The sequence below is a fragment of the Streptomyces sp. TRM68416 genome (assembly GCF_014596915.1).
GTDB lineage: Bacteria > Actinomycetota > Actinomycetes > Streptomycetales > Streptomycetaceae > Streptomyces.
Window position 1 is genome coordinate 57672 of the sequence record NZ_JACVWU010000001.1, and the last position, 55495, is coordinate 113166.

Annotated in this window: 55 protein-coding genes (1 of these 55 running past the window's edge); 29 read left to right on the top strand and 26 right to left on the bottom strand. The window is 72.1% G+C overall.

Annotation, left to right across the window (positions count from 1 at the left end; translation table 11 throughout):
• Positions 1-57: 57 nt before the first annotated feature.
• Positions 58-822 carry a class I SAM-dependent methyltransferase gene (locus ICC28_RS00250; RefSeq protein WP_188286275.1) on the bottom strand — a complete coding sequence of 255 codons (765 nt, stop codon included), beginning with the start codon at positions 820-822 and terminating at the stop codon, positions 58-60.
• Between the two features lie 133 nt (positions 823-955).
• Between ICC28_RS00250 and cobT the strand changes: the two genes are divergently transcribed.
• Entirely contained in the window at positions 956-2068 is a 1113-nt protein-coding gene (cobT, locus tag ICC28_RS00255) for a nicotinate-nucleotide--dimethylbenzimidazole phosphoribosyltransferase (RefSeq protein WP_188286276.1), read from the top strand.
• Between the two features lie 96 nt (positions 2069-2164).
• On the top strand, positions 2165-2863 hold the full coding sequence (locus tag ICC28_RS00260; protein ID WP_188286277.1) for a hypothetical protein: 699 nt from the start codon (positions 2165-2167) through the stop codon (positions 2861-2863).
• 41 nt (positions 2864-2904) lie between these two features.
• Here the strand turns inward: ICC28_RS00260 and ICC28_RS00265 are convergent, their stop codons facing one another.
• The 8 genes from ICC28_RS00265 to ICC28_RS00300 all read right to left on the bottom strand — a co-directional run bounded on the left by ICC28_RS00265 (position 2905) and on the right by ICC28_RS00300 (position 8934).
• A complete protein-coding gene (locus tag ICC28_RS00265) occupies positions 2905-4086 on the bottom strand; it encodes a methyltransferase domain-containing protein (RefSeq protein ID WP_223188166.1) in 1182 nt (393 codons plus the stop codon).
• Positions 4083-5048: an ATP-grasp ribosomal peptide maturase gene (tgmB, locus tag ICC28_RS00270; protein WP_188286278.1), complete on the bottom strand. Its 966-nt coding sequence runs from the start codon at positions 5046-5048 to the stop codon at positions 4083-4085. Before tgmB ends, ICC28_RS00265 begins: the two co-directional genes overlap by 4 nt.
• A gap of 5 nt (positions 5049-5053) precedes the next feature.
• Entirely contained in the window at positions 5054-5350 is a 297-nt protein-coding gene (gene tgmA / locus ICC28_RS00275; protein ID WP_188286279.1) for a putative ATP-grasp-modified RiPP, read from the bottom strand.
• Positions 5351-5585: 235 nt separating this feature from the next.
• Positions 5586-6086: a DUF6415 family natural product biosynthesis protein gene (locus tag ICC28_RS00280; RefSeq protein WP_188286280.1), complete on the bottom strand. Its 501-nt coding sequence runs from the start codon at positions 6084-6086 to the stop codon at positions 5586-5588.
• On the bottom strand, positions 6086-6625 hold the full coding sequence (locus tag ICC28_RS00285) for a hypothetical protein (RefSeq protein WP_188286281.1): 540 nt from the start codon (positions 6623-6625) through the stop codon (positions 6086-6088). Before ICC28_RS00285 ends, ICC28_RS00280 begins: the two co-directional genes overlap by 1 nt.
• A 79-nt stretch (positions 6626-6704) precedes the next feature.
• Entirely contained in the window at positions 6705-6902 is a 198-nt protein-coding gene (locus tag ICC28_RS00290) for a hypothetical protein (RefSeq protein ID WP_188286282.1), read from the bottom strand.
• Between the two features lie 96 nt (positions 6903-6998).
• Positions 6999-8186 (bottom strand): helix-turn-helix domain-containing protein, encoded by a 1188-nt coding sequence (locus ICC28_RS00295; protein ID WP_188286283.1) that lies wholly within the window; start codon positions 8184-8186, stop codon positions 6999-7001.
• Between the two features lie 106 nt (positions 8187-8292).
• The gene (locus ICC28_RS00300; protein ID WP_188286284.1) at positions 8293-8934 is read right to left on the bottom strand and encodes an HAD family hydrolase; all 642 of its coding nucleotides are present in this window, start codon (positions 8932-8934) and stop codon (positions 8293-8295) included.
• Between the two features lie 290 nt (positions 8935-9224).
• Here ICC28_RS00300 and ICC28_RS00305 point away from each other — a divergent pair, with 290 nt between their 5' ends.
• Both ICC28_RS00305 and ICC28_RS00310 read left to right on the top strand, forming a co-directional pair.
• The gene (locus tag ICC28_RS00305) at positions 9225-9731 is read left to right on the top strand and encodes a hypothetical protein (protein WP_188286285.1); all 507 of its coding nucleotides are present in this window, start codon (positions 9225-9227) and stop codon (positions 9729-9731) included.
• Between the two features lie 91 nt (positions 9732-9822).
• On the top strand, positions 9823-10602 hold the full coding sequence (locus ICC28_RS00310) for an adenosylcobinamide-GDP ribazoletransferase (RefSeq protein ID WP_188286798.1): 780 nt from the start codon (positions 9823-9825) through the stop codon (positions 10600-10602).
• Here the strand turns inward: ICC28_RS00310 and ICC28_RS00315 are convergent.
• From ICC28_RS00315 to ICC28_RS00335, 5 genes are all read right to left on the bottom strand, one after another.
• Positions 10599-11384 (bottom strand): endo alpha-1,4 polygalactosaminidase, encoded by a 786-nt coding sequence (locus ICC28_RS00315; RefSeq protein WP_188286286.1) that lies wholly within the window; start codon positions 11382-11384, stop codon positions 10599-10601. The genes ICC28_RS00310 and ICC28_RS00315 overlap by 4 nt on opposite strands.
• On the bottom strand, positions 11381-12034 hold the full coding sequence (locus ICC28_RS00320) for a spherulation-specific family 4 protein (protein ID WP_188286287.1): 654 nt from the start codon (positions 12032-12034) through the stop codon (positions 11381-11383). The genes ICC28_RS00315 and ICC28_RS00320 overlap by 4 nt, the downstream gene beginning before the upstream one ends.
• Positions 12031-13749, bottom strand: a complete 1719-nt coding sequence (locus ICC28_RS00325; protein WP_317453942.1) for a hypothetical protein — start codon at positions 13747-13749, stop codon at positions 12031-12033. The genes ICC28_RS00320 and ICC28_RS00325 overlap by 4 nt, the downstream gene beginning before the upstream one ends.
• Positions 13746-15266, bottom strand: a complete 1521-nt coding sequence (gene pelF / locus ICC28_RS00330; RefSeq protein WP_188286288.1) for a GT4 family glycosyltransferase PelF — start codon at positions 15264-15266, stop codon at positions 13746-13748. Before pelF ends, ICC28_RS00325 begins: the two co-directional genes overlap by 4 nt.
• Positions 15267-15362: 96 nt before the next feature.
• Positions 15363-17396, bottom strand: coding sequence for a hypothetical protein (locus tag ICC28_RS00335; protein WP_188286289.1), 2034 nt, complete (start codon positions 17394-17396; stop codon positions 15363-15365).
• A gap of 362 nt (positions 17397-17758) precedes the next feature.
• On the opposite strand from ICC28_RS00335, the gene ICC28_RS00340 reads away from it, so the two are divergent.
• The 5 genes from ICC28_RS00340 to aceE all read left to right on the top strand — a co-directional run bounded on the left by ICC28_RS00340 (position 17759) and on the right by aceE (position 26734).
• On the top strand, positions 17759-19285 hold the full coding sequence (locus tag ICC28_RS00340) for a leucyl aminopeptidase (protein ID WP_188286290.1): 1527 nt from the start codon (positions 17759-17761) through the stop codon (positions 19283-19285).
• Positions 19286-19611: 326 nt separating this feature from the next.
• The gene (gene lpdA / locus ICC28_RS00345) at positions 19612-21000 is read left to right on the top strand and encodes a dihydrolipoyl dehydrogenase (protein ID WP_188286291.1); all 1389 of its coding nucleotides are present in this window, start codon (positions 19612-19614) and stop codon (positions 20998-21000) included.
• Between the two features lie 61 nt (positions 21001-21061).
• Positions 21062-22840: a 2-oxoglutarate dehydrogenase, E2 component, dihydrolipoamide succinyltransferase gene (sucB, locus tag ICC28_RS00350; protein WP_188286292.1), complete on the top strand. Its 1779-nt coding sequence runs from the start codon at positions 21062-21064 to the stop codon at positions 22838-22840.
• A gap of 174 nt (positions 22841-23014) precedes the next feature.
• Positions 23015-23647 (top strand): GntR family transcriptional regulator, encoded by a 633-nt coding sequence (locus ICC28_RS00355; protein ID WP_188286293.1) that lies wholly within the window; start codon positions 23015-23017, stop codon positions 23645-23647.
• A 384-nt stretch (positions 23648-24031) separates the two neighbouring features.
• Positions 24032-26734: a pyruvate dehydrogenase (acetyl-transferring), homodimeric type gene (aceE, locus tag ICC28_RS00360; protein ID WP_188286294.1), complete on the top strand. Its 2703-nt coding sequence runs from the start codon at positions 24032-24034 to the stop codon at positions 26732-26734.
• Positions 26735-26806: 72 nt separating this feature from the next.
• Here the strand turns inward: aceE and ICC28_RS00365 are convergent, their stop codons facing one another.
• Together ICC28_RS00365 and ICC28_RS00370 are read right to left on the bottom strand one after the other, a co-directional pair.
• Positions 26807-26947: a methionine/alanine import family NSS transporter small subunit gene (locus ICC28_RS00365; RefSeq protein ID WP_188286295.1), complete on the bottom strand. Its 141-nt coding sequence runs from the start codon at positions 26945-26947 to the stop codon at positions 26807-26809.
• Positions 26947-28515, bottom strand: coding sequence for a sodium-dependent transporter (locus ICC28_RS00370; protein WP_188286296.1), 1569 nt, complete (start codon positions 28513-28515; stop codon positions 26947-26949). Before ICC28_RS00370 ends, ICC28_RS00365 begins: the two co-directional genes overlap by 1 nt.
• A gap of 135 nt (positions 28516-28650) precedes the next feature.
• Between ICC28_RS00370 and ICC28_RS00375 the strand changes: the two genes are divergently transcribed.
• Together ICC28_RS00375 and ICC28_RS00380 are read left to right on the top strand one after the other, a co-directional pair.
• Complete coding sequence (locus ICC28_RS00375; protein ID WP_188286297.1) at positions 28651-29625, top strand: helix-turn-helix transcriptional regulator; 975 nt, start codon at positions 28651-28653, stop codon at positions 29623-29625.
• Positions 29626-29726: 101 nt separating this feature from the next.
• Positions 29727-30245: a DUF4240 domain-containing protein gene (locus ICC28_RS00380; protein WP_188286800.1), complete on the top strand. Its 519-nt coding sequence runs from the start codon at positions 29727-29729 to the stop codon at positions 30243-30245.
• Here ICC28_RS00380 and ICC28_RS00385 read toward each other — a convergent pair.
• Positions 30212-30403, bottom strand: coding sequence for a hypothetical protein (locus ICC28_RS00385; protein WP_188286298.1), 192 nt, complete (start codon positions 30401-30403; stop codon positions 30212-30214). The two genes, ICC28_RS00380 and ICC28_RS00385, sit on opposite strands and share 34 nt — an antisense overlap.
• Positions 30404-30491: 88 nt before the next feature.
• On the bottom strand, positions 30492-31298 hold the full coding sequence (locus tag ICC28_RS00390; protein WP_223188168.1) for a peptidoglycan recognition protein: 807 nt from the start codon (positions 31296-31298) through the stop codon (positions 30492-30494).
• A 175-nt stretch (positions 31299-31473) separates the two neighbouring features.
• Between ICC28_RS00390 and ICC28_RS00395 the strand changes: the two genes are divergently transcribed.
• Complete coding sequence (locus ICC28_RS00395; RefSeq protein ID WP_188286300.1) at positions 31474-32667, top strand: MarP family serine protease; 1194 nt, start codon at positions 31474-31476, stop codon at positions 32665-32667.
• Positions 32668-32811: 144 nt separating this feature from the next.
• Here the strand turns inward: ICC28_RS00395 and ICC28_RS00400 are convergent, their stop codons facing one another.
• Positions 32812-33309 carry a GNAT family N-acetyltransferase gene (locus ICC28_RS00400; protein ID WP_188286301.1) on the bottom strand — a complete coding sequence of 166 codons (498 nt, stop codon included), beginning with the start codon at positions 33307-33309 and terminating at the stop codon, positions 32812-32814.
• Positions 33310-33379: 70 nt separating this feature from the next.
• Here ICC28_RS00400 and ICC28_RS00405 point away from each other — a divergent pair, with 70 nt between their 5' ends.
• Entirely contained in the window at positions 33380-34276 is an 897-nt protein-coding gene (locus tag ICC28_RS00405) for a TIGR01777 family oxidoreductase (protein ID WP_188286302.1), read from the top strand.
• 173 nt (positions 34277-34449) lie between these two features.
• On the top strand, positions 34450-35769 hold the full coding sequence (locus ICC28_RS00410) for an NAD(P)/FAD-dependent oxidoreductase (RefSeq protein WP_188286303.1): 1320 nt from the start codon (positions 34450-34452) through the stop codon (positions 35767-35769).
• A 22-nt stretch (positions 35770-35791) separates the two neighbouring features.
• Here ICC28_RS00410 and ICC28_RS00415 read toward each other — a convergent pair whose 3' ends face one another.
• Positions 35792-37228, bottom strand: a complete 1437-nt coding sequence (locus tag ICC28_RS00415; protein WP_188286304.1) for a regulator — start codon at positions 37226-37228, stop codon at positions 35792-35794.
• Positions 37229-37463: 235 nt separating this feature from the next.
• Here ICC28_RS00415 and lipB point away from each other — a divergent pair, with 235 nt between their 5' ends.
• From lipB to ICC28_RS00435, 4 genes are all read left to right on the top strand, one after another.
• On the top strand, positions 37464-38261 hold the full coding sequence (gene lipB, locus ICC28_RS00420; protein ID WP_188286305.1) for a lipoyl(octanoyl) transferase LipB: 798 nt from the start codon (positions 37464-37466) through the stop codon (positions 38259-38261).
• A gap of 137 nt (positions 38262-38398) precedes the next feature.
• Entirely contained in the window at positions 38399-39358 is a 960-nt protein-coding gene (gene lipA, locus ICC28_RS00425; protein WP_188286306.1) for a lipoyl synthase, read from the top strand.
• 257 nt (positions 39359-39615) lie between these two features.
• Positions 39616-39816 (top strand): hypothetical protein, encoded by a 201-nt coding sequence (locus ICC28_RS00430; protein WP_188286307.1) that lies wholly within the window; start codon positions 39616-39618, stop codon positions 39814-39816.
• Between the two features lie 48 nt (positions 39817-39864).
• Entirely contained in the window at positions 39865-40566 is a 702-nt protein-coding gene (locus ICC28_RS00435; protein ID WP_188286308.1) for a DUF4191 domain-containing protein, read from the top strand.
• Between the two features lie 85 nt (positions 40567-40651).
• Here ICC28_RS00435 and ICC28_RS00440 read toward each other — a convergent pair whose 3' ends face one another.
• Positions 40652-41119, bottom strand: a complete 468-nt coding sequence (locus ICC28_RS00440) for an RDD family protein (protein WP_188286309.1) — start codon at positions 41117-41119, stop codon at positions 40652-40654.
• Positions 41120-41317: 198 nt separating this feature from the next.
• Here ICC28_RS00440 and glnA point away from each other — a divergent pair, with 198 nt between their 5' ends.
• The 4 genes from glnA to pspAB all read left to right on the top strand — a co-directional run bounded on the left by glnA (position 41318) and on the right by pspAB (position 44699).
• Complete coding sequence (gene glnA / locus ICC28_RS00445) at positions 41318-42727, top strand: type I glutamate--ammonia ligase (protein ID WP_188286310.1); 1410 nt, start codon at positions 41318-41320, stop codon at positions 42725-42727.
• A gap of 100 nt (positions 42728-42827) precedes the next feature.
• Positions 42828-43091 (top strand): hypothetical protein, encoded by a 264-nt coding sequence (locus ICC28_RS00450; RefSeq protein WP_188286311.1) that lies wholly within the window; start codon positions 42828-42830, stop codon positions 43089-43091.
• A gap of 100 nt (positions 43092-43191) precedes the next feature.
• Entirely contained in the window at positions 43192-44109 is a 918-nt protein-coding gene (gene htpX, locus ICC28_RS00455) for a zinc metalloprotease HtpX (RefSeq protein ID WP_188286312.1), read from the top strand.
• Between the two features lie 2 nt (positions 44110-44111).
• Positions 44112-44699, top strand: a complete 588-nt coding sequence (gene pspAB, locus ICC28_RS00460) for a PspA-associated protein PspAB (protein WP_188286313.1) — start codon at positions 44112-44114, stop codon at positions 44697-44699.
• A gap of 64 nt (positions 44700-44763) precedes the next feature.
• Here the strand turns inward: pspAB and ICC28_RS00465 are convergent, their stop codons facing one another.
• Positions 44764-45048, bottom strand: coding sequence for a hypothetical protein (locus tag ICC28_RS00465; RefSeq protein ID WP_188286314.1), 285 nt, complete (start codon positions 45046-45048; stop codon positions 44764-44766).
• Positions 45049-45317: 269 nt separating this feature from the next.
• Between ICC28_RS00465 and ICC28_RS40225 the strand changes: the two genes are divergently transcribed.
• Positions 45318-45839, top strand: a complete 522-nt coding sequence (locus tag ICC28_RS40225; RefSeq protein WP_188286315.1) for a DUF1269 domain-containing protein — start codon at positions 45318-45320, stop codon at positions 45837-45839.
• A gap of 10 nt (positions 45840-45849) precedes the next feature.
• Here ICC28_RS40225 and ICC28_RS00475 read toward each other — a convergent pair whose 3' ends face one another.
• The 4 genes from ICC28_RS00475 to ICC28_RS00490 all read right to left on the bottom strand — a co-directional run bounded on the left by ICC28_RS00475 (position 45850) and on the right by ICC28_RS00490 (position 49496).
• Positions 45850-46578, bottom strand: a complete 729-nt coding sequence (locus ICC28_RS00475) for a GAF and ANTAR domain-containing protein (RefSeq protein WP_188286316.1) — start codon at positions 46576-46578, stop codon at positions 45850-45852.
• A 22-nt stretch (positions 46579-46600) separates the two neighbouring features.
• Positions 46601-47488 (bottom strand): GAF and ANTAR domain-containing protein, encoded by an 888-nt coding sequence (locus ICC28_RS00480; protein ID WP_188286317.1) that lies wholly within the window; start codon positions 47486-47488, stop codon positions 46601-46603.
• 128 nt (positions 47489-47616) lie between these two features.
• The gene (locus tag ICC28_RS00485) at positions 47617-48957 is read right to left on the bottom strand and encodes a DUF2252 domain-containing protein (protein ID WP_188286318.1); all 1341 of its coding nucleotides are present in this window, start codon (positions 48955-48957) and stop codon (positions 47617-47619) included.
• 224 nt (positions 48958-49181) lie between these two features.
• A complete protein-coding gene (locus ICC28_RS00490) occupies positions 49182-49496 on the bottom strand; it encodes a hypothetical protein (RefSeq protein WP_188286319.1) in 315 nt (104 codons plus the stop codon).
• 225 nt (positions 49497-49721) lie between these two features.
• Between ICC28_RS00490 and ICC28_RS00495 the strand changes: the two genes are divergently transcribed.
• The 6 genes from ICC28_RS00495 to ICC28_RS00520 all read left to right on the top strand — a co-directional run.
• A complete protein-coding gene (locus ICC28_RS00495; protein ID WP_188286320.1) occupies positions 49722-50087 on the top strand; it encodes an arsenate reductase family protein in 366 nt (121 codons plus the stop codon).
• 97 nt (positions 50088-50184) lie between these two features.
• Positions 50185-50841 (top strand): hypothetical protein, encoded by a 657-nt coding sequence (locus ICC28_RS00500; RefSeq protein ID WP_188286321.1) that lies wholly within the window; start codon positions 50185-50187, stop codon positions 50839-50841.
• 429 nt (positions 50842-51270) lie between these two features.
• The gene (gene glnII, locus ICC28_RS00505) at positions 51271-52299 is read left to right on the top strand and encodes a glutamine synthetase (RefSeq protein ID WP_188286322.1); all 1029 of its coding nucleotides are present in this window, start codon (positions 51271-51273) and stop codon (positions 52297-52299) included.
• Positions 52300-52366: 67 nt separating this feature from the next.
• Positions 52367-54160 (top strand): HEAT repeat domain-containing protein, encoded by a 1794-nt coding sequence (locus tag ICC28_RS00510; protein ID WP_188286323.1) that lies wholly within the window; start codon positions 52367-52369, stop codon positions 54158-54160.
• A 59-nt stretch (positions 54161-54219) separates the two neighbouring features.
• A complete protein-coding gene (locus ICC28_RS00515; protein ID WP_188286324.1) occupies positions 54220-55242 on the top strand; it encodes an SDR family oxidoreductase in 1023 nt (340 codons plus the stop codon).
• 52 nt (positions 55243-55294) lie between these two features.
• Positions 55295-55495 carry the beginning of a sensor histidine kinase gene (locus tag ICC28_RS00520; RefSeq protein WP_223188170.1) on the top strand. 1056 nt of this gene lie beyond the right edge of the window, so only the first 201 of its 1257 coding nucleotides appear in the window; its start codon is at positions 55295-55297; its stop codon lies beyond the right edge, outside the window.

Consider the following 55495-nt stretch of genomic DNA (forward strand, 5'->3'; position numbering starts at 1 on the left):
AGGCGGCACGCATGCCCGCAGGCTGAGCGCCCCGAAGGGGCGCGGGGAACTGCGCGATCAGCCCCCGCCGGGCCGCAGCTTGCGGGCGATGATGCGGTAGTGCGGCCGGAAGGCATTGCGGCGGGTGGTGATGATTTCGCAGCCCTGGGACTCCAGTTCCGTGCGGAGGTTGCGCAGGGGCAGGAGGTGGAGGGGGCGGGTTCGGGCGTGTCGGCGGGGGCCGAGGAGGCGGGTGGACGCGGCTTCCGGGTCGGGGAGTTCCAGGAGGACGTGGCCGCCGGGGCGCAGGGCGGTGAGGGCGGCTTGGAGTTGGGCGCGGGGGTCGGGGGTGTGGGCGAGGTGGTACAGGAGGCTGACCACGTCGTAGCGGGCCCGCAGGTGGGCCATGAGGTGGGGGTTCGTCGGGTCGCCCGCGTACGCCTCCTCCACGCGGTCCGCCGCCTGGGCGCGTTCCACCCGGGCCGTGGGGTCCACCCCGTCGAAGGACGTGTAGGGGAAGACCTGTTTCGCCGCGGCCGGGAACGCACCGTCGCCGGTGCCGATGTCCAGCCAGCTCTCCGGTTCGCCGAAGGGCAGCATCGCGCGGGCGGTGGCCGTCAGATGCCGACGGCCGGCGCGGAGTTCGCGCGGGGCCGGGGTGTCCGGGACCGGGTTCTGGAAGGCGTGGGCGCAGTCTGCGCAGGTGTCGAGGGTGAAGCCGTCGGCGACCGGACGGGTGCGCAGGCGTCCGGAGCCGCACCAGGGGCAGGCGTGGCGCCGCGGACCGTGGAAACGGCCTGTGTGCGGGGGGAGTTCGGCGGGCTGGGCGACGGGGGCGGACATGGGCGACTCCGGGCGCGAGGGGCGTACGACAATCCGCTGCAAAACGGAACGTATGGGATAGCGATCTTGGGCGCAACGACGTCGGTCCGATGTGGCGGCGTTCCGTTCGACCGGGGCCGGTACTGTTCGGCGAATGAGCTCGCTTAATCTCGACGACTTCACCGATCTGATCGAGCGCCCCGACGGAGGGGTGCGCCGTGACGCCGAGGCGCGCCGGGAGCGTCAGATCGTGCCCCCCGGGTCGCTGGGCCGCCTCGACGACCTGGGTGAGTGGCTGGCCGCGGCGCAGGGCGTGGTGCCGGTGCGGCCGGTCGAACGGCCGCGAGTGGTGCTGTTCGCCGGTGACCACGGCATCGCGGAGCTGGACGTCTCGGCACGGCCCGCGGGCAGCGCCGGTGAGCTGGTGCGGGACGTCCTGGAGGGCGGCCGCCCGGTGTCGGTGCTCGCGCGGCGGCTCGGCGTGCCCGTGCGGGTGGTCGACATGGCGCTGGACTGCGATCCGGGGACGCTGCCCGAGGACGTCGTACGGCATCGGGTGCGGCGCGGCAGCGGGCGGATCGACCGCGAGGACGCGCTGACCCTTGAGGAGGCGGAGGCCGCCTTCCGGGCGGGTGTCGCGGTGGCCGACGAGGAGGCCGACTCCGGTACGGATCTGGTCGTGCTGGGCGATGTGAGCGTGGGCGGGACGACGGCGGCCGGTGTGCTGGTGGCCGCGCTGTGCGGGACCGACGCGTCGGTGGTGACCGGGCGGGGCGGCGTCGCGATCGACGACCTGGCCTGGATGCGCAAGTGCGCGGCGATCCGGGACGCGCTGCGGCGGGCCCGGCCGGTGCTCGGGGACCAGTTGCAGCTGCTGGCGACGGTGGGCGGCGCCGACCTCGCCGCGATCACCGGGTTCCTGCTGCAGAGCGCGGTGCGCAAGCTGCCGGTGATCCTCGACGGGGTCGTCGTCGCCGCGTGTGCGCTGGTGGGCCAGCGGGTCGCGTTCCGGGCGCCGGACTGGTGGCTGGCGGCGCACGACAGCGGGGAGCCGGGGCAGGCGAAGGCGCTGGACCGGATGGCCCTGGAGCCGCTGCTCACGCAGGGGGTGCGGGTCGGCGAAGGCGCGGGCGCCCTGCTGGCGCTCCCGCTGGTGCAGGCCGCGGCGGCACTGGCGGCGGAGCTGCCGGAGAAGGCCGAGAAGCCGGAGAAGACCGAGGAAGTGAAGGACGAGCAGGACGAGCAGGACGAGAAGGACGCGGAGTAGGTTCCAGAGATTCACCTCACGTAGGTTCCGCTCAACTTCGTCACGGTTCAGGCGGTCTTCGACCGTGTCCCTGTGCACGCTTCCGGAGAACCGCCGATGAGACCGCTCGCCCGCTGGGCCCGCACCGAGTGGGGCCCGCTCCACGCCGCCGTACGCGGTCCGCTGGTACGGCGGCGGCTGCGGGCCGTGCCGATGACCGTCGCGGCGGTGTGCCTGACGGCGCTGCTGCACTTCGCGCAGAACCAGCCGTGGGGCCGGGAACCGGTGGCCCGGCTCGGCGGTGTGCGGGCGGAGGATCCGCTGTGGGAGAGCCTGCTGCGGACCCCGCTGTCGCTGTTCGTGCCCGCCCCCGACCTGCCCGTGTGGGGCGCTCTCGCGCAGATCCTCCTCGTGTTCGGGATCGCCGAGATCTGTCTGGGCCGCGGGCGCACCCTCGCCGTCGCGTACGCCGCCACCCTCACCGGCACGCTCTACGCCCGCCTCGGCATCTGGCTGGGCCCGGACGCACCCCTGGGGCTGCCCGCCTCGGACGCGGCCGTCGTGGACACCGGGCCGTCGGCGGCCGTGGTGGGCCTCGCCGTCCTCCTCGGCCTGCGGTACCGCGCGTACGTCACCGCCGGGGCGGTGGTCCTGGCGATGGTCGTCGAGGTGCTGGTGAAGGAGAACCTCGCGGGCAAGGAGCATCTCGCGGCGATCGCCGGGGTGCTGGTGCTCCACGGAGTGGCGGAGCTGCGTCAGCGGGGTTCGAGGGGCCGGGTCGGCGCGGGGTCGGGCCTGCCGCCGATCCAGTCCTGAAGGCGGCGGGCGGGGCCGGTAGGACATCGGGACAGCGGTGATCAGGTTGACAGGTCCCAGCGGGTCCCGTCTGCCAGGTACCAGGCGTAAGCCGCACCGTCGGCGTTCTGCGCGTAGCCGAACTGGTCTTGTGCCGGTCGGCCCGCAGCGTTCCACCACAGCCATGTCGCTTCGGCCCGCTTCCACAGGTCGCCGTCGCCGCCCCACGTCACTGTGGCCGTCTCCTGACCGTCGAGCGGGACGCGGGCCCACGAGCCGTCCGCGCACTGGAGCTGGATGGACATGTCGCCGGTCGCTTCCGCAACGTGGTAGACGAGTTGGGCACCGGGCAGGTGGAAGGCGAGCAGCAGGCGCAGTGGGTAGTGCGCCCTGATGGCGGCGGCGGTGAGCTGTGTGGGCCGTGTGCCGGTCTCGGCTGTCCGCTGGGGCCGCTGCGGCTGGGGGTAGGTCAGCGCCTCGCCGCGCGCAGGCATGAAACGGCCAGTGGTCGTGGTGAAGTGCCCCTTGATCTGGCGGGTGCCGGTGCCGGTGAGGCGTACGAGACCGCCCTCGATGCCGAGGGCCACGTCGGCGAGCAGGACACCGCCGGCCCGCAACTGGTCGGTCCAGGCGCTGGGGATGGACGGCACCGAGCAGGTCGCGATGATCCGGTCGAACGGGCCGCCCGTAGGGCACCCGTGCGTTCCGTCTGCAGGGAGGAGGCGAGGGGCATACCCGGCGCAGACGAGACGCTGCTCGGCGGCCGTCACCAGGTCGGGGTCGACGTCCACGGAGTGCACGTGGTGGTCACGCAGGCGAGCACAGAGCAGTGCGGCGTTGTATCCGGTGCCGGTGCCGATCTCCAGCACACGGTGCCCGTCGTGGAGGTCGAGGTCTTCGAGCATGCGGGCCATGAGACTGGGCAGCGTGGTGGACGACGTGGGAATGCCCGTCCAGGCCGTTTCGTCGACCTGTTCGACCGTCTCCGGGTCAAGGCCCGTCACCAAGGTCACGTCTCGGTAGACGTCAGGCAGGGCGCCCTCATCGGTGACGCGGCGCTGACGCCACACGGTGATGCCCTTCGCGTTGGCCTCCTGCTCGAACCACCGCGGGACGAACACATGCCGTGGAACCGCCGCGAAGGCCTCGGCCCACGGCTTGGAACGGATCGCACCGGCCTTCGTCAGGTCATCGGCGAGTGCTGCCATGTGAGGGCGAGCCGCGTCGAGGGTCACGTCGGTCATGCCGGGGCTCCTTGCAGTTCGTCGGCGATGGCCTGGGAGACGGGCAGGCCGGTGGCGTGCTCGATCCAGTCCCATTGCCCGCACGGGTTCGCCTCCAGGAACGTCCAGGCTCCGTCGGGGCCGACGACGAAGTCCAGGGCGGCGAAACGCAGGCCCAGCCGGTCCATGTAGCCGCGCACGCCCTCGGCGACGTCGTTCGGGACTTCGGTGACGCGGTAGGTGAGGGAGGCGTAGTCGCTGCGCCAGTCGGTGTGGCCGGTGTCGCTGCCTGCGTGGACCTCGGCAGCCAGCAGCCGCTCCCCCACGACCGTGAGGCGCACTTCGTGATCCTTGTCGACCCAGGCCTGGAAGAGGTGCGCGGTGGTGTCGATGCCACGCAGGTCCCCGAGATCGTCCCGCGTCAGGCGGCGGGTGTAGACGGTCTTGAGCTGGTCGTCCTCGATCAGCACCGGGGACGCGACCGGCTTGCAGACGGCCACGCCGCGCATGTCGCCGACGAACGCGCGGACGGCATCGGGGCTGTTGGTGATGAGAGTGGGCGGAATGGCGAGTCCGCATTCTCGTGCGGTGGCGAGCTGGAGGGGCTTGTACTCAGCGCGGGACATGGCGGCGGGGTGGTTGACCCAGCGGCAGGTGAGCGCCGAGATGATGCCGCCCAGACCGGCGCGGGCCTGGGCGGCGGCGAACCGGCGCTCAGGTCCGGACATGGCGCTGGGCAAGGCGAAGGCGTTCGGTGCGCGGAAGTAGACAGCATCGATGTCGGCGAGGTCGACGGCCCGGTGAGCGGTGGTGAGTCCGCCGGACCACCCGCACCGGGCATCGATATGCCCGGCGAGGGTGAGATCCTGGGGGAACTCGGCGGTGTCCATGCGGAACACCTCCGCTCCACCGTCCGTGAGGGCCTTGACGACGCGGTCGGTTGGCCAGTCGTCGCGGGCTGCGATCACGAGAACGGTGGTCATGGCGGTCAGTCCTTCGGGCCCTCGTCGAGCGGCGGCGGATTGCTCGGGTCGCCGTCCGGGATGGTCGGGTGGTGCGTCTGCATGCATGGCAGGGGCCCGTCGTACAGGCCGACCGACATCTGCAATCCCTCGTCGTAGACCGCGATCGGCTTGACGACGGCCTGCGTGGCGTCGGGTACGCGAGCGAAACGCAGGACCCAGGGCCGCGTGTCCGCGCCGGTCGGAGGTTCCGTGCTGCGGGCGATGCGTCCGCCCTCGGGCGCGAGCGGGAACGCTTCCCGCACATCCACAACTGTCGTCAAGTGTCTGTCCTTTGCTCGATGGACTATCGACCGCACCACACCCCGGCAGAGCGCCGGATGCAGGCGCGGACGGAACCCCGCCCCGGCTGCTCGACCTGTCCAGGGTGAGGCTCAGGGCCGGAGTCTTCCCGCCCCTCCTCCGCGGCGTACGGACCGAGGCAGAAGAGGTGCTCATGGGTGCGGCCCTGTCCCGAAACGGCCGCCGTAGGCCCCGTTGACGCGGGGGAGGCGACGGTCAGCGCACGCGGACCGTGGTGGCGCAGCGGGCGTGGATCCGCCCGGAGGCTGCGGCGCCTCCGGAGGGGCTGACGTTGCCGTACGGCAACGTCTCCTCCGCGTCCGTCAGAGGCTGGTCGCAGGCCAGGCACATGCGTACGCCGGTCAGCGTCTCGTAGTGGTCGCACAGCGCCAGCAGCGACCGTGCGAGCTTGCGGGCGCAGACCGCGGCGTCGTACACCCCCGGCCTGCGGAAGGCCCACAGCTTGCCGCGGGCCTCCCCGATGCAGGCGAGCGCACAGTAGCGCGGCACGTCGTCGGCGGGCAGCCGGGCGGTGGCCTGCTCGATCTCAGGGATGAGCAGCTCCAGGTGACCGCGCAGCAGACCGGTCAGTGTCTCCAGCGTGGCGGGGTCGGCGGGGGTGACCTCGGGAGGCAGTACCTCGGCGACGCTCGCCCGCATCGTCGCAATGTCCAGGGGCGGCGCGTCGGTCGCGGGCCGGCTGGGGGCAGTCTTCATCACCGGTCCTCGCCGTCGTCCGTCGCGTACCGGCAGGCCTCCACGAGGGAGAGCACCTCGTGCGTCTTGCACAGCCACTCCGGCCGGGTCACCGGCACAGCCCAGTACGAGCGCTGCACGGTCAGGCCCGGCTCCGTCAGACCCACGCGCGGCACACCCAGGTAGAAGCCCTCCCCCAGGTACTCCTTCGCCTTCGCCGGGCCTCGCCAGCCCTTGGCCGTGCCCGGCGGAACGAGGGCGTAGTAGCAGCGCCTCTTGGGGTCGTGGATGACCGGGCCGCAGCTCAAGGTGGAACCGAGCCAGCTGTTCACGGCGTCCCGGTCACTGGTCCCGGCCACGTGGTGCACGAGATGCTCGTGCAGGCAGACCACGTCGAAGTGCCGCCCCAGCGGGATGAGGGCCAGCAGATCCTCGCCGTCCCACTCGCGGCGCACCGTGTCGGGCGAGGGGTGCGCGGACGCCAGCCATGCTTCCGCCGCAGTGGCGGGCGGCGGGCCCGCTGATGTGGAAGCCCCCTTCGGGGCCGTACTGTTCGTCATGTCGACGCTCCCTTGAAGCGTTGGCCGTGCCCCGGGGCCGTCGTGAGCGGTCGCCGGGGTCTGCCGATCATCGATCTGCTCACGCCGCGGCTTCCTGCCTGCGGCATCCGCACGTGACAATCCGCCACACCCGGGTGCTGCCGCGGACCATGACGTGACCAGCAGCGCGCAGGGTCTTGTTGACGGCACCGCAGTCGAAGCAGGCCTCACCGTGCAGTCGGGCGATACTCACATGCCTGTCGACGACCGTCGGGGGGAGCGGGAGTGCGTCGGACATCCCCGGCTCCCGTCTGTTGGGTCCTGCGCGTGCAACAGATGGTGGGGGCAGCAGATGCCAACAAGTACCCCACTAAGGGGTAGTTGGGGTTTCCAGTCAGGTGGCGGCGCACCATTCGGCGAAGTTGGTGAGGGTTTCGGAGTCGGCACGCTTCAGGCGGCGCAGGGTCGCGGCATCTTCCCGCACCCAGGGGTGTTCACGGGTGTGTTGCGGGGCGATGTGTCGCGCGACCTTCAGGGACTCGAACGCGTCATCAGCCAGGCCCGTCCACAGTTGGGCGCGGGCCAACTCGATGTAGAAGCCGCTGCGCCGTTCAGCCGGGAGATTCTCGGGGGGCTTCCACTCGCCGGCGACGTAGAGGACGCGGCCGACATGCTCGCCACCGAGGCTGACGGCCACGGACACCTCGTGGGTCTTTACCGAGTCCGGGCCGAACGCGGTTCCGCAGTACACGTCCTCTGCCACCCGTTCGGCGAGCGCGCCAGCTTCGGTGAGGTGTGTGACGGCCGCTGACGCATCGCGGGCCCGGCCCGCGATGACGGCGGCCCGCATGTGCAGCGCACCCTTCGCCGCGCTCTGCTGCACGGTGGCGGGCGCGGGGGCGGAATCCAGGGCCTGTTCCAGGGCACGAAGTCCGGCTGTGTGGGCGCGGGCGGCGAAGAAGGTCTCCGTGCGCACGTAAGCCACAGACGCGGACAGCAGCGGGTCGTCAGCTTCAGGGACAGCCCACCGCATCAGCTCGACAAGCCGCGCGGACAGGTCGTGAGCGCCGAACTTGAACGCGACGGCGTCCGCCGAGCGGTATGCCTGCACCAGGAGGCCGGCTAGTTCCGGCCGCTCTGCGCTGGAGGCCGCATGGTGGGCGCGGGCGAGTTCGCGGAGCAGGTCGGGCAGTTCGCGCGCGATACGTGTGTACTTGGCTGCCAGCCGCCAGAGGGTGGCCTCGTCGACGGCGGCACGAAGATCTCGGAGAGGACGGACGGGGCCGTCGTCGGGGATGTCGTATGTAGCCAGAGCTGCGGAGAGCGCAGGCAGCGCCTCGTGTACACGCGTATGAACCGGGGTGCGGTCAGCGCTGAGGCGGCTCGGGTCCACGCCGAGGGCGTCCGCGATGGCTTCGAGGGTGGCGTCGCTGACACCGCGCTCACCGCGTTCGATCTTGCGGATGGTACCGAGGGCGACGCAGGCCGCGTCGGCGAGTTGTCCCTGCGTCAGTTTGGGGCGCATGACGCTGCGGTAGTAGGCGATCCGGGCGCCTACGCCGCCCTTCCTGGGTGCGGGCATACTGGCTCCAGTTCGATGCATCCACTCCGAACCGTACTCGCGCCGACACGTCGCGTGTACACGAACGACCCCACCGGCTCAGGCTGACGGGGCCGTGTCGTCGCGCTCAGGCCTGCACGATCTCAGTGAGCTGGGCCAGGTTGTCGATCCGCCAGTCGGCTGCGGCCACCACGTCCGGGGCGTCTGCCCACAGGTGTCCCCACGGGCCACGCCGTAGGTGCGCCGCCCGCAGCCCAGCCGCCTTCGCCGGGAACACGTCATTCGCCGGATGGTCGCCGACGTACAGGGTCTGACCCGGCGCAGCCTGCGCCACCTCCAGCACTCGCCGGAAGAACTCCGGCTGAGGCTTCGCCACACCCCACTCCCCCGAGGACACGACGAGATCCGCCGGAAGATCGAGGCCGCGCAGCAACTCAGCAGCACGCACGGTCTGATTGCCTGCGATCACGACGCGCACGCCCGCCTGCCGCAAAGCGGAGAGGGCCGGCCGGACGTCGTCGTACAGATCGCCCTCGTCGAGGTACTCGCCGCAGCCTGCCGCCTCCCGGGTCTCGTACTCGGCAGCGATGTCGATGCCTGGCCGCACGAGACGGAGGGCTTCAGCGTTGTCGTGGCCCTGAGCCACGACGGCACCGACGAGAGCGGAGAGGGTGTGACGAGGGACGTTCAGCCAGTCGGCCCACGAAGTCCAGTAGCGATCGTCCCGGGTGATCGTCTCGCCGATGTCCAACACGATGGTCTCAATCACTCTGGGAGCCTACGTGGCCGCACTGCCTGCGCCGGTGGGCTGATGCCGTCGAAGTAGTCCTCCAGGCCGCCGTCACCGCCTACACCGCACGCGACGACGTCACCCTGCCCCGGCACGAAGTCGGGCGGGCCGCGAAGAAGGCCGTACGGCACGCGCAGGAGGATCCCGCCGATTAGCAGGAAGAGTGGCGACAGGCCATCACAGGATGGTCACCGCTCGTCCAGGAGGCGGACACACCACCTCCCCGGCAGTACCGTCATCCCCTCTAGAAGCGCCAGCAGGGGGACGAGATGAGCAACCCGTACCGGCAGCCGTCCAGACCGCAACAGCCGCCGCGCCCGGCGGACGCCCGCCCGCTTCGACGACGCAAGCGCGTATGGATCGGCGGTGTCGCCCTCTTTGCCCTCGGCGCGATCGGCGGCACCCAGTCCGCACAGGACGAGGCCAACGCGAGCAGGACCGTCGCCGCGCCGCCCACGCCGACCATCACCATGACGGCGACTGCCACACCCAAGCCCGCACCCACGGTCACCATCACCGTCACCAAGACAGCCAAACCCAAGCCGGCGCCGACGGTCACCGTCACCAAGACCGCCCAGGCTGCCGCCGGGTCCAGCACCAGCAGCGGTGGCAGCGACAGCACCGGCACCTGTTCGATCCGCTCGAACTCCGGCAACTGCTACCAGGCGGGCCAGTTCTGCCGGAACAGTGACCACGGAGCCACGACGACCACCGCGGGCGGTGCGAGGATCACGTGCACCTACAGCTCGAACGCCTGGCGCTGGACATACAGCTGACACGACGAAAGGGCCCGCCGCCCGCACGAAGCGGACAGTGGGGCGGGCCGCCTCGTGGGTGAGGCGTCCGGGCTAGTCTGCCGACGTGTCCATGATCCCGCCGCTCGACGGTCTCCGTTTCGCCTTCGGCACGCTCAGCGTCCTGCCCGTCGAGGTGCGCCGCTGGGACCGGGGGGCCGCCCGGGGCGGCATGCTCTGCGCTCCCCTGGTCGGCGTGGTGCTCGGCGGCGTCTCCGCCGCCGTGGGGCTCCTCCTGCTCTTCCTCGGTGCCTCGCCGCTGCTCGCCGCCGTCGCCACCGCGGCCGTGCCCGCCGTACTCACCCGTGGGCTGCATCTGGACGGTCTCGCGGACACCGCGGACGGCCTCGGCAGCGGCAAGCCCGCCGAGGACGCGCTGCGGATCATGAAGCAGTCGGACATCGGCCCGTTCGGTGTGATCACGCTGCTGTTCGTGCTGCTCGGCCAGGTCGCCGCCCTCGCACGGCTCTACGACGACTCCTGGGCCCGGGGTGCGCTCGGTGCCGTCGTGGCCGCCGTGGCGGCGCGGCTCGCGCTCACCCTGGCCGCGCGTGCCGGGGTGCCGGCCGCGCGGCCGGAGGGGCTCGGCGCCGCGGTCGCCGGGGTGGTGCCGGTCCGTGCGGCGGCCGGCACGGCGGCGGCCGTCACCCTCGTGGCCGCCGCCACGGGGGCACTCTTCGGCGCCGACGACATCGCCCGTACCGCCGTCGCCGTCCTCGCCGCCCTCGGCGCCGCCGAACTCCTCCTGCGCCACTGCGTCCGCCGCTTCGGCGGCGTCACCGGCGATGTCTTCGGCGGCCTCGCGGAGACGGCGGCGACGGCGGCGCTGGTGGTGCTGGGGCTCGGGCTCTAACAGGCCCGGCGCCACGCCCCCAGCTCGTACTTCTTCAGCAGGGAACTGAGCTTCAGGCGGCGGGAGTCGGCGCAGAAGCGGGTGGTGGGGAGTTCGTACTCGGCGTGGAAGACGGCCTTGCCCGCCTCGATGAACGGGGTCAGGGTGGCGCACTCCTGGTACTGGGCGCACTGCTCGTTGACCGCGAAGTCGAAGTCGTCGACGAGTTCCGGGATCTGGTCGAGGTCGTTCTTCAGGCCGACGGCGAGGCCGCGGTCGTGGGCGAGTTCGGCGATGAGGCGGTTGTAGCGGAGCTGGTCGCGGGCGGTGAGCGGGAAGCCGGTGCGGTTGCGGTAACCGTCCATGTTGTCCGGTTCGACGGCGTCGAAGCCCTTCTCGCGGCACATGTCGATGCGGGCCGCCATGAGGGGTTCGAGGACGTCCGTGCGGCGGATGTCGAGCCAGCGCTCGCCCTTCCAGCCGTTGCCCCGGCCCAGCACCGACTTGGGGAAGTCGTCGGCGTCCGGGCGGAACTCCTCCCAGGCGCCGGTGGAGAGGTAGCAGATCACCTTGCGGCCGTCCTCGTGCAGGTCGGCGACCGTCTCCGCGGAGTGGTCGAAGCCGTCGATGTCGTAGACGGGCACGTCGACGGAAGTGTCGAGGCGGCCGCTGAGCTGCCACTGCCAGGCGGTGCCGGGGCGGGGCTGCCAGCGCGGGCCGGGCGGCTTGCTGTCGGAGGCGGTCGTGCAGCCGGCGAGCAGCAGCGCGAGCAGGGCGGTCAGGACAGTGGTGGTGCGTCTCACCGGGCGGGCTCCAAGGAATGCGGCAGCGTACCCCACGGATGATCTCCCACTCCGGGCACCGCGCAGTGCACGGCGGCCCCCCGCGCGCGGGCCAGCCGTTCGGGATCGGCGCCGGGCGGGACGCCGTACACGAGGTGGCACAGGCGCGTTCCCGGGCCGACGTCCGGAAGGGGTTGCGGGGGCTCGTCGCGGTACGTGGTCCAGGTGCCCTCGAAGGTGACCAGGACGTCGGCGATGCGGGCGTAGGAGGGGTGCGGTGCGGTGCCGTGGTTGAGGGCGAGCGTGCGGCAGCCGACGCCCCAGGCCGCCACCGCCAGCCGCTGGTAGTGGGCGAACTCCGTACGGCACGAGGCGACCTGGTCTAGGAAGGCGCCGTCGGCCTGGTACCAGTCGCGGTGCCGGGAGAGGTCGCGTACGACGTCGGCGTGCGGTCGGCGGCCGTAGGCGGTGTCGGTGTAGCCGAGGACGCGGACGTCGGCGTCCCGCAGGCGGGCGGCGATCTCGGCGAAGGCCGGGTCGGGGCGGTCGCCGGGGCCGCTGGCCGGGTTGAGGACGACGCCGTAGAGGCGGGGTGCGGCGGTGACGATCGCGTCCCACTCGGCGGGGCGGACGGCGGGGTGTTCGTAGTACGGGACGAGCAGGGTCTTCATCGGTGGGCGGTCGCCCTTCCGAGCAGGGCGCACACGAGGACGCACTGGGCGGTGGCGGCCGTGCCGTAGACGGCCAGGCCGACGGTGGGCGGTGTGCCGGTGCGGGTGGCCAGGGCGAGGGTCTGGGCGAGGGCCGCGAGGACGCAGAGGGTGGCGGCGCCGGTGATCGCGCCGAACGACTGGAGCAGCAGGCCGGTCCACATCACGGTGCCGAGCAGGAGGAGGGCGGTGAGGCGGGTGGGGTCCGTGGCGGGGGCGTGGGGCCACAGGGCGGTGGTGGCGAGGGTGAGGGCGAGCAGGGTGGTGAGGTAGGCGGTGAGGCAGGTGATGAGGGTGCGGGCGGTGGTGCGGCGGAAGGCGGTCGGGGTGGTGGTGGAGCGGAGGCCGGCGAGGCTGCCGCTGCGGAAGCGGTGCAGCAGGTACTCGGCGGGGCCCATGCTGAGGGTGAGGGCGACGGCTGCGGGGGCCGCTACGGCGGTGGTGGCGGCGCCCGTGAGGGCGTCGCCGAGAGCGGCGTGGACGACGAGGACGCCGCTGCCGAGGCCGAACAGGGCGTACGGGAGGGATGCGGTGAGCGCGGGTCCGGGGGTGCCCGGGGTGGGTGTGGGCCGGGGGTGGGTCGCGCGGCCCGGCGCTGTCGGGGTGCCGCCTGCGCCCACCCGTGCCGCCCCAGCGGCACGACTGCCCGCAGGCTGAGCGGCGCGGCTGCCCGCAGGGCGAGGGGCGCGCGTGCCCGCAGGGTGTGCGGCATGACTGCCCGCAGGCTGTGCGGAGGGGGGCGCTGCTGTGTGCCGGGTGGGGTGGCGCCCCGAAGGGGCGCGGGGAACTGCGCGATCAGCCCCCACCGGCCCGCAGCCGCCCGCAGGGCCACGGCTTCGCGGCGGGAGGACTTTCAGGAGCGCCAGGAGCGTCACCCCGGTCAGGGAAGCCAGCAGGAGGGCGAGTCTCAGCACCTCGGGGAGCGGGTGTACCAGGGTCAGGGCCGCGCCCGCTGTCATGGGGGTCAGGGCCGCCAGGAGGGGACGTTCGTGGCCCAGGACCAGGAGGGTAGTGGCGGCAGCCAGGTAGCAGGACTGGCCGGTGGCGAAGAGGGCCGCGGCCGGCGTGGCCGTGCCTGCCACGGCCAGCGCGACCAGGGTGCCCAGGAGGGCGCCGGTCGGGGCGCCGACAAGGAGCGCGCGGCGGGCCGCTGTGCGGTCGCCCAGCCCCAGCCAGGAGTACGCCCGGTGGGCCAGGCCCTGGTTCCAGGTCCAGCCGCACAGCGCACCGGCCAGCAGCGGAACCGTCCCCGCGGGGAGGCCGAAGTCGCCCCTGGGGCCGGTGAGGAAGGGCGCGCCGAGGACGTAGCCGAGGCCGGGGAGGGCGAAGACGATGCCGCGCAGCAGGCAGCCCAGCAGGCCCGCGGACCGCCACCGGTCGTGGGGCGGGCCTTCAGGTTCGGGGTAGCGGCGGGGGACGCGCTCGTAGAGCTCCTCGGCCAGCGCGAAGGAGTTCTTCACGCCGTAGCGTTCGCGTATCTGGTCGTCGGAGAGGCCGTCGGACTCCAGCAGCGCGGCGATCTCGTCGGGGTGGACCGCGGCGGCCACGAAGTCGTCGAGGCGGTCGGCGAGTTCGTCGATCGGGTCCGGCTGGGCCCCGCCGGGTGTGCGCTGCCGGGGGATCGAGGGCAGGGCGTCGGCGCGGGTGCCCGGGGGCATCCAGAGGCCGCCGCTCACCAGTCGGCCCCGGCCGTCGCGACCTTCTCGTACCAGGGGTCGCGCAGTTCGAGGGTCCAGTCGGCGACGGTCTCGACGGCCGGCTCGTACACCTCGGGCAGGCCCGCGAGTTCCTGGTAGATCGTCCGGAAGGCGTTCACGGAGCGGCGCAGGGTGAACCGGTCGATGACCCGCTGGCGGGACAACCGGCCCAGTTCCAGGCGGCGTTCGTCGTCCCGCAAGAGGGTGAGGGCGGCCGCGGCCATCTTCTCGGGCTCGCGCGGCGGGACGACCAGGCCGGTGTCGCCGACGGCCTCGCGCACGCCCCCGACGTCCGTCGAGACCGTCGTACGGCCGCAGGACATGGCCTCGATGATGGAGAACGGGAAGCCCTCGGAGATGGAGGACAGCATGACGACGTGGCCGGCGGCGTAGGCGCGCCAGACCTCGCTGATGCGGCCCTCGAAGGTCAGGCCGTCGGTGACGCCCAGTTCGGCGGCGAGTTTCTCCAGCCGCGTCGCGTAGGCCTCGCCGCCGGGCGGGACCGGGCCGAACAACCGCAGCCGGGTGTCGGGGAGTTCGGCGCGGACCATGGCGTAGGCGTGGAGCAGGGTCTCCAGGTCCTTGATGGGGTCGACGCGGCCGCACCAGGTGAGCGTGGGGACGTCGGGTTCGGGGCCCGCGTGCGGGAAGGCGTGCGGGTCGACGCCGTTGTAGACGGTGCGGATGCGGTCGGCGTCGGCGCCGCCGCGCTCCTCCCAGCGGCGGTTGTACTGGTTGCACGGTGTGATCAGGTCGGCCGCGCGGTAGCCGTGTGAATTGAGTTCACGGTAGAAGCCGAGCATGAACGCCTTGACCGGCCAGCGCTGTTCGGCGCTGCGGTAGCCGAGGTAGCGCTCACGCAGGTAGATGCCGTGCTCGGTGAGCAGGAACGGTACGCCGTCCAGCTTGCGCGCGGCGAGCGCGGGCAGCGTGGCCAGGCCGCTGCTCACGGCGTGCGCGACCGAGTCCTCGGGGATGCGCACGCCCAGCGGGCGCAGGGCGTGTTCCAGCAGGTCGGTCGCGGTCAGCGCGTCATGGACGGTGGGCCGGGCGGCGGCCGTCGGCAGGTGCGGCATCGACCAGATCCACATCAGGGAGCGCAGCGCGGACTCGGTGCGCAGCGCCGCCGACAGCCGTCCGCCGCGGGCGAGTTCGGCCAGCTCGTACAGGGCCTCGCCGAAGTCGGCCCGCGCCCCGGGGTCCAGGAAGGAGAGCAGGAACCGCTCGTAGGAGTCGAGGAAGCGGCGGCGGGCCCGGCCGTAGGGGGCGCGCCCCGAGGGTGTGGGCCCCCAGGTGGGCACCGAGGTGTGCCGGGAGACGTTGGGCGGCAGCTCCCAGGTCACCGGTTCGCGGCCGGTCCCGGTGAGCGAGACGATGTGGAAGTCGACCTCCGGCATGCCCTTGACGAGCTGGTCGCACCAGGTGCTGACGCCGCCGTGGACATGCGGATAGGTGCCTTCGGTGAGCATGGTGACATGACGGCCCGTTCGCCTCATGCGTGAGTTCCCCCCTGCGGAACAGGTACGACGGCCCGACGGCCCGAAGCGCACCCCGGCCGGTCGGTGCGGGGTGCGCGTGCCGGTGCCGCGGTGCTACGACGGCAGCTTCAGCGTGAGAGCGGACTGGAGCGCGGCCGGAGTGGCCCAGGCCGAGCGCGCCCCCGCGTACGGGGTGCCGAACGCGGTGGTGCCGAGCAGCAGTTGCTTCCTGGTGCCCTCCGGCGCGGTCACCGGGATCTGGGTCCTGGAGGGCGCGGTGACGGTGACGGTGGAGCCGATGCGGTAGGCGGTGACCCGGTTGTTGGCGACGGCCGCCCGCCATGCGGCGCGGCGCTGGAGCTCGGTCCCGATGGCCTTCTGCGCGAGGTTCTCCACCGGGGTGTTGTCGGCGAACAGGGCCCGGTAGTCGGCCAGTACCTTCGCCATCACCGGGTACAGGATCCGGTCCTCGGCCAGGTTGGACTGGTGGGCGTAGTGCGGGCGCGGGTCGTTGGCGATCACGTGCCCGAGGGCGATGCGGGCCTCCTGCGGGACGATGTACTCGTCGTAGCCGGTGGCCGGGTCCAGCGGGGCGTCGAGGCAGGTGGAGGCCGGGTTGGTGGTGCAGACGCCGCTGCCGCCGTCCTCCGCCGAGGTGTAGATCCAGTTGTACTCGTCGACCATCTCGGCCTTGGTGCCGGTGTTGTAGTACACGTTCATCGGGTGCCGGGGCACGGTCAGGGCGGCGCCGACCGCCCGCTGTTCGGGCTCGCGGGAGTTGTCGGAGGCGATCCACTTGACGCCGTTGTCGGCGAGGGCGCCGGCCAGGTTCGGGTTGTCGTTCGGCTGCTGGGGCAGCGTCTTCAGACCCGAGTGCTCGCCCGTGACCAGTTCGGTGCGGTCCAGCGGAAGGCCCTTGGCCACACCCCAGTTGTGGTTGTCGCGGATCTGCGCGGCGATCTCGGCGCGGCTCATGTACTTCGTCGAGCCGTCGGCGTTCTTCGCGCAGGTCCACGGCACGGTCGAGGTGTCCTGGACGCAGCCGAGGAAGGGGTGCGTGTACGTGTGGTTGATCCAGCGGTACTGCGAGCGGTCCGCGAGCAGCCGGGCGGTGAGCGCGTCGGTGCCGCCGTGCTCGCTCTTCCACTCCTCGCCGGAGCCGGCGTTGTAGACCATGTCCATGGTGAAGCCGTGCTCGCGCTGCCACTGGGCGGCGTGGACGGCGTCCGCGGCCGTCATGCGGATCGGGTCGATCTCCTCGCCGCCGCCGACGCAGTCGATGTCGCCGGGCGTGCAGTTGCGCTCGGTGTCCCAGCGGGCGTCGGGGGCGAAGACGTCGTCGATGTGCACGGCGAAGTGGTTGCGGTCCCGGCCCAGGTGGACGCCCTGGGTCAGCCATTCGACGATGCCCCGGGCGAGCAGCCGGAACTGCTGCTGGTGCTGGTTGTAGGCGAAGGTCACCACCAGCTCGCGCCGCCCGTCGTGCGCGTACTCGCCGACCAGGCTGCCGTTGCCCGAGCCCTCGGGCACGGGGACGTCCACGTAGCTGGTGAAGCCCTCGCGGGGGCGGGCGACGTAGCCGTAACTCTCCTGGACCGTCGGGGAGTTGTCCTCGAAGGCGAAGGCGCCGTCGAGATAGCCGAACCACTTCGCCCGCCCGGCGGCGGTGACCGTGGCCGCGCGCCCGTCGAGGCTGCCGGCCCAGCCGCCCTCGCTGGTGTAGTCGAGGCCGACGCCCGGGTGCGCCCAGGTGTAGGCGTCGACCTGCGGGATGCCGTAGGTCCGCTCGTAGGCCTCCAGCGCGCTCTGCTCGGCGGAACCGGCGCCGAAGGGGGCCTCGTTCGGCAGGACCACGCCCTGGAACTTCGCCCGCGGCCGGCCGCCGACCGTGTCGCTCAGGAACGCCGCGGTGAGGACCGGGCGGCGGGAGTCGTTCAGGTCGACGGTGGTGTACGGGATGCCGGTGCTCTTCAGCTGGGCGGCGATGGCGCGCACCGCGCTGCCGCCGTCGTCCACCACCAGCACCCTGAGATCGATCCGCGGATCCACCGCGGCACTCGCGCCGGGCGCCCCCGAGCCCAGCGTGAGTACGCCCGCCGTGCTCAGGGCGACGGCCGTGTTTCTCCATCTGCGCGCACTCTGCGCCATGTGCTGTCCCTCCCCCAAGTGGATCCTCCGGTGGCACGTCCGCCTCCGGTGGCACGTCCGGGGGAGGATCCATGGAAATCATGCGAAGCGGTGAGCGAACGGCTCACCGGAACGGGACGAGTGTGGCTCAGGTCACCCGGTGTGAGGGTTGGGAAATGGCGATGACACCACCGACAGGTGAACGGCCGCAGGAATGAGCGAACGACACACACGCGCGTAGGCTCATCCCGAGTGTCAGCCGCACCGGGGAAGGCCCCGCTGCGCCCGCACCCTGTGGTCGGATCTAGGGTCGGTCGTCGGGCCCGGTCGACCCTTATTTTTCGGCCACAGCAACTTCACATCGGAAGCGAGATTTCACCACCGTGACTGCTCTCACTCTCAGCACCGCCGCGGCGGCCGGCCTGCGGGCCGACGCGATCGTGATCGGTGTCGCCAAGGGCGCCAAGGGACCCGTCGTCGCACCGGGCGCGGAAGCCGTGGACAAGGGGTACGACGGCAGGCTCGCCGCCGTCCTGGAGACCCTCGGCGCCTCCGGCGGCGAGGGCGAGGTGACCAAGCTCCCCGCGCCGGCCGGCTTCAAGGCGCCGCTCGTGGTCGCCGTCGGCCTCGGCGCGGAGCCCGAGAAGGACGCCCAGTACGACGCCGAGGCGCTGCGCCGGGCCGCCGGTGCCGCCGCCCGCGCCCTGGCCGGCAGCAAGAAGGCCGCCTTCGCGCTGCCGCTGGCCGACGCCGCCGACGCCGGCGCCGTCGGGGAGGGCGTGCTGCTCGGCGCCTACTCCTTCGACTCCTACAAGGACGCCGGCAAGGACGCCAAGGCCAAGAACGGCAAGGCGCCGCTCGCCGAGGCCGCCCTGCTCGGCGGCAAGCCCCGCGACAAGGCGTACAAGGCGGCGCTGGAGCGCGCGACCGCCGTCTCCGAGGAGCTCAACCGCGCCCGCGACCTGATCAACACCCCGCCCAACGACCTCAACCCCGAGTCCTTCGCCGCGATCGCCCAGGCCGCGGCCAAGGAGCACGGCATCAAGGTGCAGGTCCTCGACGTCAAGGCGTTGGAGAAGGGCGGCTACGGCGGCATCCTCGGCGTCGGCTCCGGCTCGGCGGCCGGCCCGCGCCTGGTGAAGCTGTCGTACACCTCCTCCAAGGCCAAGAAGCACCTCGCGTTCGTCGGCAAGGGCATCACCTACGACTCGGGCGGCATCTCGCTCAAGCCGGCCGGCCACAACGAGACCATGAAGTGCGACATGAGCGGTGCGGCGGCGGTCTTCGCCGCCGTGGTCGCCGCCGCGCGCCTCGGCCTCGAGGTCAACGTCACCGGCTGGCTGGCGCTCGCCGAGAACATGCCGTCGGGCACCGCCACCCGCCCGGGTGACGTGCTGCGCATGTTCAGCGGCAAGACGGTGGAGGTGCTCAACACCGACGCCGAGGGCCGGCTGGTCCTGGCGGACGCGCTGTGGGCGGCGTCCGCGGAGAAGCCGGACGCCATCGTGGACGTGGCCACGCTGACCGGCGCGATGATGCTGGCGCTGGGCAACCGGACGTTCGGGATCATGGCGAACGACGACGCGTTCCGCTCCGCGCTGCACGAGGCCGCGGAGGAGGTGGGCGAGCCGGCGTGGCCGATGCCGCTGCCGGAGCACCTGCGCAAGGGCATGGACTCGCAGGTCGCCGACATCGCGAACATGGGCGAGCGGATGGGCGGCGGTCTGGTCGCCGGTCTGTTCCTGCGGGAGTTCGTGGGCGAGGGCATCACCTGGGCGCACCTGGACATCGCGGGTCCGGCCTTCAACGAGGGCGGGCCGTTCGGGTACACGCCCAAGGGCGGTACGGGGACGGCCGTGCGGACGCTGGTGCGGGTCGCGGAGCTGACCGCGGCCGGCGATCTGGGCTGATGACATCGACGGGGCCTCGCGCGCGGGTAGAGCGAGGCCCCGTCGCCCACGGACTGGGAACGTGCTGTCCGACGGCGGCTGCGGGTCCGTTGTGGCTGGTCGCGCAGTTTCCCGCGCCCCTGAGTACGTCCCCTCACCCCCGTTACAAGTGAGCGTGGTACGTCTCACAGCCTGGCCCGGCGTCTCCTCCGCCCCCGACAAGTGCGAAGATGGGCTCGGCAGGACAGGGCCCCCACCACAGGGCCGAAGAGAAGAGCGGCCGGACACCCAGCCGCCGCCCGGTCACTGGAGACCGGCGTACGGCGCACATGCATGGAGGACGTGACGTGGCGAACGACGCCAGCACCGTTTTCGACCTAGTGATCCTCGGCGGTGGTAGTGGCGGTTACGCCGCGGCCCTGCGCGGGGCGCAGCTGGGCCTGGACGTCGCCCTGATCGAGAAGGACAAGGTCGGCGGCACCTGCCTGCACCGGGGCTGCATCCCCACCAAGGCCCTGCTGCACGCGGGCGAGATCGCCGACCAGGCCCGCGAGAGCGAGCAGTTCGGCGTGAAGGCCACCTTCGAGGGCATCGACATCGCCGGGGTCCACAAGTACAAGGACGGCGTGATCGCCGGCCTGTACAAGGGCCTGCAGGGTCTGGTCGCCTCCCGCAAGGTGACGTACATCGAGGGTGAGGGCCGGCTGTCCTCCCCCACCTCCGTCGACGTGAACGGCCAGCGGATCCAGGGCCGCCACGTCCTGCTGGCGACCGGCTCCGTGCCGAAGTCGCTGCCGGGCCTGGAGATCGACGGCAACCGGATCATCTCCTCGGACCACGCCCTCGTCCTGGACCGCGTGCCGAAGTCCGCGATCATCCTGGGCGGCGGTGTCATCGGCGTCGAGTTCGCCTCGGCGTGGAAGTCCTTCGGCTCCGAGGTCACCGTCATCGAGGGCATGAAGCACCTCGTCCCGGTCGAGGACGAGAACTCCTCCAAGCTTCTTGAGCGCGCGTTCCGCAAGCGCGGCATCAAGTTCAACCTGGGCACCTTCTTCCAGAAGGCCGAGTACACCCAGGACGGTGTGAAGGTCACCCTCGCCGACGGCAAGGAGTTCGAGGCCGAGGTGCTGCTGGTCGCCGTCGGCCGCGGCCCGGTCTCGCAGGGCCTGGGCTACGAGGAGCAGGGCGTCGCGATGGACCGCGGCTACGTCCTGGTCGACGAGTACATGCGCACCAACGTCCCGACCATCTCCGCCGTCGGCGACCTCGTCCCGACGCTCCAGCTCGCGCACGTCGGCTTCGCCGAGGGCATCCTGGTGGCGGAGCGTCTGGCCGGTCTCAAGACCGTCCCGATCGACTACGACGGTGTCCCCCGCGTGACCTACTGCCACCCGGAGGTCGCCTCCGTGGGCATCACCGAGGCCAAGGCCAAGGAGATCTACGGTGCGGACAAGGTCGTCGCTCTGAAGTACAACCTGGCGGGCAACGGCAAGAGCAAGATCCTGAACACCGCGGGCGAGATCAAGCTCGTCCAGGTGAAGGACGGTGCCGTGGTCGGCGTCCACATGGTCGGCGACCGCATGGGTGAGCAGGTCGGCGAGGCCCAGCTGATCTACAACTGGGAGGCGCTGCCGGCCGAGGTCGCCCAGCTCATCCACGCCCACCCGACGCAGAACGAGGCGCTCGGCGAGGCCCACCTGGCCCTGGCCGGCAAGCCGCTGCACGCGCACGACTGATCCCTCGGTCGACGAACGCGACGACACAGACTTCCGCAATCCGTTAGGAGCAACCGAAACCATGGCGGTTTCCGTAACCCTTCCGGCGCTCGGTGAGAGCGTCACCGAGGGCACTGTCACCCGCTGGCTGAAGGCCGAGGGCGAGCGCGTCGAGGCCGACGAGCCGCTGCTGGAGGTGTCGACCGACAAGGTCGACACCGAGATCCCGGCCCCGGCCGCCGGCGTTCTGGCGTCCATCAAGGTCGCCGAGGACGAGACCGTCGAGGTGGGCGCCGAGCTGGCGATCATCGACGACGGCACGGGCGCGCCCGCCGCTGCCCCGGCCCCGGCCGCCGAGGAGGTCGCCCCGCCGGCCCCCGAGCCGGCCCCGGCCGCCCAGCCGTCCACCGAGCAGGCGGCTCCGGCCCCGGCTCCCACCGCCGAGGCCTCCGCCGGTGGCGGTTCCGCCGAGGGCACGGACGTCGTCCTGCCCGCGCTCGGCGAGTCCGTCACCGAGGGCACCGTCACCCGCTGGCTGAAGTCGGTCGGTGACAGCGTCGAGGCCGACGAGCCGCTGCTGGAGGTGTCGACCGACAAGGTCGACACCGAGATCCCCGCCCCGGCCGCCGGTGTGCTGCTGGAGATCGTGGTCGGCGAGGACGAGACCGCCGAGGTCGGCGCCAAGCTCGCCGTCATCGGCGCTCCGGGTGCCGCCCCGGCCGCCGCCGAGCCCGCGGCTCCCGCCGCCCCGGCTCCGGCTCCGGCCGCCCCCGCTGCCCCGGCCGCGCCCGCCGCTCCGGCTCCGGCCGCCCCGGCCGCCGCCGCTCCGGCTCCGGTCCAGCCCGCTGCCCCGGCCGCTCCGGCTCCGGTCACCCCGGCCCCGGCCGCTCCGGCCCCGGCCGCTCCGGCGCCCGCCGCGACCGCCGGTGACGACGGCGCCTACGTCACCCCGCTGGTGCGCAAGCTCGCCGCCGAGAACGGCGTCGACCTGGCCGCCGTCAAGGGCACCGGCGTCGGTGGCCGTATCCGCAAGCAGGACGTCATCGCCGCCGCCGAGGCCGCGAAGGCCGCCGCTTCGGCTCCGGCCGCCGCCGCTGCCGCCCCGGCCGCCAAGAAGGCGCCGGCCCTGGAGGCCTCTCCCCTCCGTGGCCAGACCGTCAAGATGCCGCGCATCCGCAAGGTCATCGGCGACAACATGGTCAAGGCGCTGCACGAGCAGGCGCAGCTGTCCTCGGTCGTCGAGGTCGACGTCACGCGTCTGATGAAGCTGCGCGCCCGTGCCAAGGACGCGTTCGCGGCTCGTGAGGGCGTCAAGCTCTCCCCGATGCCGTTCTTCGTCAAGGCCGCGGCCCAGGCGCTGAAGGCCCACGCGCCGATCAACGCCAAGATCAACGAGGCCGAGGGGACCATCACCTACTTCGACACCGAGAACATCGGTATCGCGGTGGACTCCGAGAAGGGCCTGATGACCCCGGTCATCAAGAACGCCGGTGACCTCAACCTCGCCGGTATCGCCAAGGCCACGGCCGACCTGGCGGGCAAGGTCCGGGCCAGCAAGATCACGCCGGACGAGCTGTCGGGCGCGACCTTCACCATCTCCAACACCGGTTCGCGCGGTGCGCTCTTCGACACGATCATCGTGCCGCCGGGCCAGGTCGCGATCCTCGGCATCGGCGCCACGGTCAAGCGCCCGGCCGTCCTGGAGACGGAGGAGGGCACGGTCATCGCCGTCCGCGACATGACGTACCTGACCCTGTCCTACGACCACCGTCTGGTGGACGGCGCCGACGCGGCCCGTTACCTGACCGCGGTCAAGGCGATCCTGGAGGCGGGCGAGTTCGAGGTCGAGCTCGGCCTCTGACGCCTCCCGGCGTGACGCGTCGGTGCCCCCGTTCGGAGCTGATCCGGGCGGGGGCACCGTCGTATCCCCGTGTAAGTCTCGTCTCACCTGCATGAAAGCGCCCCTGTGCGCCTCTCCGGGGCGGGCCCCCGGCCTTATTGTCTAGGGGTCAAACGCTCGCCGTAAGGAGCCCTCATGACCGCGCCCGTCGTCCACTCGCTGCGCGAACAGATCCGCGAGCACATCCTGGAAGGGATCATCAGCGGACGCTGGCAGCCGGGCGAGCGGATCGTGGAGCGGCGGATCGCGACCGAGCTGGAGGTCTCGCAGACGCCGGTGCGGGAGGCGTTGCGCGAACTGGAGTCGCTGCGGCTGATCGAGTCGGCGCCCAACAAGGGCGTACGGGTGCGGAATCTGACCGCCGCGGACCTGGAGGAGAGCTACCCCGTCCGGGCCGGTCTGGAGGCCATCGCGGCGGAGCTGGCGGCGGGGCGGCTGGCGGAGGACTGCTCGGCGCTGGAGCCGCATGTCGCCGCGCTGTACGAGGCCGACCGGAACGCGGACGGGACGGCTCAGGTGCGGCACACGGTGGGGTTCCACCGGGAGCTGGTGCGGGCGGCCGGGAACTCGGTGCTGCTGCACACCTGGGAGGGGCTGGGGATCGAGGTGTTCACCGCCCTGTCCATCCGGTGGCTGGGGACGGTGCAGCAGTCGTACGCGGAGGAGCACGAGGAGCTGGTGCAGGCGTTCCGGCGACGGGATCCCCGGATCGCCGAGCTGGTGAAGGCCCACGTACTGGGCTGCGCCCCGCGTCACGAAGGGGAGTAGGCGCCGTCGCCGGGGTGGGGTGCGCGGCCCGGCGCCGGCGGGGTGCCGCCTTTCTTTGGCAGCGGGGCCGCCCCAGGCGGCACGCATGCCCGCAGGCCCGTGCGCTCAGCGGCTCATCTGCACCCGACCCACGCTCAGACGTGCCCTCACCTGCAAAAACGGGCCTCTTCAAGGTCACCCGGTGCCACCGTCGGAGGCACCGCGTGCCTACTTTCTCGTGATCAAGAGGTTTTTGTCCTCAACCCTTTGATCGATCATCGATCAGGGAGTTACAGTCGCCGACGGGCTTGCCACCCGAGCCCCACGCCCTGTCCTGCCAAAGACCAAGGGCACCCCGAACCCTTACCGATGAGGGAACCCCCTTCGACTGAGGAAGGCGGCGACATGACCGACCCCAACGCCATCCAGCCGAGCGAGCTCGACCAGCTCCACGACCGTGACCCCGAGGAGACCGCCGAATGGCAGGCCTCCCTGGACGCGGTCGCCAAGGCTGCCGGCCCGCACCGTGCGGCTTATCTGATGCGCCGCACGCTGGAGCGCGCGGAGGGCACTGGCGTCGCGCTGCCCAAGCTCCTGGAGACGGACTACGTCAACACCATCCCGACCGCCGCCGAGCCCGCCGTGCCCGGTGACCCGGAGATGGAAGCCCGCATCACCGCGTGGAACCGCTGGAACGCGGCCGCCATGGTGACCCGCGGCTCGAAGTACGGCGTCGGCGGCCACATCGCCACCTTCGCCTCCGCCGCGTGGCTGTACGAGACCGGCTTCAACCACTTCTTCAAGGGCAAGGAGGCCGACGGGTCCGGCGACCAGCTCTACATCCAGGGCCACGCCTCCCCCGGCATCTACGCCCGCGCCTTCCTCGACGGCCGGCTGAACGAGTCCCACCTGGACAACTTCCGCCAGGAGGCGGGCGGCAACGGCCTCCCGTCGTATCCGCACCCGCGCCGGCTGCCCTGGCTGTGGGAGTTCCCGACCGTGTCCATGGGGCTCGGTCCGCTCTCCGCCATCTACCAGGCGCGCTTCAACCGCTACCTGACCAACCGCGGCATCAAGGACGTCTCCGCCTCGCACGTGTGGGCGTTCCTCGGCGACGGCGAGATGGACGAGCCCGAGTCCACGGCGGCTCTGGCGCTCGCCTCCCGCGAGGGTCTCGACAACCTGACCTTCGTCATCAACTGCAACCTGCAGCGCCTCGACGGCCCGGTCCGCGCGAACTTCAAGATCGTGCAGGAGCTGGAGGCCCAGTTCCGCGGCGCCGGCTGGAACGTCGTCAAGACGCTGTGGGGCTCGGCCTGGGACGAGCTGTTCCGCCTCGACACCACGGGCGCGCTGGTACGCCGCCTGCGCGAGGTACCGGACGCGCAGGTCCAGACGTACCAGACCCGCGACGCCGCCTACATCCGCCAGGACTTCTTCGGCAAGGACCCGGCGCTCGTCGAGATGGCGAAGCTGCTCAGCGACGACAAGATCCTCGAGGTCTTCCACTTCTCCCGCGGCGGTCACGAGGCCCGCAAGGTCTACGCCGCGTACAAGGCGGCCCTGGACCACAAGGGCGCGCCGACCGTGATCCTGGCCCAGACGGTCAAGGGCCACACCCTCGGCGAGGGCTTCGCGTCGAAGAACGCCAACCACCAGATGAAGAAGCTGACGGTGGACGAGTTCAAGACGATGCGTGATCTTCTCGAACTGCCGATCAAGGACAGCGACTTCGTCGACGGCCAGGTCCCCTACGGCCACCCGGGCGCCGACTCCCCCGAGGTGCGCTACCTCCAGGAGCGCCGCGCGGCCCTCGGCGGTCCCGCCCCGGCCCGCCGTACGCACGCGCTGGCCCCGCTGCCGGCCCCCGCCGAGAAGGCCTTCGCCGCCTTCGACAAGGGCTCCGGCTCGCAGAACGTGGCGACCACCATGGCGTTCGTCCGCCTGGTCAAGGACCTGGTCCGCGACAAGGAGAGCGGCAAGCGCTGGGTGCCGATCGTGCCGGACGAGGCCCGCACCTTCGGTATGGAGAGCCTCTTCCCCTCCCTCGGCATCTACTCGCCCAAGGGCCAGACGTACGAGCCGGTCGACCGCGACCAGCTGATGTACTACAAGGAGGCCAAGAACGGCCAGATCCTCAACGAGGGGATCACCGAGGCCGGTTCGATGGCCGACTTCATCGCCGCGTCCACCGCGTACTCCACGCACGGTGAGGCGATGATCCCGTTCTACATCTTCTACTCGATGTTCGGCTGGCAGCGTACGGCCGACCAGATGTGGCAGCTCGGCGACCAGCTCGGCCGCGGCTTCCTCATCGGCGCGACCGCCGGCCGGACGACGCTGACCGGCGAGGGCCTGCAGCACGCCGACGGCCACTCCCCCGTCATCGCCGCGACCAACCCGGCCGCGCTGACGTACGACCCGGCGTTCGCCTACGAGGTCGCCGCCATCGTCAAGGACGGTCTGCGCCGGATGTACGGCGAGGCCGCGCCGGGCGAGGACCCGAACGTCTTCTACTACCTGACGGTCTACAACGAGCCGCTGCCGCAGCCCGCGAAGCCGGCCGGGCTCGGCATCGACGAGGGCATCGTCAAGGGCCTGTACCGCTTCAACACGGCGGAGTCGGCGGGTCTGTCGCCGGTGGCCAACGCGCCGCGGATCCAGCTGCTGGGCTCCGGCACGGCGATCCACTGGGCGCTCAAGGCGCAGCGGATGCTCGCCGAGGAGTGGGGCGTGGCCGCGGACGTGTGGTCGGCGACGTCCTGGACCGAGCTGCGGCGGGACGCCCTGGAGGCGGACGCGGCGCTGCTGCGGGGCGAGGAGCGGGTGCCGTACGTCCGTCAGGCGCTGCAGGGTGCCGACGGGCCGGTGCTGGCGGTCTCCGACTACATGCGTCAGGTCCCGGACCAGATCGCGCAGTGGGTCGAGCAGGACTACTCGTCGCTGGGCGCCGACGGCTTCGGTCTGTCGGACACCCGTGAGGCGGCCCGCCGTCACTTCGGTGTCGACGCCGAGTCGATCGTCGTGGCGGCCCTGGCCCAGCTCGCCAGGCGCGGTGAGGTCAAGGCGACCTCGGTGAAGGAGGCGCGCGAGCGCTACGGCCTGTAGTCAGGACGTGAACGGCGGCCCCCGCGGTGTACAGAGCACCGCGGGGGCCGCCGTTCTGCTTGTCGCGGGGTTCTACTCCGCGTGCGGGATCGCCTCCTCCTCGGGGTCCGGGCCCGGGTCGGGATGGCGGCGGAGCTGGATGATGGCCAGCACCAGACCGCCCCAGACGATGAGAATCGCGATGAGCATCATGATGACGGCGCCTGCGGACATCAGCGGTCCTCCTTTCCGTGCCCGTGCTGCCTGCGGTGGGCCTCGGCCTCCTCGGCGGTCTCCATGTCCAGGTCGATCAGACCGCCGCGGGCGGCCTTCCACGGGATCAGGGAGAGCAGTACGCCGACGGCCAGCGCGCCGATGGCCACGCTCCAGCCGGCGCCCACCAGGAACCCGGTGGAGTAGCCCTCGTAGTTCTCGTCGAACTCGTCGCGCAGGCTGTCGATCATCATCCAGCCCAGGACGACCGGGGTGATGACGCCGAGGCAGATCCGCCACCAGCGGCCGAGCTGTACGGCGGAGGTGGCGTCGGCGTCCCGCTGGAGCTCGGGCAGCTTGCGCATCAGCCAGGCCACCGCGATCACGCCGGCGAGCGCGGCCAGGGCGATGCCGTACTGGTTGATGAAGTGGTCGGAGACGTCGAGGAGATAGACGCCCTCGTTGGTCGGGAACAGCAGGATGGAGGCGAGTGCCACGGCACCGCCGACGCCGAAGACGGCCGGGATGCGGTGCAGGCCGGTGCGGTCCTGCACGGCGGAGACGACCACCTGCACGATGGAGATCAGCGAGGAGAGCCCGGCGATCACCAGCGAGACGAAGAAGATCACGCCGAACAGTCCGCCGAGCCACATCTCGGAGATGATCGTCGGGAAGGCCACGAAGGCCAGTCCCAGGCCGGCGGTGGCCACCTCGTCGACCGGTACGCCCGCGCTCTGCGCCATGAAGCCCAGGGTGGCGAAGACGCCGATGCCGGCGAGGATCTCGAAGGAGCTGTTGGCGAACCCGGCGACCAGCGCGGAGCCGGTGAGGTCGGCACGACGGCGCAGGTAGGACGCGTACGTGACCATGATGCCGAAGCCGATCGACAGCGAGAAGAAGATCTGGCCGTAGGCGGCCACCCAGACGCTGCCGTTGCCGAGTTCGGACCAGTCGGGCCGGAAGAAGGCGTCCAGGCCCTCGGCCGCGCCGTCCAGGGTGAGGGCCCGGACGACCAGGGCGACGAAGAAGACCACCAGCAGCGGGATGAAGACCTTGTTGGCCTTCTCGATGCCGCGCCGGATGCCGAAGGCCAGGATGACCAGCACCACCACCCAGACGGCGATGAGCGGCCACACCACCCCGGAGACGTATCCGGAGACGAAGCCGGGCTTGTCGGCGGCCTTGAGGAAGGTGCCGAACAGGAAGCCCTCCGGGTCGTCGCCCCAGGCCTGGTCGGCGGAGAAGCCGACGTAGCGGACGGCCCAGGCGATGATGACGGCGTAGTAGGTGGCGATCACGAAGGAGATCGCCACCTGCCACCAGCCGAGCACTTCCGCCGGGCGGGCCATCTGCCGCAGTGCGGCGGGGGGCGAGGTCCGGTATCTGCGCCCGATCACGTACTCCATGATCAGCAGTGGGATACCGGCGGTGAGCAGGGCGATGAGGTAGGGGAAGAGGAAGGCGCCGCCGCCGTTGTCGTAGGCGACGGCGGGGAAGCGCCAGATGTTGCCAAGACCGATGGCGGAGCCGATGGCCGCCAGCAGGAATCCGGTGCGTGTGGCCCATTGTTCGCGGGGTTGTTTCGCCATGTGTCTGTCCCGTCGACGGACGTCCCGAGGTGGACTGCTGAACCCGGGGTGAGCTGCCTCGACGCTAACAGCGGTGGCGGGGGGATCACAGGGTGCGCAGGACCAGGCAGGTGACGGGGCGGCAGAATGGGGGCCATGCGCGCCGCCCGGCTCATCAAGATGGTCCTGCTGCTCCAGTCCCGGCCCTCCATGACCGCGGCGGAGCTGGCGCGGGAGCTGGAGGTCTCCGAGCGGACCGTCACCCGGGACGCGCAGGCGCTGTCCGAGGCGGGCGTTCCGGTGTACGCGGACCGGGGGCGGGTCGGCGGGTACCGGCTGATCGGCGGGTACCGGACGCGGCTGACGGGGCTGGCGCGGAGCGAGGCCGAGGCGCTGTTCCTGAGCGGGGTGCCGGGGGCGCTGCGGGAGATGGGGCTTGAGGACGCGGCCTCGGCGGCGCGGCTGAAGGTGTCGGCGGCGCTGCTGCCGTCGCTGCGGGACGCCTCGCGGACGGCGGGGCAGCGGTTCCATCTGGACGCGCCCGACTGGTTCAAGGAGCCGAAGACGCCCGCGCTGCTGTCCGCCGTCGCCGACGCGGTGTGGGACGACCGGCGGATCACGGCGGTGTACCGGCGGGGCGAGGGCGAGGTGCGCCGGGTGCTGGAGCCGTACGGGCTGGTGCTGAAGGCGGGCGTCTGGTACCTGTGCGCGCGGGTCGCCGGGCACGGCGCCTACCGGGTCTACCGGATCGAGCGGTTCACGGCGGTGGAGGCGGGCGAGGACCGGTTCGAGCGGGACGAGGAGTTCTCCCTGCCGGCGTTCTGGGACGAGCGGGCCGAGCAGTTCGCGCGCTCCATCCTCCGTGCCGAGGTCGTCGTACGGCTGTCCGGGGCGGGTGTGCGCCGGCTGCGGTACGTCGTCGATCCGCAGGCCGCCCGTGAGGCGCTGGCGGCGGCGGGTGCGGCGGACGACGACGGGTGGGTGACGGTGACGCTCCCGGTGGAGTCCGAGGACGTCGCGCACAGCCAGCTGGCGGGTCTGGGCCCCGAGGTCGAGGTACTCGCTCCGGCGAGCCTGCGCGCCCGCTTCGCGAGCGACGCCGTGCGGCTCGCCGCCCTGTACGGCGCCTGAGCGGGCGCGCCCGCAACGATCCGCACGGAGCCGGCCCGCCCATAACAATCCGCCCCACTCCACGTGCGCCCCACCCGTGGAGGGCCGATGCTTGACCCGTGATGGACGAGACGGAGTTCTGGGAGCTCGTGGACGCCGCCCGCGAGGCCGCCGAGGGCGACCCCGAGGAGCAGGCCGACCTGCTCGTGGACCGGCTGCTGCAGCTGGACCCGGAGATGGTGCTCGACTTCGCCCGTCACTTCGAGGCCCGCTACAACCGCGCGTACACCTGGGACCTGTGGGGCGCCGCCTGGGTGCTGCTGGACGGGGCCAGCGACGACGCCTTCGACTTCTTCCGTTGCTGGCTGATCGGCCAGGGCCGGGAGGTCTACGAGGGCGGCGTCCACGATCCCGACTCGCTGGCCGAGCTGCTGGGCGAGTTCGACGAGGAGCTGGACGGCGACGGCGAGGAGCTGGGCTACGCGGCCGACGAGGCCTACGAGCAGCTCACCGGCGTGGTGGCGCCCGACCTCGGCATTCCGCCCGCGTCCGCGGAGCCGGCCGGCACGCCGGTCGACTTCGAGAACGAGCGGGCGCTGGCCGAGCGCTATCCCAGGCTCTGGGAGCGCTTCCGGGGCTGATCCGGCAGGTAGGCCTGCGTCTGCTCGGCCTTCGGCCCGTGGTGCAGCGGCGCCCTGTTGGACTGGTCGAGCGCGGACGCCGTGACGGCCGCCGGCCCCAGGACGACGGCCGCGACCGCACAGACCACCGTCCACATCCGCGCACTCCTGCTGCTCATGATCCCCACCTCCGGTCGGCTTGTTTCCCCGAGTCTGGGGTGGCGGGTTCTGAGCGCCCTTCGGATCCGCTGTGGTGTTCCTGTGGGCTCAGGGACGCCCCTGGTAGCGGGCCGCCCGCTCCCGGATCCAGGGCAGGTGGGCGCTGAGGGCGGCGCCGGGGCAGTCGGTCATGTATCCGGCGTCGTGTCCGGCGAGCGCGGGCAGGGTGGCGGTGGTACCGGACGGGTACCGGCTGAGGTTGTTGCTGGAGACCAGGGAGACCTTCGCGCGCGGGTCGGTGCCGGACAGGCCGAGCTTCCAGGCGGCCAGCGCGGCGATCGCGTCGGTCATGGCCCGCGGCACCTCCGCGCCCGCGGTGAACGTGCCGAGGGCGGCGATGCCGGCGGTGCGGTGGTTGAAGCCCTGGGTGTGCGCCCCGGTGACGGGCCGGTCCACGCCGCCCGCGCGGCCCTCGTAGATGGTGCCGCAGCGGTCGACGAGGAAGTTGTAGCCGATGTCGTCCCAGTCCCGGGGTCCCGTCTGGCCCGCGTAGAGGTGGCGGATGATACGGGGGGCGTCGGCGCAGTCGTAGCCGCCCGGCGAGTCGGTGTGGTGGACGAAGACGGCGACGACCTGGTCGTCGTAGCGCGGTGGCGGCTGGTCGCGGCGGGTGGCCTCGTCCAGCCAGACCGAGCGGGGCACGATGTGCGGGCGGGCGGCGGAGTGGGCGGCGGGGCGGGCCGCGAGGGGGCGGGCGGTGGCCCGTTCCACGCCGCTCGCGCACAGTCCCAGCGCGACGACGGCGGCGGCCCCGGGCAGACAGCCCAGCAGGACCCGGGCCGCGCCGGGTATTCGGGAGGCACGGCGGCGTCGTGCCTCCCGCGTTCTTCGCACCACCGTCCGGAAGACACGCATGGTCCCACTGTCGGTCCGTTCCGTTGCGCCCGCGATGTGTGCTGTGCCACCCGGTGGAACCATCGTCCTGGTCCGTGACGTTTCCGGGGTACACGCGCGCGCATGCGTCCGTGTGGTGGCTGATCACCGGGCCCGTCCCGTGCGTACTGGAGGGCCCGAGAGAAAGGCGGCTGGCGTGGACCTGCTCGACATCCTGCTGTTGCTGGCGATCGCGGCGTACGCGGTGTCCGGTTACCGGCGCGGTCTGGTCGCGGGGTGTGTCTCGCTCGCCGGTTTCGTGGGCGGCGCGGCGATCGGCGTGTGGGTCCTGCCGTGGGTGATGGATCTGGTCACGGCGGGGACGACGACGGCGACGGTGACGGCGGTGCTGACGGTGCTGGTGCCGGCGGCGGTGGGGCACGAGCTGGCGGGGCGGCTGGCGCTCAGGCTGCGCCGGGAGCTGGGCCGGGCCAGTCTCGGTCCGCTGCGGGTGGCCGACGGGGTCGGCGGGGCGGTGGCCAACGCGGTGGCCGTGCTGATCGTGGCGTGGGTGGCGGCGAGTGTGCTGGCCGCGTCCTCCTCGCCGCTGCTGACCTCCGCGATCCGGGACTCGCGGCTGCTGGGGACCGTGCAGGACGCGATGCCGGACACCACCCCGGCGTGGTTCTCGCGGGCCACGTCAGCGCTGACCCAGGCGGGCTTCCCGCAGGTCTTCAACCCGTTCGAGAACGAGTCGACCGCCGAGGTCGCCCGGCCCACCGGGGACAGCGTCACCGCGGCGGCCACGAACGCCGCCAAGCTGAGCACGGTGAAGATCGAGGGCTCCTCGGGCACCCAGGGCCGCGAGGGCAGCGGCTTCGTGTACGCGCCGCGGCATGTGATGACCAACGCCCATGTGGTGGCCGGCATCGACGAGCCGAGTGTGCGGGTCGGCGGGGTCGGGCGGGCGTACGCCTCGCGGGTGGTGCTCTTCGACCCGGAGAAGGACGTGGCGGTGCTGTACGTGCCCGAGCTGAGGGCGCCGGTGCTGAGGTGGAACGACAGCGCGGCGCGCGGGGACGCGGCGGTGGTCGCCGGCTATCCGGAGGACGGCGGCCTGAACCTGCAGGCGGCGACCGTGGCGAACCGGGTGCGGGCGACGGGCCAGAACATCTACAACGACGGGAACGTCACCCGCGAGATCTACTCGATCCGCTCCACGGTCCGCCCGGGCAACTCCGGCGGCCCGCTGCTGACCACCGACGGCCGGGTGTACGGCGTGGTCTTCGCCCGGTCCACCACGGACGCCGAGACCGGCTACGTGCTGACCGCGGCCGAGGTCGCCGAGGACGCCGAGCGGGCGGCGAACGCTACGGCGCCGGTGGACACGGGCGAGCTGATCACGTCGTAGAGCGGTGCTCTGCCCGATGATGGGAGGCCCCTCACCTCCGGGAGACGCCCGTGACCGTGTTCTTCGTGATCTCGCTGCTCCTGGCGGGAGCCGCCCTGTTCGTGGCGGCGCGCCGACGCCGTGCGAAGGCCGCCGCCGACCAGGTCAGAGACTGCGCCCCATGACGACGTCGTCGACATAGGCGCCGTCCAGGCGGAACTCCTCCGGCAGCACGCCCTCGACGACGAAGCCCTCGGCCTCGTACAGCTTGCGGGCAGCGGTGTTGTGGCCGAGGACGCGCAGGGTGAGACGGCGGGCGCCGCGGCGGCGGGCCTCCTCGACCGCGGCGCGGACGAGCGCCCGTCCGACCCCGCGGCCGCGGGCCTCCTCCGCGACGGCGAGCCCCTGGATCTGGCGCACGTGCGCGTTGGAGGCGAGCGGGGTGGGGAAGGCGAGTCTGATGTAGCCGACGATGCGGCGGTCGAGTTCGGCGACGAGATGGTCGTGGGGCGGGTGGCGCTCGTCGAAGAAGGAGCGGTGGGGCTGCGGAGGGGGCGTGACCGCGTGCAGCGTGGACCAGGTGACACGGTCCAGGACGGCCAGCTCCTCCTCGTCGTCGGGGAGGGCGGTGCGTATGTGCGGGGGCTTGAGGGACTCGGCCATGGCGGTCACCCTACGACGCCGACAGGCTGGACCGACCAGGCATTTTTGACGGCGGACGGAGGATCGGACCATGAAGTTCTCAAGAGTCGCGGTGGCGGGCGCGTCCGGGCTCATCGGCGGTGCGCTGGTGCGCTCGCTGACGGCGGACGGGCACGAGGTGGTGCGTCTGGTGCGGCGCGCGCCGCGGTCGAAGGACGAGGTCCGCTGGGACCCCGAGGGCGGTCACGTCGACGCGGCCGGGCTCGCCGGGTGCGAGGCGGTGGTCAACCTGGCGGGCGCGGGCGTGGGCTCGCGGCGCTGGACGGACGCCTACAAGGCGCGGATCAGGTCCAGCCGGGTGCGGGGCACGGCCGCGCTCGCGGAGGCGGTGGCCTCCCTGCCCGAGCCGCCGCGCGTCTTCGTCAACGGCAGCGCGATCGGCTACTACGGCGAGACCGGCGACCGGATCGTCGACGAGGACGCCCCGGCCGGAAGCGGCTTCCTGCCCGAGGTGTGCGTGGCGTGGGAGGGCGCGGCGGCGCCGGCGCGGGAGGCGGGCGTGCGGACGGTGTTCGTGCGGACGGGGCTGGTGGTGGCGCGCGAAGGCGGGGCCTGGGGGCGGCTGTTCCCGTTGTTCCGGGCCGGTCTTGGCGGGCGGTTGGGCGACGGGCGGCAGTACTGGTCGTTCGTCTCGCTGCACGACGAGGTGGCGGCCGTCCGGCATCTGATGGAGACCGACGGCCTGTCGGGGCCGTTCAACGTCACCGCGCCGAACCCGCTGACGAACCGTGAGATCACCGCGGCGATGGGCCGGGTGCTGCACCGGCCGACGCCGTTCCCGGTGCCCGCGCCGGTGCTGCGGACGGTGCTGGGCGAGATGGCCGGTGATGTGCTGGGCAGTCAACGGGTGGTGCCGAAGCGGCTGTTGGAGTCGGGGTTCACGTTCGCGTTCCCGGACATCGAGGGGGCGGTCCGGTCCGCCCTGTGATGCCGTACGGACCTCCCCCGCTGTCCGTATGCGACCGCCGTGCGACCGTGCCCTGTCGATGCGCGACTGCCCCTGACCGATCACGGGCCTAACCTCGACCCGAACTCGGGTATCCCCGGAGCCAGTTGGGGGCATGACGTCTCCACCGGTCGCGCAACCTCGAGGAGGGGCACGTGCTTGAGCCCGCGTACCAGGCGGATGTCGTCGTCGTGGGAGCCGGGGTTGCCGGGCTCTCCGCCGCGCATCGGCTGACCAGCGCAGGAGTGAGGACCGCGGTCCTGGAGGCCGCCCACGGGGTGGGCGGCCGGATGTCGACCGAGAAGGTCGACGGCTTTCGGCTCGACCGCATCGGACAGCTGCTGTCCACGTCGTATCCCCAACTAGGCCTGGCGCCCTGGCCGGCCGCGCTCGAACTGCGTACGTTCGCGCCGGGGGTGCTGCTGCACTCCGACGGCCGCCGGCACCGGGTGAGCACTCCGGCGGCCCCCCGGAGCGCGAGAGGCGCACTCCACGCGGTGCGCGCCCTGGCGAGCGCCCCCCGGTTCGCGGGGACGCCCGCCGAGTCGGGCGCGGTCCGGCTGCGCGCCGAACTCGCCCGGTGCGCGGGCACGCCCGCCGAACGGCTGCTGGCCCGCCCCGAGTCGTCCGCCGCGCAGGCCCTCGCGGCCCGCGGCGTGCCCGCCCGCACGGTCGACGGCTTCCTGCGCCCCCTGCTGGCGGCCCTGCTGTGCGACCCGGACCTGACGACGTCCAGCCGGTGCGCGGACCTCGCGCTGCACGCCTTCGCGAGCGGGCGGCTGTGCCTGCCGGAGGGCGGCGCCGAGGCCCTGCCGGAGCTGCTCGCCCGCTCGCTGCCGCCCGGCACGGTGCACACCGGGGTGCGGGTCACCTCCGTCTCCACGACCTCGGTCGGCACGGCCGAGCACGGCGAGATCGCCTGTCGTGCCGTCCTGCTGGCGACCGACGCGCGGACCGCCGCCGCACTGCTGCCCGGACTGCGCGTCCCGGACTTCCACCCGGTGACCGTGGTCCACCACACGACGGACGAGCCGCCCACCACCGGCGCCTCGCTGCTGCTGGACGCGGACCGGGGCGGACCGGTCGCGCACACGGCGGTGATCAGCGCGGTCGACCCGACCCGCGCCCCCGCCGGCCGCGCCCTGATCTCCTCCACGGTCCTCGGCACTCCCCCGGCCGACCTCGACACGGCCGTCCGCACCCACCTGGCCCGCCTGTACGGCACCTCCACCGCCCGCTGGGAGACGCTCGCCGTCCACCACACCGCCGAGGCCGTCCCCGCCATGCGCCCCCCGCACGACCCGCGCCGCCCGGTACGCCTCATGGCGGGCCTGTACGTCTGCGGCGACCACCGGGACACCAGCACCGTCCAGGGCGCCCTGCGCTCGGGCCGGCGGGCGTCGGAGGCGGTCCTGACGGACCTGGGCGCGGCGGGACCGATGCACAGGGCGGACCCGCTGCCGCGGGCGGCGTGAGCCGTGTGGGCCGCGTGGGCCGTTACCCCAGTGCCGCCACCTTGTCCCGGTACCCCCTGACCGGTGCCGCGTCCTTGTAGGGTTCCAGCCTCCGCTCGAAGTCCCTGACGTACTCGATCGCCCGCACCGACCTCATCTCCGCCGCGGCGCCCGCGGCCTCCGCACCCAGCGCGCAGGCCTGATCGAGCTCGCCCAGACCGAGCCGGGCGGAGGCGAGGACGACCCGGCAGAACAGCCGGCTGCGGGCGAACGCGGGCGCGCGCAACTGCAGCGACCGCTCCGCGTGCTGCGCGGCCGCCCGGAACTGCTGGAGGTCCCGGTGGCAGTGGCCGAACTCGTCCGCGAGCTGCGCCTCGTCGAAGAAGCGTGCCCAGTACGGCACCTCGTCGCCGGGCCGGGCGGCTTCGAGGGCGCGCTCGGCACGGACGAGGGAGGCCGTGCAGGCCCGCACCTCGCCCAGCACCCCGTGCCCGCGCGCCTCGGCCGAGTGCAGCAGCGCCTGGACGACGGGCGGGGCGTTGGTCCCGACGCCCTGCTGCGCCACCCGGGCCAGTTGCACGGCCTCCCGTCCGTGCCCGAGGTAGACCGCCTGACGGCTCATGGTGACCAGCACGTACGAGCCGTAGGGCCGGTCCCCCGCCGCCTGCGCCAGCCGCAGCGACTGGACGTAGTACCGCTGCGCGAGCCCGTGCGCGGCGATGTCGTACGAGGTCCAGCCCGCGAGCCGGGTGAGGTCGGCGGCGGCGGCGAACAGCCGGCGGCCGGTCTGCTCGCCGTAGGTGCCGCGCAGCATCGGCTCGCACTCGTGCTCCAGGTAGCGCACGAGGGCCTGCCGGGCGTGCCCGCCGCCGTACATGTTGTCGAGGGTGCGGAAGAGCTCGGCCACCGAGCGCAGGGCGGAGATGTCGCCGCCGGTGACCTTCTGGCCGGGGCCGCGCGCGGCCTGGCCCCGCTGGCGGGGCACCCCCGGGCGGCCCTGGACGGGGATGCGGACGGGGACGTCGACGCGGGCGACCTTGTCGTCGGCGCGGCCGATCAGCCAGTCGCGGCTGGGCACGACCAGGCCGGCCGGGGTGAAGGCGATCTTGCGGAGTTCGGCGTGGCTGCCGGAGTCCTTGCGCCACAGGCCGCTGACGATGTCGACGGCCTCCTCGGGGGTGGCGGCGAACTCCAGGCCCGCGTAGACGGGCGCGCAGGCGTCGAGGCCGAGGTCCTGGGCGGTGAGCCGGCGGCCGAGGCGGCGGGTGAAGACCTCGGCGATGAGGGCGGGGGTGGTGCCGCGGGGCTGCTGCCCGCGCAGCCACCGGGTCACGGATGTCTTGTCGTATCTGAGGTCCAGCCCGTGTTCGAGACCGAGCTGGTCGACTCGACGGGCGAGCCCCGCGTTGGAGAACCCCGCTTCTGCGATGAGCGCGGCGAGCTGGCGGTTGGGAGTGCGCTGCGCGGGTCGTTCCGTCATCTGCGGTGCGGTCTCCTGCCTTCCAGGCCGTGTACCTGCCCGGATTGCCTGTGAGCAGCCGTTTTGGCCTCTCGCGAACGGCGCGAATGTAGCGGAGAGTGAGCAGGGCATCGCACACTTCGACACCCGTTCATCCGATCGTGTGAGGATTGGCCGCTTCGCTGACGTTCGACCGGCGGTCGTACAGTGGCGTAGGCACCCTTCGTGCCTTACGACGTCCAGGGAGGCGCTTGCCGTGAGTGAGTTGCGGTTCGTCCGTATGGGGTTCGGTGCGGACGCCGTCGAGTACCAGGAGGCGTGGGACGAGCAGCGCCGGGTGCACGCGGCCCGGTTCGCCGACGAGATCCCCGACACCGTGCTGCTCCTCGAGCACCCGCCGGTCTACACGGCCGGCCGGCGCACGGAGGAGAGCGAGCGGCCGCTCGACGGCACCCCGGTCATCGACGTGGACCGCGGCGGCAAGATCACCTGGCACGGGCCGGGGCAGCTGGTCGGCTACCCCATCCAGAAGCTGCCGCGTCCGGTGGATGTCGTGGCACACGTCCGCCGGCTGGAGGAGGCGCTCATCCGCACGTGTGCGGAGTTCGGCCTGGAGGCCACCCGGGTCGAGGGCCGCAGCGGGGTGTGGGTGCTCGGCGACCCCGTCGAGCGGCGCCCCGCCGTCGGAGGACTCTCCCTCGACTTCGACCCCCGTCTGCACGACGACGAGTTCGACCCGCGCCTGAACGGCCCCGAGTACGCTCCGTCCAACGCGGGCCAGCGCCGCGAGGACCGCAAGATCGCGGCGATCGGGATCCGGGTGGCCAAGGGCGTCACCATGCACGGCTTCTCGTTCAACGTGAACCCGGACAACAAGTGGTTCGACCGGATCATCCCCTGCGGGATCCGGGACGCGGGCGTCGCCTCGCTCGCCGACGAACTCGGCCGGGACGTCACGATCGACGAGGTGCTGCCGGTCGTCGAGCGGCACCTGAGAGACGTCCTGGAGAACGCGGACCTCAAACCGCGGGAGATCGAGAAGACGACCGTCTGATCGGGGAATGGACCCCCGAGGCCACAGGTTGGCCTCCCCAGGGGGACCGCACAACCACGGGCGTACCCTGGTGTACGCCGAAGAATCGAAGTCACAGGGAGCCGGTCGTGTCCGCAGTCGCACCCGACGGGAAGCAAATGCCAAGCCCTGACGGGCGGCGATTGCTGCGCCTAGAGGTCCGCAACAGCCAGACCCCCATCGAGCGCAAGCCCGAGTGGATCAAGACCCGGGCGAAAATGGGTCCCGAGTACACCGCGATGCAGAAGCTCGTGAAGAGCGAGGGCCTGCACACGGTCTGCCAGGAGGCCGGCTGTCCCAACATCTACGAGTGCTGGGAGGACCGCGAGGCCACGTTCCTCATCGGCGGCGACCAGTGCACCCGGCGCTGCGACTTCTGCCAGATCGACACCGGCAAGCCCGAGGCCCTCGACCGCGACGAGCCGCGCCGCGTCGGCGAGTCCGTGGTCACCATGGACCTGAACTACGCCACCATCACCGGCGTCGCCCGCGACGACCTGGAGGACGGCGGCGCCTGGCTGTACGCCGAGACCGTGCGCCAGATCCACCAGCAGACCGCCGGGCGCGAGGCCGGCCGGACCAAGGTCGAGCTGCTCGCCCCCGACTTCAACGCCGTCCCGGAGCTGCTCCAGGAGGTCTTCTCCTCCCGCCCCGAGGTCTTCGCGCACAACGTCGAGACGGTCCCGCGCATCTTCAAGCGCATCCGCCCGGGCTTCCGCTACGAGCGTTCCCTGAAGGTCATCACCGAGGCCCGGGACTACGGTCTGGTCACGAAGTCGAACCTGATCCTCGGCATGGGCGAGACCCGCGAGGAGGTCAGCGAGGCGCTCAGGCAACTGCACGAGGCGGGCTGCGAGCTGATCACCATCACGCAGTACCTGCGCCCCTCCGTGCGCCACCACCCGGTGGAGCGCTGGGTCAAGCCGCAGGAGTTCGTGGAGCTGAAGGAGGAGGCCGAGCAGATCGGCTTCTCCGGCGTGATGTCCGGCCCGCTGGTGCGCTCCTCGTACCGCGCCGGGCGCCTGTACCAGATGGCGATCGAAAAGCGCGGGACCTACGTCGCCTCGCAGGCCGTCTGATGGCACGGAGTGCCACCCTGCTCGTGTGAACCTGCGCACAAGCAACTACCGCGCGGTAGTGGCCGATTGACGCGGCTCTGGACGTCCTCGCAGTTGAGGGCGGCATCAGGGCCGCGTCAGCGTTTTCGGGCTGCTTATCAAGGCTTCATTGGCGTTTGACCGGTCGGTCACGCCCTGGTAACACCAATCAGTGACCCTGGTTGTACAGCCCGTGCACCATTAGCCAATGCCATGATTCCCGAGGGGGGACCTCCATCATGCAGGCCGCGCCCGTTCGCGCCACCGCCATCCCGTCGTTCACCGATGCACTCCGTGCCGTCGAGTCGCTGCTCATGAGCGGCGGCCAGCGCACCGCCCGCCAGAATGCCTGGACCTCCGTCCTGGAGGACCGCCGACGCGCCAAGGACCGGGTCGAGGCTCAGCGCGTCCTGGAGCAGGCGCTCACTCCCCGCGCCTGACCCGCACTGCCGTCGTCGCCACTCCGGGGGACACGTAGACTTCGTGGCATGGCGAGGAAGGACACGGCAGCGGACGCTGCGAATCCCGGGCGACTGAAGCAGATCGCCCTGACCTACAAGATGACCCGCAGGGCCGACAAGAAGATCGGTCTTGTACTCGCGGCTGTCGGCATCGGCATCTTCGGTGTTTTCCTCGCGATCGGTTTCTTGATCGGTCACCCCATCTATCTCGGCATCCTGGGCCTGCTGCTCGCCTTCCTCGGAACGGCGATCGTGTTCGGGCGCCGGGCCGAGCGGGCGGCCTTCGGGCAGATGGAGGGCCAGCCGGGCGCGGCGGCGGCCGTCCTGGACAACATCGGCCGGGGCTGGACGACGACCCCCGCGGTCGCGATGAACCGCAGCCAGGACGTGGTGCACCGGGCCGTCGGCAAGGCCGGCATCGTCCTGATCGCCGAGGGCAACCCGAACCGGGTCAAGAGCCTGCTGGCGGCCGAGAAGAAGAAGATGAACCGGATCGTCGCGGACGTGCCGGTGCACGATCTGATCGTCGGCGTCGGCGAGGGCCAGGTGGAGCTGAAGAAGCTCCGCACGACCATGCTGAAGCTGCCGCGCGTGCTCTCCGGCCCCCAGGTGACCGCGACCAACGACCGGCTGCGCGCCCTGGGTGACCTGATGAGCAACATGCCTCTGCCGAAGGGCCCGATGCCCAAGGGCATGAAACTGCCGAAGGGCGGCCCGAAGGCCCGCTGACCTGCTACGTCGAAAGGGGGCGCCCGGAGTTCACACTCCGGGCGCCCCCTTTCCCGTAGCCGGGGCGGTCCCTCCCGTATAGCGGCTAGATCCGCACCTCGACCGTGCGCGCCAGCTGGTCGTGCAGGCCGCGGCCGTCGCGGTCCCAGATCAGGGCGGGGACGGCGAGGAACAGCAGGACCGTGCGCAGCAGGGCGCGGACCGGGTGGGGGCGGCCGGTGGCGAGGGCGACCACCCGCAGGCCGAAGAGCCGCTTGCCCGGGGTGAAGCCGACCGTGCCGACCGTGAGGACCATCAGCGCGAAGAGGACGATCGGGGCCCAGAGCTGGGCCGCCTCGTTGTAGCTGTCCGCGACCAGGCCGTATGCGATCAAGAGGCACAGGCCCCAGTCCACCGCCAGGGCGCCGAACCGCCGGCCGGGGCGGGCGATCGACCCCGGCCCCTCCTCCGGCAGGCCGAGCTGCTGGCCCCGGTATCCGAAGTCGACACCGGCTTCCTCGGCGGCCGCGCGGGGGCCGGAGAGCCAGGATCCGATTGCTTGCCTCTTGTCCACGCATCCAAGGTACTGCGACCGTTTTGGGATACGGACAGGTGGGGTACGCCGGGCGATCCCCGGTTAACGTGTGCGAAACAAATGGGTCACGCCCGAGAAATCACGCGTCCCTAGGGTCGAGGTCAGCGTGTGCCACCGCACTGGCCGCACGAACGAACTACCACCCCGGCGCGGACGGTCGGGAGTAGGAGGAGCTGGATGTTCCAGAACGCCGACGAGGCCAAGAAGTTCATCGCGGACAAGGACGTCAAGTTCGTCGACGTCCGCTTCTGCGACCTGCCGGGCGTGATGCAGCACTTCACGGTGCCCGTCGAGGCGTTCGACCCGGACGAGGAGCTCGCGTTCGACGGTTCGTCGATCCGCGGCTTCCAGGCCATCCACGAGTCCGACATGGCACTGCGCGCGGACCTGTCGACCGCCCGGGTCGACCCCTTCCGCCGCGACAAGACGCTGAACATCAACTTCTTCATCCACGACCCGATCACGGGCGAGCAGTACTCCCGTGACCCGCGCAACGTGGCGAAGAAGGCCGAGGCCTACCTCGCGTCGACCGGCATCGCGGACACCGCGTACTTCGGTCCCGAGGCCGAGTTCTACGTCTTCGACAGCGTGCGCTTCTCGACCAGCGCGAACGAGAGCTTCTACCACATCGACTCCGAGGCCGGCGCCTGGAACACCGGCGCCATCGAGGAGAACCGCGGTTACAAGGTCCGCTACAAGGGCGGCTACTTCCCGGTCCCGCCGGTCGACCACTTCGCCGACCTGCGCGCCGAGATCTCCCTGGAGCTGGACCGGGCCGGTCTGAAGGTCGAGCGCCAGCACCACGAGGTGGGCACCGCCGGCCAGGCCGAGATCAACTACAAGTTCAACACGCTGCTCGCCGCCGCCGACGACCTCCAGCTCTTCAAGTACATCGTGAAGAACGTGGCCTGGCGCAACGGCAAGACCGCGACCTTCATGCCGAAGCCGATCTTCGGTGACAACGGCTCGGGCATGCACGTCCACCAGTCCCTGTGGAGCAACGGCGACCCGCTGTTCTACGACGAGGCCGGCTACGCGGGCCTGTCGGACACCGCCCGCTTCTACATCGGCGGCATCCTCAAGCACGCCCCGTCGCTGCTGGCCTTCACCAACCCGACGGTGAACTCGTACCACCGTCTGGTGCCGGGCTTCGAGGCCCCGATCAACCTGGTGTACTCGCAGCGCAACCGCTCCGCCGCGATGCGTATCCCGATCACCGGTTCGAACCCGAAGGCCAAGCGCGTCGAGTTCCGTGCGCCCGACTCCTCCGGCAACCCGTACCTGGCCTTCTCGGCGCTGCTCCTCGCGGGCCTGGACGGCATCAAGAACAAGATCGAGCCTGCCGAGCCGATCGACAAGGACCTCTACGAGCTGGCTCCCGAGGAGCACGCGAACGTCGCGCAGGTCCCGACCTCGCTCCCGGCCGTCCTCGACTCGCTGGAGGCCGACCACGAGTTCCTGCTCCAGGGCGACGTCTTCACGCCGGACCTGATCGAGACGTGGATCGACTTCAAGCGCGCGAACGAGATCGCTCCGCTGCAGCTGCGTCCGCACCCGCACGAGTTCGAGCTCTACTTCGACGTGTGATCGACGCCCGTACCGTCGGCCGGTGCCCCCGTCCCTGTTTCTCAGGGCGGGGGCACCGTCGTATCGTGGTGGTACGGCTGTTCGAGAAGGGTTGACGGGGATGTCGGAACGGGACGACGGCGACAGGGAGTTCGACATCAAGTGGGCGGACGCCGCGGAGCACAAGGAGCCCTCGGCGCGGGCCCGGATGCTGGCTGCCCGCTGGAAGGAGAACCCGCCCGACCCCGCCCCCTTCCGCGCCGACCCCGACCATGTGGCCCGGCGGCAGCGCCGGTCGGGCTGGAAGTCCGCGGCCCTGGTGTTCGGCTGTGTGGCGGCGCTGATCGTGCTGCTGGGGTATGTGAACTTCCGGGCGTCGTATTAGGGACCTTTTGCCGGCCGCGGGGACGTTCGGGACCGCGCCTTGACGGGGGTGCGGTGCACACTGGGCAGTAGGGCTCGTGCCTGACTGCGGGGTGATGCAGATGCACAGTCGCTTCCGGAACGACCGGGGACTGACCGCCCGGATGGGTCTCACACTCTTCCTGCTCGGGCTGTTGTACGTGGTCTTCGTGGCCGCACTGGTCGTGCTGCTGAAGTCCTGGGTACTGGTCGTGGTGGTCGCGGCCGGGTTCCTCGGGGCGCAGTACTGGTTCTCCGACCGGGTCGCGCTGTTCGCGATGCGGGGGCGGGTCGTGGAGCGGGAGGAGTATCCCGAGCTGCACGGGGTGATCGACCGGCTGAGCGCCATGGCCGACATGCCGAAGCCCGCGGTCGCCGTGTCGGACATGGACATGCCGAACGCGTTCGCCACCGGCCGGAATCCCGACCACGCCGTGGTGTGCGTGACGACGGGGCTGCTGCGGCGGCTGGAGCCGGCCGAGCTGGAGGGCGTGCTGGCGCACGAGATGTCCCACGTGGCGCACAAGGACGTCGCCGTGATCACGATCGCGTCGTTCCTCGGCGTGATCGCCGGGCTGATCGTGCGGTTCGCCTTCTACTCGCAGCTGTTCGGCGGCGGACGCAGGGACCAGAACACCGCGGTGGTCTTCATGGCGGTGATGGGGATCTCGGCGGCCGTGTACGCGCTCAGCTTCCTGCTGATCCGGGCGCTGTCCCGGTACCGGGAGCTGGCGGCGGACCGGGCCGCGGCCCTGCTCACCGGCCGGCCCTCGGCACTGGCCTCCGCGCTGACCAAGGTCTCCGGCGACATCGCCCGGATCCCGACCAAGGACCTGCGGACGGCCCAGGCCTTCAACGCGTTCTACTTCACCCCGGCGCTGGGGCGGGAGCCCTCGGTCGCACGGCTCCTGTCGACCCACCCGAGCCTGGAGCAGCGGCTCGACCAGCTGGGGCGGATCTCCGCCGAGCTGGGCGAGGCCACGGCTCCCGGAGGAGCGTGAGCATGGGCCTGCTGGACATCCTGCTCGGCCGTACGAAGCCGGTCGCGCCCGATCTCGACCGGCTCTTCGCGCTGCCCTCGGCCGCGGTGACGCTGGAGGCGGCGGCCGGTTTCCGGCCGACCGGGAGCGGAGCGGTGTGCTTCGCCACCGTCGAGGGGGCCATGTTCGAGCAGACGCACCGGGAGGTCCAGGCGCTGCTCGACGCGGACGCCGAACGCCCGGGCCCCCCGGTCAGCCTGCACCGGGACGAGTACGGCTACTCCTGGCTGGTCTCCGAGCGCACCCCCGACCAGCTCCCGGAGCTGGTCAACGACGTACACGCGGTCAACAGCGCGCTGGAGGCCAACGGCTTCGGCCCCCAACTGCTGTGCTCGCTCGCCGCCTTCCGCCACCCGACCGACGACCGCGCACTGGCGCTGGTGTACCTCTACAAGCGCGGTTCGTTCTACCCGTTCGCGCCGCTGCCCGGCGAGGGGCAGCGACGCGACAACGCGCTGGAACTGCGGGTGAAGGCGGCGCTGGCGAACGATCTGCGGATCGAGCCGGACCTCGGTCGCTGGTTCCCGGTGTGGGGTGCCCCCGGGCTGTGACCCGGGGGCCGGGCCGCGGCGGGTCGTGGGGGCGTGGCGGGGCGTCGGGGGTGCGGCGGGGCGGTCACTTCTTCTTCTGGCGCTCCTGGCGGCGGGTTTCGAAGGGGTGCTCGCGGCGGTAGCGGCGCTCCCACTTGGCCTGTGTCTCACGGCGTTTGCGGTAGGCCTGGTACGAGGACGGCATGAACGAACCCGACGAGGATCCCCCGGCGGAGCCCGACGAGGGCCGGGCGCCCCGCCCGTACTGGAGGTACAGGAAGAGCAGGGCGACGGCGGCGAGCCAGTAGACGCTGTTTCCGAACCCCAGGACGACCAGCACGGCCGCCCCGGAGAGAACGATGGTGCCCATGACGGGCCTCCGTGGGCGTGGGTCGGTGACTGTGCGCTGTCGGCTGTGCGTGGCGGCGGAGCGCTGGGGGAAGGCGTCCGCCGTCGGTGCGTAGAGAGTAGCCCCGAGTCCCGGGGGTGATGCCTGTCCTGCGGCAAGCGGGGTGGGCAGCTCCGCACCGCGTGTCCAGCGTAGGGCGGCGCTCACTCGGCGTGCATCCGCATTTCTCCCGGCCTAGAGTCGGAGCGCATGACCAAAAGCCGTGTTCAGGGAGATAAGGGGTGTTCCGGGTGAGTGATCTCTTCGTCATCGCCTACGACGACGTCGCCACGGCCGGCCAGGTGCGCGACAGGCTCTTCGAGCTGTCCAAGGAGCACCTGGTGGAGCTGGAGGACGCCGTGGTCGTCGAGCGCCATCAGGACGGCCGGATCAAGCTGCACCAGGCCGTCAACCACACGGCCGTGGGGGCGGCCGGCGGCGCACTGTGGGGCGGCGTCATCGGGCTCCTCTTCCTGGCACCGCTGCTCGGCGCCGCGGTGGGCGCGGCGGCCGGCGCGGCAGGGGGCGCGTTCACCGACACCGGCATCGACGACAACTTCATGAAGGATCTCAGCCAGAATCTGCGCCCGGGAGCCGCCGCGTTGTTCGTGCTGGTCAAGAAGGCGGCCGACGACAAGGTGATCCCGCAACTCACCCCCTACGGCGGCCAGCTGGTGCAGACCTCGCTGAGCACGACGGACGAGGAGCATCTGCGGGAGGCCATCGCGGCGGCGCGAGAGGGAGAGGCCGGGACACAGACGCCCCCGGCCTGACGCGGCGGGGTCAGTGCCGTCCGAGGTCCAGGCGCCGCTCCACCACGTCAAGTGCCACGTCCGGCAGCCGGAGGCGGTGCGAACGGGCGTACCCGCGCAGGACCTCGAAGGCCTGGTCCGGTGAGACCGAGAGCCGTGCGGCAAGCGTGCCCTTGGCCTGTTCGATGACGATACGGCTGGTCAGGGCCTGGTCCAGTTGTGCGGCCAGGGTGCGGCTCTCCCGTAGCCGACGGTCCTGTTCCAGGGCCCAGCCGGTCGCGTCGGCGAGACTCTGGCCCAGTTCCAGGAGGTCGGCGGGCAAAGGTGTGTCACCCCGGCCGAACAGCACGAGGGCGCCCGGCGTGGCGTCGCCCACGCGCAGCGGGAGGCCCGCGACACGGCGGTAGCCCAGCCCCAGGGCCCGGCGCGTATAGCGGGGCCACTTCGCGCGGGCCGGCTCGCCGTCGAGCGCGGTGTCGGGTACGAGGCGTCCGGTGCGCAGGACTTCCGGTCCCGGGCCCTCGTCCCAGGCCACCGCGGCGTTCCCGAGCCCTTTCAACTCCTCGTCGGTGCTTGCCACTCGGGTCGGGACGTGCCCGTCGTGCCGGTAGAGGACGTTCGCCCCGCAGTCGCCGAACAGTTCTGTGCCGTGCGCGGCGAGGAGCACGAGCAGTCCTGTCATGGGCGAGGCGTCGGTGACCGGACTTCTGGCCAGATCCACGAAGGCGCGCGCCAGCTGCTGCCGAGGAGGCAGGGTCATGGATGTCCCCCCATGTATCCGGTCACGTCTCCGTCCGTCTCTTCGGCCAGTCGAGGGTCGGCCGGCCCGTCAGGATGCGTTCGGCCACCGACAGCGCGGACACCCCCTCCGCGAAGGATCGCGCCTTGATCAGTTCCAGTGCGTCGACCACCGAGCAGTCGAGCCGTACGGAGAGCATGCCGGCGGCCTGGTGCACCACGGCGAGCACGTCCATGCCGCCGTACAGGTCGGGCTCCCCGGTCGCACGGAGGACCATGGAGTGCGCGAGGGCCGCGGCCACCTCGGCGAACGCCGTCGAGCCGGTCACTCCGGGCCCCGGGTCGAAGACGGTCAGCGCACCGAAGCAGACCCCCGCCACGCTGAGCGGAACGGCGGCCACCTCGGCGATGCCGAGTTCCGCCACCGCGCGGCCGTAGCCGGGCCAGCGGGCTGCCAGCGCGGCGCCGCTCACCGACACCGGACGCAGCTCGCGCGTGGCGTCCCGGGCCGGTCCCTCGCCGAGCAGGAACTCCAACTCCTGGGCGGCGCGGGCGGTTTCGTCGGAGGCGGCCACCGCCAGCTGGTCAAGGGCCGTCCCGACGAGCATCAGGGCGGCGCTGCCGGTGCCGCAGGCCGCGGCGACGCCGGTCATGAACAGCGGCTGTGGGTCGCCCGGCCGGTCCCCCGCCCGGGACAGTCGCTCCGCGTAGGCCTCCTGGAGCCGGGCTGCCGTCAGATGGCGGGACGCGGTGGACCGGTGGAGGGCGGTGATGCGCAGATGCATGTCGCGGACGGCCTCGCTCGCGGCCGCCGCGGCGAGCTCCTCGCGCCGCTCGGCGTCACCGGACTCCTGCGCGGCACGGGCGCGTGCGGCCGCGGCCCTGCGCCTCGCGGACGCCAGGCGGTCCGGGACCGGCCCTCCGGTGGCCATACCGGAATCGTACGCCCGGGCCCTCACTGGGAGCTGCTTGTCCGGCCACCTCGCGCAGCAGCTCGGTGGACAGCCCCAAGTCGAGGTCGTGGAAGGCGTGGTGAGCGAGGGGCGTGGGTGGCCGGGTGTCATGCCTCCGGGGCCGCTCGTAGCACGCCCGCGGCGATCGCGGCGTTCAGGGAGGCGTGGTCGGCGGCGGTCTGATCGGCGTAGCCGGAGGCGAAGTCGGTGAGGGCGCGGTCGAAGGTGTCGGCGCTGCCGAGGTAGGCGGCGATGGCGACGCGGTCGCCGGAGCGGGCGTGTGCGCGGGCGAGGGCGGTGCCGCAGAGGCGGGCGTAGGCGAGCAGGTCGGCGGGGTTCATGCCGGCGACGTCCGCGGAACCCTTCATGTCGCGCAGTTGCCGCCAGTAGAAGGCGCGGCCCTGCGGTCCGGTCATCCAGCCCAGGAAGATGTCGCCGGCCGCCTGCAGGAGGCGTTGCCCGGCGACGACCCGGTGGCCGGGATGGACGTACGGCCCGTTCGGCAGGTGTTCCTCCAGTACGGACCTGCGGGCCTCCTTGATCTGGAGGAAGAGGAGGTCGTCGGCGTCGCGTCCGGCGAGGAGCACGATGAAGCAGCGGGTGCCGACGCTGCCGACGCCGACGACCTTGCGGGCGGCGTCGACGAAGCGGTAGCGGTCCAGGAGCAGGCGGCGCTCCTCGGAGAGCGTGGAGCGGTAGTCGCTGAAGATCTTGCGCAGGGAGGCGGTGTCGGAGGCGCCGGCGGGTTCCAGGAGCGGCGGGTCGTGGATGATGCGGCGGCGGCCGTCGACGGTCTCCGTGAGCTTGCCGACGGCCTGGAGGCTGGTGCGGCGGCGGGCGCGGGTGAGGCTGGCCTCGACGCGTCGGCGGTGCCGGGCGGAGCGGACGAGGGGCAGCAGGCGGTCGGCGTCGATGCGCTCGTACCAGACCTCCAGCTCGCTCAGGCCGGCCAGCCGCCGCATGTTCTCGCGGTACGCGGCCACCGCCCCGGTCACCGCGCGGCGCGTCCTCGTCTCGCCGTGCCCGTTCTCCCGGCCGGCCACGGCGATGGAGGCGGCGAGCCGTTTGACGTCCCATTCGAAGGGGCCGGGGAAGGTCTCGTCGAAGTCGTTCAGGTCGAACAGCAGGGCGCGTTCGGGCGAGGCGTACAGGCCGAAGTTGAGCAGATGGGCGTCGCCGCACAGCTGCACGGTGAGGCCGGTGTGCGGCTGCGCCGCGAGGTCGGCGGCCATGACGGCGGCGGCGCCGCGCAGGAAGGCGAACGGTGACGCGGCCATCCGGCCGTAGCGGATCGGCAGCAGCTCCGGGAGCCGGTCGCGGCCCTGCCGTTCCAGTACGGCGACGGGGTCGGGCCGGTCGACGGAGGGCAGCCGGCCGACGTGCGCGGAGCGGGGGACGCGTTTGCGGGCGGCCTTGCCGCGGCGGGCACGGTCCTCGGGGGTGGTCATGCGCGGGGCCGGGCCGATGCCCGGGGTATGCCGTGCCGCTTCATCCAGGCCTCCCTCGCCTCCGCAGGCTGCTGTTCGCAGTGAAAGGCCGGGGCGGGGGTGGGCGCATGCCCGGGGTGGCGAACGGGTGAGGCGGCACGCATCTCCGCAGGCTGAGCGCCCCTTTCGGGGCGCGGGGAACTGCGCGATCGGCCCCCGCGCGCCCGCAGGCAAAAGGGTGGGGCTTACCTGGAGTAGCGCATCAGGGCGCGGACCATGTGGCACGTCGTGTCGGACGGCGGGTGCACGCCGATGAGTTCGGCGGTGGTTCGTATCGTCTCGTTGCGGGCCTGGTTCGGGACGTAGACGCCGGAGTCGAGCAGGGCGATGGCCAGGCGCAGGGCCTTGAGGCGGCGGTTGTGGGTGATGTACCAGTCGCGCGGGCGGCCCGGCGGCAGCGGGCGCTTCTCCACGGGCGCGTAGGGCAGGTCGAGCAGGACGGGTCGCTTCGCGGTGGACTGGGTCGGCAACGGCTTCGGCTTCAGTGCGGCAGCGGGCACGGGCATCCTCCTGTCGCGGTCAGGGCACCGTCGTCCGGACACTCCGGCGACACCCTCGAACACTGCTTCCAGTTTACTGCCCGCCACTGACAATCAGCAGTCCTCGAAGAGGCGTTAAAAGAGCTGGTGAGGGCGGGGATTGACGCCCTGTCACGGCTGCCTGCGGGTGGGGTGCGTGAGGCGGCAAGAAATCGAACAGAGTCGGGACGGACTACCGTGAGCCGCATGGAGATCTGGATCAACCCCGCCTGTTCCAAGTGCCGCAGCGCCCTCACCCTGCTCGACGCCGAGGGCGCCGACTACACGGTCCGCCGCTACCTGGAGGACGTGCCGAGCGAGGACGAGATCCGCGCCGTACTCGACCGTCTCGGCCTGGATCCGTGGGACATCACGCGTACCCAGGAGGCCGTGGCCAAGGAGCTCGGGCTGAAGGAGTGGGCGCGGGACGAGGCGTCGCGCGACCGGTGGGTCAGGGCGCTCGCCGAGCACCCCCGGCTGATCCAGCGCCCGATCATCACGGCGGACGACGGCACCGCGGTGGTGGCCCGCTCCGAGGAGGCCGTACGGGACGCCCTGGGCCGCTCGGTGTGACGCAGGTTACTCCGGTGACTCCTGTAAACCGCTGAGTAGCTTCGTTCGGTATCTCGTACATAGCGGCGTACAGCTCCCGACCTCCCAGGAGGCGCGTATGTCACGCAGGAGAACGCTCAGTACGAAGAAGAAGGTCGCGCTGCTGGTCAGCGCCGCGACGGTGGCGGGGGGCGGTGCCTTCGTCATGGCGAGCACCTCCAACGCCGCGCCGACCCCGAAGTCGGCCGCGGAGTCGAGCGTCTGTCAGGGCCTGGCCACCGCGCTCGGCAACAACGAGCGGTTCATCGAGGGTCAACGGGCCGATCCGGACGCGCAGTCCGAGGCCAGGATCGCCAACCGCGAGGCGGTCATCGCGCAGATCAAGGTGCAGCAGGAGGCGTCCGGGTGCGTCGTCGGGGAGTCGGCTCAGGGCTCCCAGGCGCAGCAGCCGTCGCAACCCGCGGAAGCCGCACAGCCCGCGGAGGAGGCCGCGCAGCCCCCGGCGGCCGAGCAGCCCGCCGGCTCCGGCGAGCAGGTGTGCAACGGCTCGACCGTCACCCTCTCCGGTGAGGGCGGGGCCCCGGCCGCGTCCAGCAACCAGTTCCCGGCGGGCACGAAGCTGAAGGTCACCAACCTGGACAACAACAAGTCCACGACGGTGGAGGTCACCTCGGTCTCCGGCAGCTGCGTCCTGCTGAACGACGCGGCCTTCGAGCAGGTCCGCGAGCCCGGCAAGTTCCTGATCCGCCGGGCCGTGATCGAGAAGGTGGGGTGAGGCCGGCCGGGTAGGAAGCCGCTGAGCGGTGTGCCGGTTCGGGGGCCTGCTGTTCCCGGTCAGGAGCATGTTCCCGGCCGGGAGCAGCGGGACCGGCGCATCCGGGGCGCGCGGCGCCGCGGCCGGCGGGCGGGGCGGTCACCGGCTTGAGACGGAGGGGAAGCCGGCGACCGCTTCCAGGAGGCGGGGCAGGCGGGCCCCGCCCCCATCGCATACGAGCCCGGCGCGGCGCGCCCCGCACGCACCCCCGGACCCTCACAGCGTGAGCCGGGCCACAGCACCACCAGGTAACACGGGGTTCACATTCGAGCAATGACCGGGAAACCGCCTGTTGACAGGCTCGCGGGCGACAACGGCGGCGCCCCAGTGCCGCAGCGCCGCAGCACCCGCAAGTGCGCCTAGAGACCCACCCCGAAGGATGTGGCCCGCGTGAGCTTCAAGGCTGAGTACATCTGGATCGACGGCACCGAGCCGACGGCCAAGCTGCGTTCGAAGACGAAGATCCTCGCGGACGACGCCAAGGGCAAGGACCTGCCGATCTGGGGCTTCGACGGGTCCTCCACCAACCAGGCCGAGGGCCACGCCTCGGACTGCGTGCTCAAGCCGGTCTTCTCCTGCCCGGACCCGATCCGCGGCGGCGACGACGTCCTGGTCCTGTGCGAGGTCCTGAACATCGACCTGACCCCGCACGCCACGAACACCCGCGCCGCGCTGGTCGAGGTCGCCGAGAAGTTCGCCGCGCAGGAGCCGATCTTCGGCATCGAGCAGGAGTACACCTTCTTCAAGGACGGCTACCCGCTCGGCTTCCCCAAGGGCGGCTTCCCGGCCCCGCAGGGCGGCTACTACTGCGGTGTCGGCGCCGACGAGATCTTCGGCCGTGACGTGGTCGAGGCGCACCTGGACAACTGCCTCAAGGCGGGCCTCGGCCTGTCCGGCATCAACGCCGAGGTCATGCCCGGCCAGTGGGAGTTCCAGGTCGGCCCGCTGTCCCCGCTGGAGGTCTCCGACCAGATGTGGGTGGCCCGCTGGCTGCTCTACCGCACGGCCGAGGACTTCGGCATCAGCGCGACCCTCGACCCCAAGCCGGTCAAGGGCGACTGGAACGGTGCCGGCGCGCACACCAACTTCTCCACCAAGGCGATGCGCGAGGGCTACGACGCGATCATCACCGCGTGCGAGTCGCTCGGTGAGGGCTCCAAGCCGCTGGACCACGTCAAGAACTACGGCGCCGGCATCGACGACCGCCTGACGGGCCTGCACGAGACGGCCCCGTGGAACGAGTACTCCTACGGCGTCTCCAACCGCGGCGCCTCGGTCCGTATCCCGTGGCAGGTCGAGAAGGACGGCAAGGGCTACATCGAGGACCGCCGTCCGAACGCCAACGTCGACCCGTACGTGGTGACCCGCCTGATCGTCGACACCTGCTGCACCGCCCTGGAGAAGGCCGGCCAGGTCTGATCCGCAGCTTCCCGGCAAGGGGCGCCCGCCACATCGGCGGGCGCCCCTTCTGCGTATCGTGCGCCGCATGGAGATCGACGACGCGCCGAACATGGGCTACCTGCTGGGGGCGATGGAGTCCGAGGACGTGGAGGTGCGCGAGGCCGCACTGGGGTGGCTGTCCTCCGCGCCCTGGCGCGACGACGACCTCGCCGTGGCGACCGCGCGTGCGGTGCCGGAACTGGCCCGTCTCGCCCACCGACTGCCCGGTCACCGGGCCGACCTGCTGAGCCTCCTCAGCGGCATCGCAGCCCGCGACGAGTGGCCCGACGGCGCCGACCCGGCACAGCCCGCCGTGACCGCCGAGCTGCCGTCCCTGCTGCCCTTCGCGCACGACGACGACCCCGAGGTACGCGACGCCCTGCTGCCGCTCCTCGTCACCTGCCGGCCCCCACAGGCCCTGCCCCTGCTGCGCACCCGCCTCGCCGAGGAGCCCGACCCCGCCGTGCGCGGCCATGTGGTGACCGCGCTGGCCCTGCTGGAGCCGGGCGAAGGCGGCTGGCGGCACGAACTGCTCGCGGACCCCGAGCCCAAGGTGCGGCTGGCGGCCGCCGAGGACCTGCTGCGCACCACCGCGCCTCCCTTCCCCCCGGGTCTGGTGGACGCCTGCGCCCAGGCGTACGCGGCCCGTCCCCACGACCTCGACGAGGCCCACCTGGCACCGGCCCCCCATCGACGCTTCGCCGACCGCCTTCTGGACGACCCCGAAGCCGCCCTGCGCGCCACCGCCGGGGGCGTCCCGCTCGCCTTCGAGATCGCCGAGCACTGGCGCGACCGCGAGATCGAGGTGCTGCCCTGGGCGCTGCGCGACCTCCAGGACTACTACGAGGACCTGGACCAGCTGGGCCGCCTGTGCTGCGTCCTGCCGGCCGAGCTGCACGCGCGCGTGCGCGAGCGGGTCCGGCCGTACCTGGACCGGGACTTCGTGCTGCGGGCGGCGGCGGTCGCCGCGCTGGCCCGCGCCCACGCGCCGGAAGCGGTCGAGGAGGCCGTACGGCTGGTCGAGGAGGAGCCGTTCCCGCCGGTCCCGCCGGGGCCGCACCGCGTCGTGCGAGCCGTCGAAGCGGTGGCCGAGGTCTTCGGGCCCGGGGCGCTGCCGGTGGCACGGGCGGTGGCCCGGCGGGTCGGACGCGGTCACGCCCACCTGATCCGGGTACTGGAGCACTACCCGGAGGTGGCCCTGGAGGTGGTGGACGAGGTCGCCGCCCTGGTGCCGCGCTACGAGAGCGGCCACGCCTGGGCCGCCATCACCCTGCTCGGCGCGCTGGGCCCGGCCGCGGGCGACGGGGCGGCACGGGCCCTGCGGGACGAGGCGACACAGGGCTGCCACTCCTCGGTCGCGGTGTACGCCGCGGTCGCCCACCACCGGGTCTCCGGTGACCCCGGGCTCGCACTGTCGCTGCTCGAACGGGAAGGTCCGGCATCCTGGCCGGAGTTCGCGGGCGGTCTCGGCCCCGCCGCAGGCCCCCTGCTGCCGTATCTCGAACCACGCCTCGCCCCCGGCGACCCGGTGGGCGCCGGGTCGGCGGCCGCCCGCGCCATCTGGCAGATCACCGGCCGCACCGAGGACACCCTGGAGCCCCTTGCCCGCTGCGCGGCAGCCGACAACCACCACACCCGGCGGATCGCCTCCGTGACGGCGCTCACGGAGATGGGCCTGTTGCCCCGTTTCGCCGTGGCCCCGCTGCGGGCCGCCGCCGAGTCACCGCGGCGGGTCGTCCGCGACCTGGGCGACCGCAGCGGTCTGCATCCCGACTACCGTCTGCGCACCGCCGTACGGACCCTGCTGGCCACGGCCGAGGTGATCGACGCCCGGGACTGAACTCTGCTGACGGCAGAGTCCCGTTCCCCGCGGCCCCCGGTCCGGGCAGAGTCACCCGTATGAGACTTCTGATGCTGGGTGGTACGGAGTTCGCGGGGCGGGCCGTCGTCGAGGCGGCCCTCGGGCGCGGCTGGGACGTCACCGTCTTCCACCGGGGCCGGCACGAGCCGCCCGCCGGGGTGCGGTCCCTGCGCGGCGACCGCACGGCCGAGGACGGGCTCGCCGCGCTGGCCGGGGACGAGGAGTGGGACGTCGTCGTCGACACCTGGTCGGCGGCGCCCCGCGCGGTGCGGGACACGGCACGGCTGCTGCGGGGGCGTGCCGGACGGTATGTGTACGTGTCGAGCTGCTCGGTGTACGACTGGGCCCCGCCCGCCGGATACACCGAGGACGCCCCGGTGGTGGCGGACGCCTCGCCCGACGCCGAGCAGACGGCGTACGCGCAGGACAAGCGGGGCGCCGAGCTGGCCGTACTCGACGCCTTCGGCGCGGACCGCTCGGTGCTGGTGCGCGCGGGGCTGATCCTCGGGCCGTACGAGAACGTCGGCCGGCTGCCCTGGTGGCTGAACCGCATGGCCCGCGGCGGGCCGGTGCTGGCCCCCGGGCCGCGCGAGCTGCCGATCCAGTACGTCGACGTCCGCGATCTCGCCGAGTGGACCCTCGGGGCCGCCGAGCAGGGGCTGAGCGGGCCGTACAACCTCATCTCGCCCTCGGGGCACGCCACGATGGGGACGCTGCTCGGCGCGTGCGTGCGCGCCACGGGCGGTGCGGCCGAACTGCGCTGGACCGATCCCGCGGTGATCCTGGAGGCCGGGATCGAGCCCTGGGTGCAGCTGCCGGTGTGGGTGCCGCCGGGCAGCGACCTGCACGACGCGCTGCACGGCGCGGACGTCTCCCGGGCGGTCGCGACCGGACTGCGCTGCCGGCCGGTCGAGGAGACCGTCGCCGACACCTGGGCCTGGCTGGGGAGCCTCGACGGCGACGCACCGATGCGCTCCGACCGGTCGACGAAGGGACTCGACCCGGAGGTGGAGGCCAAGGTGCTGGCGGCGGCCGGGGGTGTACCTGGCACCACCCCCTGACCCGGGTGCCCGGCCCCGTGACCCGCTCCCCCGGCTCGTCCAGACTTGCCGCATGACGACGACAGAGACGAAGAGCAGCAGGGCACGGGGCATGGTCCTCGCGGGGGCACGCGGGCTGGGGCTCGCGCTGGTGCTGCTGCCGGGGGCGGTGCTCTGCTTCACGCTCAGCCTGGTGTCGATCGCGCTGATCCCGATCGGGATCGGGCTCGTGACGACGCCGTATGTCCTCAGCGGGGTGCGGGCGTTCGCGGAC

Bases quoted from the DNA above. Each gene is read 5' to 3' on its own strand.
- ICC28_RS00250 (WP_188286275.1), bottom strand. From the start codon at position 822: ATGTCCGCCCCCGTCGCCCAGCCCGCCGAACTCCCCCCGCACACAGGC.
- cobT (WP_188286276.1), top strand. From the start codon at position 956: ATGAGCTCGCTTAATCTCGACGACTTCACCGATCTGATCGAGCGCCCC.
- ICC28_RS00260 (WP_188286277.1), top strand. From the start codon at position 2,165: ATGAGACCGCTCGCCCGCTGGGCCCGCACCGAGTGGGGCCCGCTCCAC.
- ICC28_RS00265 (WP_223188166.1), bottom strand. From the start codon at position 4,086: ATGACCGACGTGACCCTCGACGCGGCTCGCCCTCACATGGCAGCACTC.
- tgmB (WP_188286278.1), bottom strand. From the start codon at position 5,048: ATGACCACCGTTCTCGTGATCGCAGCCCGCGACGACTGGCCAACCGAC.
- ICC28_RS00280 (WP_188286280.1), bottom strand. From the start codon at position 6,086: ATGAAGACTGCCCCCAGCCGGCCCGCGACCGACGCGCCGCCCCTGGAC.
- ICC28_RS00285 (WP_188286281.1), bottom strand. From the start codon at position 6,625: ATGACGAACAGTACGGCCCCGAAGGGGGCTTCCACATCAGCGGGCCCG.
- ICC28_RS00290 (WP_188286282.1), bottom strand. From the start codon at position 6,902: ATGTCCGACGCACTCCCGCTCCCCCCGACGGTCGTCGACAGGCATGTG.
- ICC28_RS00295 (WP_188286283.1), bottom strand. From the start codon at position 8,186: ATGCCCGCACCCAGGAAGGGCGGCGTAGGCGCCCGGATCGCCTACTAC.
- ICC28_RS00305 (WP_188286285.1), top strand. From the start codon at position 9,225: ATGAGCAACCCGTACCGGCAGCCGTCCAGACCGCAACAGCCGCCGCGC.
- ICC28_RS00310 (WP_188286798.1), top strand. From the start codon at position 9,823: ATGATCCCGCCGCTCGACGGTCTCCGTTTCGCCTTCGGCACGCTCAGC.
- ICC28_RS00320 (WP_188286287.1), bottom strand. From the start codon at position 12,034: ATGAAGACCCTGCTCGTCCCGTACTACGAACACCCCGCCGTCCGCCCC.
- pelF (WP_188286288.1), bottom strand. From the start codon at position 15,266: ATGAGGCGAACGGGCCGTCATGTCACCATGCTCACCGAAGGCACCTAT.
- ICC28_RS00335 (WP_188286289.1), bottom strand. From the start codon at position 17,396: ATGGCGCAGAGTGCGCGCAGATGGAGAAACACGGCCGTCGCCCTGAGC.
- sucB (WP_188286292.1), top strand. From the start codon at position 21,062: ATGGCGGTTTCCGTAACCCTTCCGGCGCTCGGTGAGAGCGTCACCGAG.
- ICC28_RS00355 (WP_188286293.1), top strand. From the start codon at position 23,015: ATGACCGCGCCCGTCGTCCACTCGCTGCGCGAACAGATCCGCGAGCAC.
- aceE (WP_188286294.1), top strand. From the start codon at position 24,032: ATGACCGACCCCAACGCCATCCAGCCGAGCGAGCTCGACCAGCTCCAC.
- ICC28_RS00365 (WP_188286295.1), bottom strand. From the start codon at position 26,947: ATGTCCGCAGGCGCCGTCATCATGATGCTCATCGCGATTCTCATCGTC.
- ICC28_RS00370 (WP_188286296.1), bottom strand. From the start codon at position 28,515: ATGGCGAAACAACCCCGCGAACAATGGGCCACACGCACCGGATTCCTG.
- ICC28_RS00375 (WP_188286297.1), top strand. From the start codon at position 28,651: ATGCGCGCCGCCCGGCTCATCAAGATGGTCCTGCTGCTCCAGTCCCGG.
- ICC28_RS00380 (WP_188286800.1), top strand. From the start codon at position 29,727: ATGGACGAGACGGAGTTCTGGGAGCTCGTGGACGCCGCCCGCGAGGCC.
- ICC28_RS00385 (WP_188286298.1), bottom strand. From the start codon at position 30,403: ATGAGCAGCAGGAGTGCGCGGATGTGGACGGTGGTCTGTGCGGTCGCG.
- ICC28_RS00390 (WP_223188168.1), bottom strand. From the start codon at position 31,298: ATGCGTGTCTTCCGGACGGTGGTGCGAAGAACGCGGGAGGCACGACGC.
- ICC28_RS00400 (WP_188286301.1), bottom strand. From the start codon at position 33,309: ATGGCCGAGTCCCTCAAGCCCCCGCACATACGCACCGCCCTCCCCGAC.
- ICC28_RS00405 (WP_188286302.1), top strand. From the start codon at position 33,380: ATGAAGTTCTCAAGAGTCGCGGTGGCGGGCGCGTCCGGGCTCATCGGC.
- ICC28_RS00415 (WP_188286304.1), bottom strand. From the start codon at position 37,228: ATGACGGAACGACCCGCGCAGCGCACTCCCAACCGCCAGCTCGCCGCG.
- lipA (WP_188286306.1), top strand. From the start codon at position 38,399: ATGCCAAGCCCTGACGGGCGGCGATTGCTGCGCCTAGAGGTCCGCAAC.
- ICC28_RS00430 (WP_188286307.1), top strand. From the start codon at position 39,616: ATGCAGGCCGCGCCCGTTCGCGCCACCGCCATCCCGTCGTTCACCGAT.
- ICC28_RS00435 (WP_188286308.1), top strand. From the start codon at position 39,865: ATGGCGAGGAAGGACACGGCAGCGGACGCTGCGAATCCCGGGCGACTG.
- glnA (WP_188286310.1), top strand. From the start codon at position 41,318: ATGTTCCAGAACGCCGACGAGGCCAAGAAGTTCATCGCGGACAAGGAC.
- ICC28_RS00450 (WP_188286311.1), top strand. From the start codon at position 42,828: ATGTCGGAACGGGACGACGGCGACAGGGAGTTCGACATCAAGTGGGCG.
- htpX (WP_188286312.1), top strand. From the start codon at position 43,192: ATGCACAGTCGCTTCCGGAACGACCGGGGACTGACCGCCCGGATGGGT.
- pspAB (WP_188286313.1), top strand. From the start codon at position 44,112: ATGGGCCTGCTGGACATCCTGCTCGGCCGTACGAAGCCGGTCGCGCCC.
- ICC28_RS00465 (WP_188286314.1), bottom strand. From the start codon at position 45,048: ATGGGCACCATCGTTCTCTCCGGGGCGGCCGTGCTGGTCGTCCTGGGG.
- ICC28_RS00475 (WP_188286316.1), bottom strand. From the start codon at position 46,578: ATGACCCTGCCTCCTCGGCAGCAGCTGGCGCGCGCCTTCGTGGATCTG.
- ICC28_RS00480 (WP_188286317.1), bottom strand. From the start codon at position 47,488: ATGGCCACCGGAGGGCCGGTCCCGGACCGCCTGGCGTCCGCGAGGCGC.
- ICC28_RS00485 (WP_188286318.1), bottom strand. From the start codon at position 48,957: ATGACCACCCCCGAGGACCGTGCCCGCCGCGGCAAGGCCGCCCGCAAA.
- ICC28_RS00495 (WP_188286320.1), top strand. From the start codon at position 49,722: ATGGAGATCTGGATCAACCCCGCCTGTTCCAAGTGCCGCAGCGCCCTC.
- ICC28_RS00500 (WP_188286321.1), top strand. From the start codon at position 50,185: ATGTCACGCAGGAGAACGCTCAGTACGAAGAAGAAGGTCGCGCTGCTG.
- ICC28_RS00510 (WP_188286323.1), top strand. From the start codon at position 52,367: ATGGAGATCGACGACGCGCCGAACATGGGCTACCTGCTGGGGGCGATG.
- ICC28_RS00515 (WP_188286324.1), top strand. From the start codon at position 54,220: ATGAGACTTCTGATGCTGGGTGGTACGGAGTTCGCGGGGCGGGCCGTC.